At 63.7% G+C, this 57,671-nt stretch carries 47 protein-coding genes and 2 pseudogenes (2 of these 49 cut by a window edge); 12 read left to right on the top strand and 37 right to left on the bottom strand.

The features are described from left to right. From ccrA to NS1_RS41365, 15 genes are all read right to left on the bottom strand, one after another. Positions 1-537, bottom strand: partial view of a crotonyl-CoA carboxylase/reductase gene (gene ccrA / locus NS1_RS27665; protein WP_062989122.1) — the beginning only. 786 nt of this gene lie to the left of the window's left edge; only the first 537 of its 1,323 coding nucleotides appear in the window; it begins with the start codon at positions 535-537; the stop codon falls past the left edge of the window. 37 nt (positions 538-574) lie between these two features. Beyond that, a complete protein-coding gene (gene mce / locus NS1_RS27660) occupies positions 575-1,015 on the bottom strand; it encodes a methylmalonyl-CoA epimerase (protein ID WP_218019979.1) in 441 nt (146 codons plus the stop codon). After that, the gene (locus tag NS1_RS27655; protein ID WP_255284715.1) at positions 1,012-2,127 is read right to left on the bottom strand and encodes a zinc-binding dehydrogenase; all 1,116 of its coding nucleotides are present in this window, start codon (positions 2,125-2,127) and stop codon (positions 1,012-1,014) included. The genes mce and NS1_RS27655 overlap by 4 nt, the downstream gene beginning before the upstream one ends. Next, positions 2,124-2,906 carry a phytanoyl-CoA dioxygenase family protein gene (locus NS1_RS27650; RefSeq protein WP_062989120.1) on the bottom strand — a complete coding sequence of 261 codons (783 nt, stop codon included), beginning with the start codon at positions 2,904-2,906 and terminating at the stop codon, positions 2,124-2,126. Before NS1_RS27650 ends, NS1_RS27655 begins: the two co-directional genes overlap by 4 nt. 17 nt (positions 2,907-2,923) lie before the next feature. Continuing rightward, positions 2,924-4,129 (bottom strand): cytochrome P450 family protein, encoded by a 1,206-nt coding sequence (locus NS1_RS27645; protein ID WP_062989118.1) that lies wholly within the window; start codon positions 4,127-4,129, stop codon positions 2,924-2,926. After that, positions 4,126-5,559 (bottom strand): MFS transporter, encoded by a 1,434-nt coding sequence (locus NS1_RS27640; RefSeq protein ID WP_084504515.1) that lies wholly within the window; start codon positions 5,557-5,559, stop codon positions 4,126-4,128. The genes NS1_RS27645 and NS1_RS27640 overlap by 4 nt, the downstream gene beginning before the upstream one ends. Positions 5,560-5,578: 19 nt before the next feature. Continuing rightward, positions 5,579-6,346, bottom strand: coding sequence for a TauD/TfdA family dioxygenase (locus NS1_RS27635; protein WP_157125412.1), 768 nt, complete (start codon positions 6,344-6,346; stop codon positions 5,579-5,581). 31 nt (positions 6,347-6,377) lie between these two features. Next, a complete protein-coding gene (locus NS1_RS27630) occupies positions 6,378-7,499 on the bottom strand; it encodes an acyl-CoA dehydrogenase family protein (protein WP_062989114.1) in 1,122 nt (373 codons plus the stop codon). Further along, positions 7,496-7,750, bottom strand: coding sequence for an acyl carrier protein (locus NS1_RS27625; protein ID WP_062989112.1), 255 nt, complete (start codon positions 7,748-7,750; stop codon positions 7,496-7,498). Before NS1_RS27625 ends, NS1_RS27630 begins: the two co-directional genes overlap by 4 nt. After that, on the bottom strand, positions 7,743-11,474 hold the full coding sequence (locus tag NS1_RS27620) for a non-ribosomal peptide synthetase (protein WP_062989110.1): 3,732 nt from the start codon (positions 11,472-11,474) through the stop codon (positions 7,743-7,745). Before NS1_RS27620 ends, NS1_RS27625 begins: the two co-directional genes overlap by 8 nt. Continuing rightward, on the bottom strand, positions 11,467-15,885 hold the full coding sequence (locus NS1_RS27615) for an AMP-binding protein (RefSeq protein WP_062989108.1): 4,419 nt from the start codon (positions 15,883-15,885) through the stop codon (positions 11,467-11,469). The genes NS1_RS27620 and NS1_RS27615 overlap by 8 nt, the downstream gene beginning before the upstream one ends. Continuing rightward, positions 15,885-16,664, bottom strand: a complete 780-nt coding sequence (locus tag NS1_RS27610) for an enoyl-CoA hydratase/isomerase family protein (protein WP_062989106.1) — start codon at positions 16,662-16,664, stop codon at positions 15,885-15,887. The genes NS1_RS27615 and NS1_RS27610 overlap by 1 nt, the downstream gene beginning before the upstream one ends. Further along, the gene (locus tag NS1_RS27605) at positions 16,661-18,016 is read right to left on the bottom strand and encodes an asparagine synthase C-terminal domain-containing protein (protein ID WP_169812843.1); all 1,356 of its coding nucleotides are present in this window, start codon (positions 18,014-18,016) and stop codon (positions 16,661-16,663) included. Before NS1_RS27605 ends, NS1_RS27610 begins: the two co-directional genes overlap by 4 nt. Positions 18,017-18,030: 14 nt before the next feature. Continuing rightward, positions 18,031-18,789 (bottom strand): TauD/TfdA dioxygenase family protein, encoded by a 759-nt coding sequence (locus tag NS1_RS27600; protein ID WP_169812842.1) that lies wholly within the window; start codon positions 18,787-18,789, stop codon positions 18,031-18,033. Positions 18,790-19,046: 257 nt separating this feature from the next. Next, positions 19,047-19,775: a helix-turn-helix domain-containing protein gene (locus NS1_RS41365; RefSeq protein ID WP_218019978.1), complete on the bottom strand. Its 729-nt coding sequence runs from the start codon at positions 19,773-19,775 to the stop codon at positions 19,047-19,049. Positions 19,776-20,492: 717 nt separating this feature from the next. On the opposite strand from NS1_RS41365, the gene NS1_RS40990 reads away from it, so the two are divergent. Next, positions 20,493-20,690, top strand: a complete 198-nt coding sequence (locus NS1_RS40990; protein WP_169812841.1) for a transposase — start codon at positions 20,493-20,495, stop codon at positions 20,688-20,690. Positions 20,691-20,854: 164 nt separating this feature from the next. Here the strand turns inward: NS1_RS40990 and NS1_RS27585 are convergent. Beyond that, positions 20,855-22,077, bottom strand: a pseudogene (locus NS1_RS27585) (IS110 family RNA-guided transposase). 74 nt (positions 22,078-22,151) lie between these two features. Here NS1_RS27585 and NS1_RS39355 point away from each other — a divergent pair. Then, positions 22,152-22,787 (top strand): transposase, encoded by a 636-nt coding sequence (locus NS1_RS39355; protein ID WP_084504507.1) that lies wholly within the window; start codon positions 22,152-22,154, stop codon positions 22,785-22,787. Between the two features lie 5 nt (positions 22,788-22,792). Here the strand turns inward: NS1_RS39355 and NS1_RS27575 are convergent, their stop codons facing one another. The 4 genes from NS1_RS27575 to NS1_RS27560 form a co-directional block, all read right to left on the bottom strand. Next, a complete protein-coding gene (locus NS1_RS27575) occupies positions 22,793-23,164 on the bottom strand; it encodes a hypothetical protein (protein WP_062989098.1) in 372 nt (123 codons plus the stop codon). 82 nt (positions 23,165-23,246) lie between these two features. Next, the gene (locus NS1_RS27570; RefSeq protein ID WP_157125411.1) at positions 23,247-24,254 is read right to left on the bottom strand and encodes a tetratricopeptide repeat protein; all 1,008 of its coding nucleotides are present in this window, start codon (positions 24,252-24,254) and stop codon (positions 23,247-23,249) included. Positions 24,255-24,272: 18 nt separating this feature from the next. Continuing rightward, entirely contained in the window at positions 24,273-25,475 is a 1,203-nt protein-coding gene (locus NS1_RS27565; protein WP_062989094.1) for a tetratricopeptide repeat protein, read from the bottom strand. Next, the gene (locus tag NS1_RS27560) at positions 25,472-26,587 is read right to left on the bottom strand and encodes an NB-ARC domain-containing protein (protein ID WP_062989092.1); all 1,116 of its coding nucleotides are present in this window, start codon (positions 26,585-26,587) and stop codon (positions 25,472-25,474) included. Before NS1_RS27560 ends, NS1_RS27565 begins: the two co-directional genes overlap by 4 nt. A gap of 386 nt (positions 26,588-26,973) precedes the next feature. Between NS1_RS27560 and NS1_RS27555 the strand changes: the two are divergent. Beyond that, positions 26,974-27,708: pseudogene (locus NS1_RS27555) on the top strand (transposase). Positions 27,709-27,806: 98 nt separating this feature from the next. Here the strand turns inward: NS1_RS27555 and NS1_RS27550 are convergent. Next, complete coding sequence (locus NS1_RS27550; protein ID WP_062989090.1) at positions 27,807-28,757, bottom strand: hypothetical protein; 951 nt, start codon at positions 28,755-28,757, stop codon at positions 27,807-27,809. Between the two features lie 638 nt (positions 28,758-29,395). On the opposite strand from NS1_RS27550, the gene NS1_RS42660 reads away from it, so the two are divergent. After that, positions 29,396-29,932 (top strand): DUF7255 family protein, encoded by a 537-nt coding sequence (locus tag NS1_RS42660; RefSeq protein ID WP_444980740.1) that lies wholly within the window; start codon positions 29,396-29,398, stop codon positions 29,930-29,932. Here the strand turns inward: NS1_RS42660 and NS1_RS27540 are convergent. Continuing rightward, complete coding sequence (locus tag NS1_RS27540) at positions 29,899-30,582, bottom strand: restriction endonuclease (RefSeq protein ID WP_062989086.1); 684 nt, start codon at positions 30,580-30,582, stop codon at positions 29,899-29,901. The two genes, NS1_RS42660 and NS1_RS27540, sit on opposite strands and share 34 nt — an antisense overlap. Positions 30,583-30,919: 337 nt before the next feature. Here NS1_RS27540 and NS1_RS27535 point away from each other — a divergent pair, with 337 nt between their 5' ends. Genes NS1_RS27535 through NS1_RS27525 form a run of 3 tightly spaced genes read left to right on the top strand, consistent with a single transcriptional unit; the run spans position 30,920 to position 35,796 of the window. Continuing rightward, on the top strand, positions 30,920-31,645 hold the full coding sequence (locus tag NS1_RS27535; protein ID WP_062989084.1) for a hypothetical protein: 726 nt from the start codon (positions 30,920-30,922) through the stop codon (positions 31,643-31,645). Continuing rightward, positions 31,642-33,702 (top strand): hypothetical protein, encoded by a 2,061-nt coding sequence (locus NS1_RS27530; RefSeq protein WP_157125410.1) that lies wholly within the window; start codon positions 31,642-31,644, stop codon positions 33,700-33,702. The genes NS1_RS27535 and NS1_RS27530 overlap by 4 nt, the downstream gene beginning before the upstream one ends. Before the next feature lie 18 nt (positions 33,703-33,720). Further along, on the top strand, positions 33,721-35,796 hold the full coding sequence (locus tag NS1_RS27525) for a hypothetical protein (protein WP_062989080.1): 2,076 nt from the start codon (positions 33,721-33,723) through the stop codon (positions 35,794-35,796). Between the two features lie 168 nt (positions 35,797-35,964). Here NS1_RS27525 and NS1_RS40310 read toward each other — a convergent pair whose 3' ends face one another. The 4 genes from NS1_RS40310 to NS1_RS27510 form a co-directional block, all read right to left on the bottom strand. After that, a complete protein-coding gene (locus NS1_RS40310; RefSeq protein ID WP_157125409.1) occupies positions 35,965-36,525 on the bottom strand; it encodes a hypothetical protein in 561 nt (186 codons plus the stop codon). A gap of 140 nt (positions 36,526-36,665) precedes the next feature. Further along, positions 36,666-37,772, bottom strand: a complete 1,107-nt coding sequence (locus NS1_RS27520; protein ID WP_218019980.1) for an IS30 family transposase — start codon at positions 37,770-37,772, stop codon at positions 36,666-36,668. A gap of 1,076 nt (positions 37,773-38,848) precedes the next feature. Continuing rightward, on the bottom strand, positions 38,849-40,537 hold the full coding sequence (locus NS1_RS27515; protein WP_255284714.1) for a TerD family protein: 1,689 nt from the start codon (positions 40,535-40,537) through the stop codon (positions 38,849-38,851). 311 nt (positions 40,538-40,848) lie between these two features. Further along, the gene (locus tag NS1_RS27510; RefSeq protein WP_157125408.1) at positions 40,849-41,142 is read right to left on the bottom strand and encodes a hypothetical protein; all 294 of its coding nucleotides are present in this window, start codon (positions 41,140-41,142) and stop codon (positions 40,849-40,851) included. Between the two features lie 396 nt (positions 41,143-41,538). Between NS1_RS27510 and NS1_RS27505 the strand changes: the two genes are divergently transcribed. Both NS1_RS27505 and NS1_RS27500 read left to right on the top strand, forming a co-directional pair. Then, the gene (locus NS1_RS27505; protein ID WP_062989075.1) at positions 41,539-42,732 is read left to right on the top strand and encodes a coiled-coil domain-containing protein; all 1,194 of its coding nucleotides are present in this window, start codon (positions 41,539-41,541) and stop codon (positions 42,730-42,732) included. Further along, the gene (locus NS1_RS27500; RefSeq protein WP_062989073.1) at positions 42,729-44,021 is read left to right on the top strand and encodes a hypothetical protein; all 1,293 of its coding nucleotides are present in this window, start codon (positions 42,729-42,731) and stop codon (positions 44,019-44,021) included. Before NS1_RS27505 ends, NS1_RS27500 begins: the two co-directional genes overlap by 4 nt. A gap of 134 nt (positions 44,022-44,155) precedes the next feature. Here the strand turns inward: NS1_RS27500 and NS1_RS27495 are convergent, their stop codons facing one another. The 8 genes from NS1_RS27495 to NS1_RS38650 form a co-directional block, all read right to left on the bottom strand. Further along, entirely contained in the window at positions 44,156-44,377 is a 222-nt protein-coding gene (locus NS1_RS27495; RefSeq protein WP_062989071.1) for a hypothetical protein, read from the bottom strand. 498 nt (positions 44,378-44,875) lie between these two features. After that, positions 44,876-45,592: an MmyB family transcriptional regulator gene (locus NS1_RS27490; RefSeq protein WP_373864370.1), complete on the bottom strand. Its 717-nt coding sequence runs from the start codon at positions 45,590-45,592 to the stop codon at positions 44,876-44,878. After that, a complete protein-coding gene (locus NS1_RS41880; RefSeq protein WP_062989067.1) occupies positions 45,486-46,799 on the bottom strand; it encodes a hypothetical protein in 1,314 nt (437 codons plus the stop codon). The genes NS1_RS27490 and NS1_RS41880 overlap by 107 nt, the downstream gene beginning before the upstream one ends. 161 nt (positions 46,800-46,960) lie before the next feature. Continuing rightward, positions 46,961-47,224, bottom strand: coding sequence for a helix-turn-helix domain-containing protein (locus NS1_RS39345; RefSeq protein WP_245661757.1), 264 nt, complete (start codon positions 47,222-47,224; stop codon positions 46,961-46,963). 480 nt (positions 47,225-47,704) lie between these two features. Then, entirely contained in the window at positions 47,705-48,667 is a 963-nt protein-coding gene (locus NS1_RS40305) for a hypothetical protein (RefSeq protein WP_157125407.1), read from the bottom strand. 640 nt (positions 48,668-49,307) lie between these two features. Further along, positions 49,308-50,501 carry a hypothetical protein gene (locus NS1_RS27475; protein WP_157125406.1) on the bottom strand — a complete coding sequence of 398 codons (1,194 nt, stop codon included), beginning with the start codon at positions 50,499-50,501 and terminating at the stop codon, positions 49,308-49,310. Positions 50,502-50,692: 191 nt separating this feature from the next. Beyond that, on the bottom strand, positions 50,693-51,259 hold the full coding sequence (locus tag NS1_RS27470) for a hypothetical protein (RefSeq protein ID WP_062989061.1): 567 nt from the start codon (positions 51,257-51,259) through the stop codon (positions 50,693-50,695). Between the two features lie 12 nt (positions 51,260-51,271). Beyond that, complete coding sequence (locus NS1_RS38650) at positions 51,272-52,273, bottom strand: papain-like cysteine protease family protein (protein WP_157125405.1); 1,002 nt, start codon at positions 52,271-52,273, stop codon at positions 51,272-51,274. 644 nt (positions 52,274-52,917) lie between these two features. Here NS1_RS38650 and NS1_RS42515 point away from each other — a divergent pair. Beyond that, entirely contained in the window at positions 52,918-53,484 is a 567-nt protein-coding gene (locus tag NS1_RS42515; protein ID WP_373864369.1) for an ATP-binding protein, read from the top strand. A 48-nt stretch (positions 53,485-53,532) separates the two neighbouring features. Here NS1_RS42515 and NS1_RS27455 read toward each other — a convergent pair whose 3' ends face one another. Then, positions 53,533-54,162 (bottom strand): winged helix-turn-helix transcriptional regulator, encoded by a 630-nt coding sequence (locus NS1_RS27455; RefSeq protein ID WP_062989059.1) that lies wholly within the window; start codon positions 54,160-54,162, stop codon positions 53,533-53,535. A gap of 82 nt (positions 54,163-54,244) precedes the next feature. Here NS1_RS27455 and NS1_RS27450 point away from each other — a divergent pair, with 82 nt between their 5' ends. Further along, positions 54,245-55,165 carry an alpha/beta fold hydrolase gene (locus NS1_RS27450; protein WP_062989058.1) on the top strand — a complete coding sequence of 307 codons (921 nt, stop codon included), beginning with the start codon at positions 54,245-54,247 and terminating at the stop codon, positions 55,163-55,165. Between the two features lie 427 nt (positions 55,166-55,592). Further along, positions 55,593-56,558, top strand: coding sequence for an L-histidine N(alpha)-methyltransferase (locus tag NS1_RS27445; protein WP_062989056.1), 966 nt, complete (start codon positions 55,593-55,595; stop codon positions 56,556-56,558). A 22-nt stretch (positions 56,559-56,580) separates the two neighbouring features. Here the strand turns inward: NS1_RS27445 and NS1_RS27440 are convergent, their stop codons facing one another. Beyond that, complete coding sequence (locus NS1_RS27440) at positions 56,581-57,249, bottom strand: RNA polymerase sigma factor (protein ID WP_157125404.1); 669 nt, start codon at positions 57,247-57,249, stop codon at positions 56,581-56,583. A 94-nt stretch (positions 57,250-57,343) separates the two neighbouring features. Further along, positions 57,344-57,671, bottom strand: the 3' portion of a protein-coding gene (locus NS1_RS27435) for a hypothetical protein (protein WP_063816282.1). 86 nt of this gene lie beyond the right edge of the window; only the last 328 of its 414 coding nucleotides appear in the window; the start codon falls outside the window, past its right edge — the gene reads right to left on this strand; the stop codon is at positions 57,344-57,346.

Below are 57,671 nucleotides of genomic sequence, written 5' to 3'. Positions count from 1 at the left end.
GACGGCGTAGTGCGCCAAGCCTCCGAAGTTGGTTTCGAAGCCCCACGCCCGCTGCTCGGTTCCCATCATGCCGTCGTGGTGAGTCAGTGGCTCTTGGTCGTCGACGTGCGCGGTAGCGACCACCACATTGTCGCCCACCTTCCAGTTGCGGACACCAGAGCCGACGCGGACCACGACACCCGACGCATCCGAGCCAAGTACGTGGAACGGTCGATCGTGTCGTGAGGCCCATCCACCCTGCTTCCCGTAGTGCTGCAGAAAGTTGAACGTAGGAAGTGGTTCGAAGGTGGCCGACCAAACCGTGTTGTAGTTCATCGCCGCCGCCATGACGGCGATCAGGACCTCGTCTGGGGCTAGCTCCGGCATTTCCACCGGCCCTACATGAATGGATTTCCGCACGTCCTTATCAGTCATGCCGGAGAACATCTCAATGTCCTCGGCACGCACATGCGCGGCAGTGTATCGGGCGGGAACCGCAATACGCTCGAGCTCATCGGGAGATGCGCCCGACACGACAGCAGCAGACAAATCGTCCATTTTAGATCCTTACGTTGGCGGCGTCAGCCGGTGTCTATCAGTGCGATTCGCGGGCGGCGGCGGTGACTATTTCAACCAAAACCCCGCCGCAGTCGCGGGGATGGAGAAAGGTGGCACGCGATCCCATCGAGGCCGTCCGCGGCGGATCGAAGAGCACGGACATACCGCCGACAGTGAGCATCGCCGATGTCCGATCAACATCAGCGCAACCGAACGCGATGTGGTGCACACCTTCGCCGCGCACCTGCAGAAACTTTCCGACCGGTGAATCCGTCCGGGTCGGTGCGAGCAATTGGATGTAGGTTGCTCCACCATCGTCGGCGCCGTTCAGCCGGAGCATCGCCTCGACGACACCTTGGTCGTCGTTGCGCTCGCGGTGACACACCTCGAGATCGAAGGCATTGCGATAGAGGAGCACCGCCTGATCCAGGTCACGGCAGGCGATGCCGACATGGTCGAGTCGGGTGAACATGGTCATCGCGCCCTCAGTCCCGCGGACCAACCTGTGGTCAGCACTGCTTTGAGTACCCGTCCTTGTCCGACCGCTGTCATCGCGTCGGTGTACTCGTTGAGTGGGTAGGTAGTGACGAGCGCCGATAGATCGAAGCGGGACGCCAGCGCGGGCAGGATCCGGACATACTCGACCAGATGTGCTCCGGAGAAGGCCCACGAACCCATGACATCGAGCTGCTGGCGCACGATATGATGCGGGTTGATGGTGGTGGGTCCGGCATCGGTGTACTGACCGACGATCAGATACGCGCCCCCACGGCGGGCGAACCCGATGCCCTGCGCGATCGCTTCGGGCACTCCCGTGCACTCGATGACGAGATCCGCTCCCTCGGGCGCCAGTTCACCCACCTGCCGAGCAGTTGCCTCGGGACCTTGGTCGATGATGTCGATGTGATGGTCACCGATACCGCACTGTTTCGCCTTTTCGAGCCGCCCGGCCGGCCCACCGACGACGATCACCTGTCGAGCACCGGCGAGTTGGGCGAAGGCTGCGGCGGCAAGGCCGACGGGCCCACTGCCCTGCACGACCACGGTCTCGCCCAAACGGACAGGTCGTCGTTCGAATAGGGCGTGGACCATGGTTGGTCCTGCGCAGGCGAACGACATGGCGGTGAGGTCGTCGATCGTATCCGGCACCTTGACCACGACGGCCCCGGAATGTAGCCGAATGTACTCGGCCCAGGCACCGACAAGGGAGTCCTCCTCTAGCGCAGCACGATTGACGCCGTATGTGCGACGAATCTCGCATAGCGTGGGTTCCCGGTACTGTCGGCACGGTACGCAGGTGCCACAAGCGATCGATGAGGCCCACATGACTCGGTCACCTGCAGAGAGCGGTTCGCCCAGCGCGTCTTTCACGCTGCCGCCGACTTTGTTGACGATTCCCAGCCCCTCGTGCCCGAGGATCATCGGCAGCGGAATCGGTAGATGCCCTTGCTGCAGATGTAGATCCGTGCCGCACACTCCACCGTAGGTGCAGGCGATCAGCAGTTCGCCGGCGTCGGGTTCAGGGACGGTAAACTCCCGCAGCGATGGCTCGACACCGAAGGTCTCGAGAACGACGGCCCGCGCCCTCACTTCTCGCTCCCCACAGGCGATTCCAGCGGGCGCACATCGTCGCCGACCAGATAGCTGGCGCGCGGCTGTGGGGTCCGAGGAAGATTGGAACACTCGTTGTAGGTTGCGATGAGCAGGCGTCGCGGTAGCGGCGACATGTTGGGCGCCGAGCCGTGGACAACCTCCGGGGAGAACAGGATCAGCGAACCGGCCGGAGCCTGCACGCTTCGCATGCCGAATTTATCCACCGAATTGGCAATGTGCTGTGGCCGGAGGGCGATATTCTCCGGGTCGAGGTGCAGCTCGTCGGCCGACGAATCGTCACGGTTGTCACGGAGAATGCCAGCCCGGTGCGAGCCGGGTATGAAGGTCAACGGGCCGTTGAACTCGGTGGCCTCGTCCAGGAGGAGCGCAGCGTTGACGAGTCGGGGGGCAGGCAGTCGGTCGGCAATCTTCCACGCGGTGTAGTCCTGATGCCACGACACGCGGTCCCTGCCGAAGGCGGGCTTTACATTGATCTTGAACTGGTAGATGTAGACCTGCCCTCCCACGAGCGTACGTGCCGGGTGCAGCATCCGTGGTGAACGAATGAGTTCGGCGAATTCGTCGACGCGCTGGTTCGAGGCGTACAGAGCCGCCAGTGCGTTGGACTCCTCGTCGAGGATTCTATGCGGGCCGTCGGTGTCGTCGGAGTCCATGGCATCGAGAAGGAGAGCGACTTCATACTCGCTGAACACGGACTCCAGCACGAGAAATCCATCGGTTTTATAACTGTGGACATGTTGATCGGTCAGCTGCATTTCCAACAACCTTTGTTTCAGTTCTTTACACGTACGGGAAGGGATATCAATCCGTGGGTAATCGAGCTGGACTGCCACTGGAGCGTGTCGAGATCCGCAGCGGCGGAAATATCGGAGTAGTGGGCGAGCAGACTGGACACTGCAACCTGGGCCTCGCGGCGTGCAAGTGCCGCACCTGCGCAGCGGTGAATTCCGTACCCGAATGCGAGATGCCGATTGTCGGGCCGGTTCGGGTCCAGCTCGTCCGGTCGCTCGAATTTGCTTGGGTCACGGTTGGCGCTGGACAGGGACACCACGATCACCTGCCCTGCCTCGATCCTCTGCCCGCCGATCTGGATCGGCGCAGTCGTAAAGCGCGGTGGCGAGACATTTCCGGAGCTCTCGTGGCGCAGCATCTCTTCGATGAATGCTGGAACGAGGTCGGGGCTCGTACGTAGTTCTTTTATCAATAACGGCCGACGCAACAGCGTCAGTACGGAATTTCCGATGAGTGCTGCGGTCGTCTCCTGCCCACCGAGAAGCAGCGCGTTCACCATGGCGACCAGCTCCTGCCGGTCGAGACGCTCGCCGTCGTCGGACGGGCTCATCAGTTCGGAGAGGAAGTCGGTGGCGGGTCGTCCATCGCGAAGGTCCATCAGTCGGTAGACGTACGCCTCGAAACTGGCCGCGGCGGCGTACTTCTCGACAACGTCGGCGGCCGACAGCTGGGTCCGCAGCCAGCCCTGGAACTTCCCGCGGTCAGAGGGGTCGATGCCGATCAATTCGCACACGACGGTAACAGTGAAAGGATAGGCATAGTCTCGAAGAATGTCGAACTCGGTCGCCGCACCTATCGATTCGATAATGGATCCCGCGATAGCAGGGATCCTCGAATCGAACTCGCGGATCGCGCGTCCAGCGAGCGCCTTCATTGCTATTTTGCGCAGGCGCGTATGACGAGGTGGGTCGGAATACACGAGGTTGTTGTTCACTGGTGGGTCCAGTCGAAGAGGGATATTCGCGGCTTCCTGGGCCAACTCGCCGGCAGGTCCGTACAGATCCTTGCTAATGGTCGGGTCGCTGAGAACTTGCTTGGCTTGGTCATATCCGGTTACCATCCACGCCCGCAGCCCATTGGGCAGCTGGACGTTGTGTACTCGGCCGCGTTCGTTCAGAACGCGGTAGGTGGCCTGCGGGTCTTGGTAGAAATCAGCGGTCAGCTGATGAATCGAATCGGTGGTCATCGTTCGTCCTTGCGTAAATTGTCCGTTCGGGACCGCCGAAACATCAGCGTCCCCAGGAAGGTCAGAACTCCCATGACAGCGGCCACCTCGAAGGCCGATGTCACGCCGTCGACGAGAACCTGCTCAGGAGACGCAGCCACGTGTCTGGTCGAGCCTCCGAATACAGTGATCAGAACGGCCAATCCGACTGACGCGCCGGTTTGCTGAACCGTTTGCAGCGCCCCGCCCGCCACTCCGGCCAGATCCGACGGGATATCGGTCATGACGATGATGCTGAGCGGCATAAGGGTGAGCCCGGTGCCGCATCCCATCAACGTCACCGTCAGGAGCACCAGCGGGAAATACGAGGTTTCGGTCGACAATTGGGTCGGAAGTATCAGCCCGGCGATCAGTAGGAGCGCACCGACCATAGTGACTCGTCGGGGTCCGAAACGCTCCAGCACGTACGGGTTGATTCGCATGATCGCTAACATCAGCAAGGCCGTGGGAAGAAATGCGATTCCCGTGGCGAGGGGGCCCATGTCGAGGGCTTCCTGCAGATACAGGGTCATGAAGAAGAACATCGACATGCTGCCCATATAGCCGACGAATGCCGTGCTGTATGCGGCCGCGCGGTTGCGATCGGCGAACAGTCGCAGCGGCAACATTGGCTGTGCCGAATTGTGTTCTATGACAAGGAATATCACGGCCAGAATCGCGCCGAGTGACAATGCGCCACCGGCCGCGGGATCGTTCCAGCCGTGCGAGCCGGCACGGATGAATCCGTACACCAGCATGGCGACCCCGGCCGTAGCGGTCATCGCCCCGGGAAGATCCAACCGCCCTGGGTTCCTTGGTACGAACGGCAATCGTCGTAGCGTTGCGACGAGCGCGAACCCACCGAGCGGGCCGTTGATGAAGAGCACCGACCGCCAGGTCAGCCATTCGGTGAGCAGGCCACCGACGACCAACCCGAGTGTGAACCCTGCACCCGCCATTCCCGAATACAGAGCCAATGCCTTCATTCGGGCCTTGCGCTCGGTGAAGAGAGTCGCCAGCAGGGCAAGTGCGTTCGGCCCTGCGAGTGCCGCGCCGACGCCCTGTGTTACCCGGGCAACGATCAGGCAGACGGGTTCCTGCGCCAGTCCGCCGACCAGCGAAGCTATTGTGAACAGCGAGACGCCGACGATGAATACCCGATGTCGCCCAAGCAGGTCGCCGGCCCGTCCACCTAGCAGGAGCAGCCCGCCGAATACCAGCGTGTATGCATCAATCACCCACGACAGTCCGGTCGGGCTGAAATTCAGATCGGATTTGATCTGCGGGAGTGCGACGTTCATAACGGTCACATCGACGATGATCATCAACTGGCACACGAGCAGGCCCGCCAGGGTCAGAAATTCTCGGCGATTTGCAGATGAATTAGCCTGGAGTGCAATGGAATTAGACAAGACAACTCCGAACGTTCGCTCAGGAGACGGAAATGCGTAGCATTTTCCTAGGCGCCTCGGGGGAGTAGGCGGCCCTACCGTGAACTACGCGCAGATTGTCCATGATCAAGATCTGGCCAACCTTCCATCGGTGAAGGTAGGTGACTTCCGGTCGGCGGAACACAGCATCGAGTCGTTCGAACAAGGCGAGGCTCTGTTCTCTGGAGCAGCCGATCACCGCTGCGTGGAAATTTCGTGTCGGGTCTTCCGGATAGTCCACGCCCACGCAGAGCGAATCACCGCCTGTAACCGGGTCCACTTGAACTGGAGCGACGACCACAGGATTGCCTTCCGGCCGTTCTACATAGAACCCGGAGACATTCGACTGGTACTCGATCTCGATATCGCGCAACGTGGCGATGAGGTCGCTCGGGGCCGCGGCGAAGAAGGCGCAGCTGCTGGCGATCAGTGTCTCGCCTCCAGTCGGCGGAGCTTCCAAGCATTCCAGCCCGACGTAACGGACACTATTGGCATTGAGGAAACCGTCAACATGCATCGGGATCGCTCCGGTCCGAAACTGTGAATTGTTGGTCTCCGGTCGCTGCTCCTGGATCAACTTGTTGCCGTAGCGATACTCAACCGGCTTACCGAGCGGAGCCATAACGTCCTCCAGGGACAGGCGCACCTCGCCGTCAGGTTCGAGCACTACGAATCCGTACTTTTCCAGCTTGTCACGGTATGGGGATTGTGGCCGACGGTCGCAGCGTGCGCGATCGGCCAGGGTTCTCATGTCGGTAGTCGGCTCCACAGCAATGTCCTTTGTCGAATGGAGAAACGTGTCACTCGGCCCGGTGAGCGATACCTACGGTGTATTCGGCGTAAGCCGTTGCAACGGGCCCAAATTGGAGCGCTGCATGCGACCCCGCAGTGTGGACATCGCGCCACAAACGCTGTAACGGGGCACTCGCACTGTGCCCGTCCGAGCCCGATGCGCGGAAGAGCCGATCGACGGCATCGACTAAAAGCTCTGCGGCGTAGGCACAGTCGCGTCGGTTACGCGCAACCTCCGCCCAGCCGACGGTCGGCGCTGAGTCGGCCACGCACGCGACTCGACCGAGAATCAGAGCCGCCGCGTCGATCTCACTCGCCGCGCGGGTGAACAACGGCGCGGCGTAGGTGAGATCCCGCGCCGCGGGCAGTTGTCGCCAGAGCTGTAGGGCGCCGCGGGCCGCACCCAGTATCGGCACACAGAACGCCAAGGAGTTGACGGCCAGTATGGGGACCGCCCGCCCATCTGGACCCATTGGTGGAGAGAGGATCTCGGTAAGCGCGCTCGAGGAGAAGGTCAGCGCCGTCGGAACGAACAGTCGCTCGGCGACTACGGTATGGCTGCCCGTCGCCCGCATGCCGGCGTTGTGCCATGTTCGTTCGACATGGATATCCGACTGGGGCACCAGGAATATCCGTCCGGGACGCTCGGCGTTGGTATCGGCGATAGCGGCCAGAAGTACCCAGTCCGCGCATTCGGAGGCCGACACGGTCGGCCACACTCCCGACAGCAGCCAGCCGTCGTCGACAGGGGTTGCGATACCCTTGGGAAGTACGCCACCGGCTATGAGCACATCGGGTCCGTCGCCCCACAGGCGTCGTTGTCCTTCGACCGGTAGCGAACAGGCCGCCCGTGCCATGAGTGCGGCCAGGGCAGCACACCACGCTGTGGCCGGGCACTGGGTGCCGATGGCGGCGGCTGCTCTGGCCAGTGCGGTGAACGATCCGCCGGCGCCCCCGAATTCGGGCGGCGCGAAATGGCGTGCGAAGCCCGCGTCGACCACAGCGCTGATCACGGCAGGGTCCAGGGTCCGTGCCGCCTCGGCCAGTTCGGCCTTGTCGGCGGCCAGTTCTGCGACGTCAGTGGCGCGCGCGGTCAGTCTCGCGTCGTGGTCTTCTTCGAGTGTCGTCATATGCCCACCCTCCGCGTCACGCATCCGACGATTTCCTCAGTGAGACGAACGACGGTCACCGGTTCCCGAAAGAATCCGGCGGCATCGAATTCGATGTCGTATCGCTCCTCGAGTGCGCTCAGTACCCGAACCAGATTCACCGAGTTGACCCCGGCGGTGATCAGATCTGCGGCGAATTCTTCGGGAGAGATCCGGTAGCCGCTCGCGCTGAGCTCGTCGGCGATCACCTGTTTGATATCAGCTTCATTCATCGAAAAGTACCTCGATCTCATTCCGGATGCGCTGGGCATTTCCCTCGCCGAACACGTCGAAATGCCCGCCACTCAGCACAATGCTTCGTCGCAGGTCCGCGGCCCGACTCCACGCCTGTGGGTCCAGCTCTGCTGGATGCTCCGCGGCTCGCAGTTCGACCACCGGGGGCATGATCGCGTGGGGCTGCCAATCGCGCAGTGACAACATGTTTTGTTGATAGACCTCGAACCTGCTTCGCAGGCCAGGGTCGGTGGCCACATCCGCCTCGTGGGCGGCCACACCGCCCGCCTGGCGCACATCATCCACAAATCCCGCCAGCAAGGCCGACTCGCGAATGTCGCACCCTCGCGCGGCCATCGACACGGGGGTGTCGATCACCACGATTCCTCGCACCGGGTGCGGAGCTGCACACGCGGTCTCGACGGCGAGCGCTCCGCCGAACGACCACCCTGCAAAAACGGTGGGAACTTTCGAGCCGGCGTCATCCGATTCGAGTTCGCGCAGGCAGGCGGCGGCAAGATCGACCATCGAAGGGTGATCGTCGAGGGGATGATCGAACCCGACCACGCGCACATCCAGATCGCTTGCCAAAGTGCGGATTAGCTGGGAATAGCACGAGACGCCGCCACCGACGGGTGGAAAGAAGATCACCCGCCCACGTGGACGCGTCACCTTCCGGGGCGCGAAACTCCACACCGCCGATTCACCCGGAGGGCGGGTATCCGCACACAGCGCGGCCAATCCTGGCAGCGTGGGATCGCTAATAAACCGCCCGAAGGGAATGTCGTGACCCAGTTTCGTCCGCAGCAACGACAGCAGCCGAATGGCATCCAGCGAGCCGCCGCCGGATTCGAAGAAGCCGCTCCGCCCTGGCGCATGGCCCAGAACCTCGGTCCAGCACGCAGCCACCTCCTGCGCGTGCAGGCTGGTGTCGGTCGGTTCGCCTATACCGGTGGTCGGGGGTGCGGCGTCACGCAGCCGCCGGTGATCAACTTTTCCATTATCTGTTAGCGGTAGTTCATCTACTGAGACGAGAGCATAGGGAACCATATAGCTGGGTAATTCGTCCCGCAGGAGGGCCATGGCCTGCGTCATCCAGGTAGGCGGAGCGTGCTCAGACACGACGACATATGCGGCGACACCGCCACCGTCGTCGCTGACGCAGACCGCGCTGCGCCGGATGTACTCAATGGCGTTGAGTGCGAATTCGATCTCGCCCAGCTCGATGCGGTGCCCGTTGACCTTCACCTGACTGTCCACGCGGCCCAGGAATTCGATAACGCCGTTGCGGTCGCGCCGACCGCGGTCACCGGTCCGGTAGATCCACCCGTACTCGGGATCGTCGCTGAACGCATCTGCGGTCCGCTCGGGATCGTCGAAGTAGCCGTCGGCTACACCGCGGCCTGCGATATAGATGTCGCCCACCTGCCAGTTTGCGCACACTCGACGCTGGTCGTCCAACACCAGAATGTCCTGCCCGGGCAGCGACGTTCCGTACGGAATCGAGCGGCCGAGGCAGTCGCCCGGGGCGATGCGGTGGTAGATCGACCAGATCGAACCCTCCGTCGCACCGCCGAGACTGATCACATCAGAGTTGGGTGAGATCCGCTTCAGGTCGCCGGGCAACTGCAGGGGAATCCAATCCCCGCTGAGCATGTAGAGGCGCACTGATGGGAGCGCCACGCCTTCCTCTGAGAGCAGCGCGGCCAGCGCGGGGGCCGAATTCCACACCGTTACATCGTGTTCAGTCAGAATTCGGGTCCATGACGCGGGAGCTCGGGCGGTGTCTTCCGACAGTGTCACGACGGTCGCGCCGACTAGTAGAGGGCCGAAAATGTCGTAGATCGACAGGTCGAATCCAATGGACGACACCGCAACAACAGAATCCGAACGTTTCAACCCGACCAGATCGTTGACCGCCTCGATCGTGTTCAGCACTGCCGCGTGCCGGATCACGACACCCTTCGGCTCGCCGGTTGAACCGGAGGTGAAGATCACGTATGCCACTTCTGTCGAGCCACGCTGCCGCACAGGATGGTTCGACTGCGGAGGCATCCCGCCATGCACGGTCATCGTTTTGACACCGCGCCGCCGCCACTCGTCGACCGCGCCGTCGTCGCCGTCGGTCACGACGAAGCGCAGACCCAGCTGGCGGGTTATGCGGTCGAGTCGACCCCCGGGTAGCGCGGCGTCGAGTGGCACAAACACGCAACCCGCCAGTAGTGCTCCGAGTACCGCCACCACCTGGCCGCGCCCGCGCGTCAGGTGGATTCCGACATGGTCGCCGATAGCGGCCCCTGCGGTTACGAGCCGGTTCGCGACGTCCGCAGCGGCTTGGGTCAGTTCGGCGTAGCTGAGAACACCGTCGGCGTCGCGCACCGCAGACACGTTGGGCATGCGCTCGGCGATGGATAGCACCCGGCGACTCAGTGTGTCGTGTGCCCCGGACACTGTCCGTCGCGCCGGACGAACCCAGAAATGGTCATCGGTCGCCAGTCGCCGCGTAACCCGAATGTACTGCTCGATGACGTCGTCGACGAATTCGGAATCGAATGCTTCTGTGCGCCAGTCGAAACCAAGAAGTATCGAGCTGTCGGAGTCAACACCGACTTGATGGTCGAGCAGTACCTGCGGCACACGCATCTGGATGCTGTCCCAGTCCCGCCGCAACCCCAGCGCCCGTTCCCGCTCGCTGTCGAGTTCTACTGCGGTGAATGCGAAAGGGTGGGCTAGGCGCCGCTGATCGGCGGAGGGGTCTGTAAGCCGCGCGATGTCGATCCCGCTGAGCGACGAGTGTAGTGAATGCTCCAGATAGCAGGACTGCACGTCGCGGGCGACGGTTACGAAATCACGGCCATCGATCGCCGGAATCAGCAGTGGCACAGTACTTCCGAAGTTCCCGATCGCCGAGCCGCCGTTTTGAGGCTGGCGTTGGGGCTGGACCAGTGTGATGGTGTGGGCCCGGCCCCCACTCATCGAACCGAGCAGCATCCCGTACACGGCGAGGAACATCATCGGCAGGGTGAGCCCGTGGCCACGTGCCTTTGTGGCCAACGCCTTTCCTGTATGGGAGTCGATCCGCACGATACGGTGCATCACGGTGTAGCCGGCGTGCCGCCACCCCGGCCGCAATGGCAACTCGGCTGCCTCTGGAAGAGTCGGTGCGACTGCGCGCCAATATTTTTCGTCGCGTGCGCGTGGGACATCGGTTGGTGCAGGGGCGATGGTCTCGGATTCGTCGCACAGGTCGTCTGATACCAGGTTGGCCAGAAAGCGTGCCAGCCCAACCCCATCCATCAACCACATGGCATAGACGATGTGCAGCCTGGCCCGGTCGGTGGCGCGGACCACGGTGATCCGCATCTGCGGCCAGTCCTCAAACTCCAGACTGTGGTCGCGGAATTCGGCGGCAACCGTGGCGTCGACGGTGTCGAAGGTGTCCGCGGTGGTGTCGAGGACCGAGACAGTGAGCGTGGCATTCTCGGCCACCGGGCTCGGGGTCAGGTCATCGCCGATACGGGTGCGCAAGATCGGATGGGCGCCGATCAGACGATCGGCACGCTGCTGCAGACTCTCAACGAGGCCGACGTCCAAATCGCAGGCCAGGTAGTACCGGGCTGGACTGCGTAGTTCGAGTCCATCCTGGTCGCCGACCAGGTACGCGCGCTGAATCGGACCGAGAACGATATCGGAGGGCGAAGTGACCCCTGCGAATTCAGACATGGATAGTCTCCTGTCCCGCATCGATCACTCGCAGAAGGATGCGGTGCACGTTGTGGATGATCTCGGCCCCGCCGATCCCCCGGCGGTAGTAGTACGTCATAACCATGTCCGGGCCGGACATCTGGAGTTCTCCCTGGAGCTGGTAGCGCAGCGACCGTCCCAACGACCGCGGCCGCCAGGATCCGAGGTCGCGAATCCGCCCACCACGCGGCACGGGGCGCTGATTGAACAGGACAGTAGACAGCGGGAAGTCGTCCGTGGCGGGCAGATCGAGGTCGGCAATGCGCTGGTCGAACTCCCAGTCCCCGTGGTCGGTCCCAGCAGCCAGCTGGTCGGCCAAAGCAGTGACCGCCTCAGGAAATGCCGCTGAACCGGTTCCCCGCACGACGAGGGTGCCGGTGAACATGCCAACCACAGACGAATCCAAGCCGGCCCGATGCTGACTGGCGACGATGATCGGTACCTGCTCGATGCCGAAGGCGGTGCCGACAGCGGCCTCGAAGGCGGCGAGTACCACTGTGAATGCGGACACACCCAGTGCTTTCGCGACTCGGTGGATTCCGCGGGTGTGGAGCACCCCAAACGGCAAGGACAGCAATTCACCGGATGCTCCGTCCCTGTCCTCCGACTCGGGCAGGTGTATCTGGTCGACACCGGCAAGGAGGTGCTGCCAATAGGCTGCGGCCGCACCGCGGCGGTCCGATCGCGCAGTCGCCAAGCAGTACGCGCGGTAAGAGCCCGAACCGGTGACCGTATTGCGCGGCCCTCCGGAGACGGCCGCGTGCAGATCGGCCGCCAGTACATCCATCCCCGGGCCGTCCACGAACAGGTGGTGCGCAGCAACGATCGCCGAGCATCCATCAGTCCCTCGCACCAGGACAACCCGTAGTGGTGGGGGCGAGGTGGGATCGATCAGCTCGGCCACCAGCGTGGCACGGGCGGACTCGACACCATCGTGAAACTCCGATGTGGACGTCTTTGCCGCCAGATCAATCACGCCGACTGAGGCCATCAAATTCGCTGCTGGAGTGTAGGTTTGGCGCTGCCAGTTGTCGTCGAGTGCAAGTCCGAGGACGTCGTGCCGCTCGAAGAGCATGCGCAGCGCGCCTTCGATCGACTCGCCGGTCAACGGTTGACTGAACCGTATCTCCCGAGATAGGTTGCACCAGTTTGCATTACCGCGCGCCATGCAGATCCGCATATACGCGACCTGGCGGGTCGCCAGCGGGTAGTCATTGGTGGGTTCGGCCTCAACTTCGACGGTCCGTTCTACTGGAGTCGTCGCGCAGTCGCTTCGCCGCAGATAGATTTCGTCGGCCAGTCCACGAGTGTTGCGCAGGCCAAATCCTACGTGTGCCGTGAGCCGGATCCCGTATGCGCGGTTGATCCTCGCGACGATATCGAGCATGTCGAGGGAGGTCACTCCGGCCTCGACGAAGCTGGTGTCGACGTCATCCAGCCGCAGCATGGCGCACAGCTGCTGCTCGATCTCGGGTCGGCTGTGCGTAGTCGTTGTCGTTTCGGTCAGCGGGGTCTGAGTGACATTGTGGCGCAGAGAGGCCAGCAAGGCGCGGCGGTCGACCTTGCCATTGCGTAGCACGGGAAGAGCCGACAGGAGGTGAAGGGCGAATCGCGGCAGGCCGAAACGCCTGCCGAGCGCATGGATGGTGTCATGGAGGTCGTTGTCATCGTCGGCGCGGTCTATGGCAACGAAGACTTGCGGGCCATCCTGGTCGTCCACCACGCACTGCAGGGCGTCCTGCAGATCCTCGACGGCATCAACAAACTGGTGGAATGATATTCGCCGGCCACCGTACTTGATGTCGTTGCCCACACGGCCCACAACGACCAGCTCGCCGTCATCGGTGAGGTATCCGAGGTCGCCGGTCGGCAGCGGATTCGGAATCGACACGATCCTGTGAGGTCCACTAGATTCGGCGCCCAGCAAGCCGAGCGCGGGCGACTCAACAGTCAGAAACACCTCACCGACCCCGGAGCCGTCGTCGGCCACCGCCACCTCGATCCCCGGCCGTGGAACACCCACCGGTACGGGTTGGTGTTGAGAGTCTTGTGCGTTTCTGCGGTACAGCTGGGCGAGTGTGGCTTCGGTCTGTCCGTACAGGTTCACGATTTCGGCGTTCGGTGCCAGCGTCGACAATTGCTGCACGACCCGTCTGCTCAACACCTCGCCTGCACAGAAAATCAGGCGGAGGCCGGTGAGTACGGTTCTCGCCAACCTCGGTTCGGCGGCCAGCCTTGTTGCTACGGACGGCACCAGAAACACTACCGTCGGCCTTGTGTCGATCAGGTGGTCAGCGAGGCTCGACAGATCTGACTGTGCGTCTACGGGGGGTAGCGCCAGCGTGCCGCCGACGCCGAGTACGCCGAGCAGCTCACGCAATGAGGGATCGAAGTTTACTCTGGTCAAGGCTGCGCAACGGTCGGTGTGGGTGAGGCCGAACTCCTTACCGAACCACATGAGGAAGTCGCGCAGTCCGCGCTGGCTGCCGACAATGGCCTTGGGTTCGCCGGTAGACCCCGAGGTCGGGATCACATAGCTCGCATCGGGATCAGTGAAAGTGCGTGCGGCCTTCGCGGGTTCGAGTGCGGAGTCGACCACGATCGCGCCGGTGCCCGATTCGATGACGATCTCGACTGCACCCGGTGCCGCTCCAATGTATTGGTCGACTGTGGTCACGTCGGTGCTGATTACCACCGCCGGGGCCATTCGCTGCTCCAGCCAGGAGTACCGATCGGCGGTCGATCCGGCGTCGACCGGCACTGGCACGGCTCCTACTCGCCATGCCGCCAGCAACCCTACGAGGTAGGCCGGACACAGGGGTCCCATGACGAGAACGCCTGCGCGCGGAGGCACGAGTGCGGTGAGTCGATGGGCCAGGGCTGCGACGGTGTTTTCGAGATCGGCATAGGTCAGGCGGTGATCACCCCATTCGACGGCGATATCGGCGGGAGATCCGCTGATGAAGTCCCGGTCCGCCCTGGATCCTCCGACAACTCGTCGGACCGTTTTGTAGTCGGTTTTGCCGACCGCGGTCCGAGGCACAGCGTCGGCAAACAGATATAGCTGCGGCAGTTGATACGGGCGCAGTTGTCGTGCGACCCGTCGGCGAATCGCCTCGGCTTCTCGGGGGCCGTCCGCGACGATCAATGCTGCGACCTGCTCACCGCCGGTGCCGTCGTCTACCCCGACCACCGCGCAGTCAGCGACTCCCTCGCAAGCACGCAGTGCGTTCTCGACCTCGATTGGCGCGACCTTGTTTCCGGTCACATTGATGAAGGTGGATTTTCGGCCTCGCACCGACCAACCGCGCGGCTCCACCCCGACCAAGTCATGAGTACGCAGCCAACCGTCGGCAAATGTTGCCTGCTCAGCGTCAGGATCGCGGTAGTACCCGCGGGCGAGTGACGGGCCACGCACGAGGAGTTCGAACGCTGGCGTGCTGTCACATTCGTCTGGCTCCAGCCGAATCTCGATGTCCGGCAACGGAAGTCCGATCATGCCGGGTCCAGCGTAGTCGGCGTCCCAGGCGATGATGCCGATCTCGCCGAGACCGTACCCCTGCCGCAGTGGCAGGTCGAATCGCTCGATGAACCGCGCCTGCGTATCGGCGGAAATGGGCGCGCTGCCTGTCAGGGCCAGGCGCAGCGACGACAGCATCGAAGCACCCACACCTTGCGCCCCGACGAGCATCTGATACATCACAGGCAGCCCGCTGACGATCGTCACCGCATGGTCGTGGATCGCCCGCGCCAATCCGCGGGCCGTCAAGTGCGACCCACGGGTGAACACGACCGTCGCACCGGATAGAAGGGTGGGCAGGGTCAGGACGTCGATCCCGTGCCCGTGCCACAGGGGGAGGGCGCACAGCACGACGTCCGTCGGCCGCAACGCGCTCTCATGGCGCCAGGACTGCACGCGGGCGGCGACCGCCGCCTGGGTCATCACGATGCCTTTAGGCTCACCGGTCGATCCCGAAGTGCAGTGCACGACGAAGTCGCTCGAATGGTAGGCGTGTGCTCTGCGCCCCTCGGCGCCAACCTCCTCGACCCGAATTGACCCGGATCCGGTGTCACCGTCGCGGAGGAGGAAATCCACATCGAATTTTGCGGTCGAGCGCTCCAGATCGGTCGGGATCGACCGGCCGTCGAGCAGCACGATCACCAGATCGCGATCGGCCGCCGCGAAATATGTGGCGACGAATCCGAGTGGATCGTCTACTGCCAGCCCAAATACCCGACCGGAGTACGCGGCCATATCGAGGGATTCGGCAATAGTGTCCACCGTCTCGAGTAGTCGACTGTAGGAGGTGACGGCACCGTCGAAACCGACGAGCGCCGGCGCGTCGGGCTGCTGCACGGCGATATGACGTAGGTTGGAATACAACGACATCAATTCGCGCCGACCGCTTTCTCGTCGGAAGCACCGAGAATGCGGCTGAAATGCTTGTGCATGGCTTTCTCCCGAAACGCCTCGCGATGGACTGCCTGCGAGCGCGGAAGGGTGCGCTGCAAGGCGGTCCGCATGGGCTCGGTGAGAACTCTCTTAGTTCCGGAGAACGCAACGCGCGGATACCTGCCGAGCCGCTGGGCTCGGGCCACGGCCCGGGCGCTCAGGAACTCCGGCTCGCATACCTCGTCGACCATTGCATACCGTAGCGCGGCCTCGGGACCGATGGGCTGACACGACATGATCACATGGCGCGATACGTCGTAGCCGCAGGCAGTCGCCAGAACGGTCCCGCCGACTGAGGCACCGATTCCGTGCTCCAGTTCAGGCATGATGAAGTCGGCACGGGAGGACATGATCTTCCAGTCGAACATCATCGCCAGCTGGAATCCGAGGCCGATGGCGTGGTGGTCCACTGCAGCGACTGCCGGTTTTCCGCAGTTCAGCACCGCCAGATAGAGGTCGGTGCACCAGCCGATGGTTTCATTGACAACGTCGTCGTTCAACAGCATTTGAGCTTCGTTGAAGTCGCCCCCGGCGCTGAAGCAGCGATCGCGCCCACCGGTGACGACGACCGCGGTAACCTCGTCGTCACGATCGGCGTCGGCGAGGGCACTCATCAAGTCCGCAGCGGTCTGTTTACCGATCGGATTTGTATATTTCTCGTGCGCCAACGTCAGTACGCGCACGCCCGCTACATCAGCGATCTCGATTCGCTTCACAACGAAACCCCTAAAGTGTCAATTGCTTCGGCTCGGTAGGCGGCGATCGCTGCCTCGAGACAGTCGTCAGAGTGAATCGGCCCGGTCGGGGATTCGAGGAGCGCTTCCACCAGTCGGGACTCGATCAGCCCGTAGAACCGTTCGGTGTCGACCTGCTCGGCACCAATCAGGCGTGCTACGGCCCCATCGAGGTTCCGTTCGACACCGCTGCCGTGATGCAGTGCCTGCTTGGGGCGCCATGCGACGCTGTCGGGGAGTAGCTGCTCGGCTGCCAGGCGCATGTGTCCTTTCTCCCTGTCCCGATACCGCATGACCTCGGGCGCGGTATCCAGGGCGGCCTGAATGACCGAGGCGTTCCAGTACATGTGCCGCAGCGAATATCCGTGGGCAGCAGCCCCGACGCCGGTGAGTTCAGAACTCGATGCCGCTTCCGATAGCCTTTCGGCGACCGCCTTTTGCATATCTGCCACCGGGCCCGATCCGACGCGGTGGCCCGAATTGATGAGGTCCGCGCCCACGCCGGTCAGGATGGTGCCGGCGGGGATCGTGCCCTGCCGATAGACCGCCACGAGATTTACACCCGCCGCAATGGCCTCGCGGTCAGTCGTCCCGAGCATCCGAATCGTTTCAGGCAGGGCACGCAGAATGTCGTCCTCGGACAACGCGATCCTCTGCACTGGAATATCCAGATGCGCGCCTAGTTCGTCCGCCCCCGCGTACTCGTCTCCCCATGGTGTGCCGAGACTAGCCATGTGGTCGACCATTCCCGCCTCCTGTGCCAGGACGGCGACCAGACCGGAATCCACCCCTCCGGAAACCACGACTGTGGTCGGACGCGGTCGACCGACTGCCGTGATCTCGCGGCGCAAAGCGGCGATCTGTCGGGCTCCGGCCTCGTGTGCGGTCTCGCCGACGATCAGTGAGGGCGTCCAGCGCTCTGTCACCGTGTCGTCGACGATGAGGTGGTCGTGGGTCGCGGCCGGGGAGAACGTCAAAGTCCTCCCCGCACCAATGGGGTGGAGGGTGTGATCGGCGCGCGAACGGGTTGACTTAGCGATGCGCGCGAGCAGACCTACCCGATCGGTTCCGACGAGAAAGCGGTCAGAACCGGGACTTCCCCAGTAGTAGAGCGTCGTAGGATTCAGCCGACTCGTGCGGACTACGACCGCGTGGTTGTCCCACTCGATCGTGCTGCAGCTATCGATACCGCCTGCGGGCAACGGCCAATTTCGGCCGAACTTCTCGACCGTTAGAATCCCAGTCTCCGCAGCCGCAGAGCCTTTGTCATCGGTGATCTCGAGTCCGAACTGGGTGCTCCTGACTTCCAGGGCCACCGAGGGGTAGTTTGTCATTTCAACCTCCGACATCAGGCAACCGACAGTCGAATCAGTTTTCGGGGTTGATTCGGAAATGCCGCGCGACCGTGCAGAACTCGCCGATTGTCAAGCACCACAATCTCGCCGACCCGCCACCTGTGCGTATAGAGAACGCTCGGAAGATGCAGTGTCTCTTCGATTCTGCACAGTAGCGCGGCGCTTTCGTCGGTGTTGTAGCCGACGACGGCAGCGTCGTGAGTGCGCATTGGATCGCTTGGATCAGTGAATCCGACGACGACCTTCTGTTCGCCCGTATCGGGGTCGACTTGAATCGGCGCCAGGCGCGGATGGTCGCCCTCGGCGCGGTCTTTGTAATAGCCTCCGATTCGATTTCGGTATTCGATGACGATGTTTCGCATCGTGTCGAGCAGGTCCCTCGGAGCATTGTCGAAGAAGGCGGCCGATCGCGCGACCAGCGTTTCCCCGCCGACCTCGGGTGCCTTCTCGCACTGCATGCCGATGTACTTCACCGACGGGCCCGAGTTAAATGTGGAATCCGCGTGCAGCCGCATGCCCTTGGTGGTGAATTGCAAGTTATCCGAACCCTCTTGCGGTTCGAGCGCTAACGTAGTGCCGAACCCGTACTCGACTGGAGAACCCAGCGGTAACATGACGTCCTCCAGCTGGATGCTGTGCTCGCTGGTATCGATCGGCTCGATAATTGCAATGCCGAATCTTTTGAGCCTATCCTGGATTTCCCCACGCCAATTCGACGCCGAGACAGTCACCTGTTCAGCTATTTCTTGCACGTCAAACATTCTTGTCCCCGTTACTCCGAGCAGAATTGAGCCACATCTCGGCCTAGCTGGTATTCGAACCCCACATGCCGACTGGCCGATACCGGCACAGCGATCGAAGGGCCTGTCGTCCGAATATTGATTCGGATCTGTGCAACATCTTCGGTCTGTCATCCACCGTAGGTCAGCTCGTACGGTGCGCGCTAGAGCGTTACGTGGCCACAAATTGCCAATTTTCGATGGCGGCCGTGCGCCGTCTCAGCCGAGCCTCAGCGCAGCAGGCCCAGTTCGGCTGCCCGGGCGCCGAGTTGGAATCGCGTAGCAGTGTCGAGCCGAGTCATGATGTCAGCGACGTGCCGGCGGTAGGTACGCGGCGATATCGAAAGCTCCCGTGCCGCAACCTCATCCGTCACCCCGGCGTTAAGATGGCGCATCACCGCGATCGCGGTGGAGTCGAAGTCCTTGCGCCGCATGTCCGCATGGTTGCGCAGGGGAAGGCCCGCCGACCACGACCGGCTGACGACCTGCTCGATCGAACTCGACAGCGTGCTGCCGGTGAAAAGATACGCCCGCGGGACCCCGTCCACGCATGTCCACACGATCGCCTCGTGGCGATCGACAATCATCGTATTATAGAAGTCGGTGTATGTGACACGGATGTGATCGTTCAGCGAGCGCGCGGCGTGCAGTTTCTCTGGGTCTCGACTGTCGGCGTATTTCGATGACATCAATATCCGTACCCGCTTACCCGCGGTCAGCATATCCCGCACCAGCCGCTCTCCTGCCGGATATCGAGGCGCTGTCCGGATCGGATCTGAGACCGCGAGAACGACCTCCCGGCGGACGGATTTCAACCTTCGCTGCAGCTCGATATCCCAGTCGTTCCAGGGGTCAACTTGCACGGATCCTTCAATATTATTAGGAGGATTACTCGATTCCAAAATGGCAGGAAACACCAATTTAGGTCTAACTTCTTGGTCTGCGATCTCCGTGTCCACGGCGGCCCCCGCCTTCCTTCGGCATCGTCGTTGCCGACTCCGATCTTGAACGTACACAGAGCATCTCGCCTAGGCAAGAACACGTTCTAGTTCTCGCGTTCGCCTAGTGGATGCGATCTACGCTGGCGAGGTAGGGTGGCATGGCCGACGAACGGGCCTGAGTGTGACGAATGCCATAGTGGCACAGGCTAATCTGGCGCGAGAGGCCAGCTCGTCGATTTCTCGATGGTATTCTCCGCTCATGGCGCTCCCCGTGAGGGTGGACATGAGCTCGTGGGAATTGCCGCGCGGTGGAACGAGCTGAAAGCATCCTGGGCGATACCTACGTTTTAGAGTCATGATGAATCCGTGGAAATCGGCGCTTCTCAATATTGCCGGTACGGATTTTCGAGTGTTGTTCTGCGCGGCAAACAAGGGAGTAGCCGCGTTGGGGAACCTCGCAAACAGGTGAACCGTCACGGGTTGAAGACCGGCTTCAGGAGTTGACCAGCGCCGGTCGGCGTGGCGGGTTTTGACGCAGCAGTCGCGGCATGGCCGGAATCGGCTGTCGTGCATGATGTTCGGTCGTGACCGACAAAATGTCGTTACGTTTGGTGCCCGATGAGCTCTGGGAGCTGGTCGAGCCGTTGCTGCCGGTGTTCACCCCACGTCGCTAAGAGCTCCTAACAGGATCTGACGGGTAGCGACGAGTCCTGTTGTAGTGCAGGATGTTTCGTCGTGGCAGCGCCGTGGGTCGTGGACGACCAGCTGTGGGCAGTGATCGAACCGCTACTGCCGGTCAAGGTGGCAGGAACGCCGGGACCAGCGCGGATGAGCGATCGGTTTGTCCTGCAAGGGATCCTGTTCGTACTGATCACCGGTATCGGGTGGGAAGACCTGCCCTGCCCCAGGAACTGGGATTCGGGTCCGGCATGACCTGCTGGCGGCGGCTACGAGACTGGCAGACCGCCGGAGTATTCGAGGCCATACACACCACGATGCTCGCGCACTGCCACCGCGCGGGATTGATCGATTTCGATCGCGTCATACCCGACGGCTCGCACGTGCGAGCGAAAAAAGACATCCCAGGGCTTAGATTGTCAAGCAGTAGTGGCTTGGTCGGCGACGCCGGGGGTCCAGGCGGTGGCCTCGTTGTAGGGTGTGCGGGTCTTGAGGCAGCCGTGGAGGATGCCGACGAGCCGGTTGGCGAGTTGGCGTAGCGCGGCGCGGTGTTCCATGCCGCGGGCGCGATGCCGGTCGTAGTAGGCGCGGGCACCGGGTGAGGCGGTCAGGGCGCAGAACGCTTGCTGGGCCAGTGAATCGATGAGCCGGTCGTTGTGGACGAACCGGGCGGCGACGATCTTCTTCTTGCCGGAGGCGCGGGTGATCGGGCTGGTGCCCGCATAGTTTTTGCGGGCTTTGGCCGAGGCGTAGCGGCCGCGGGCATCTCCGAATTCGGCGAGCACCCGGGCACCGAGGATGACGCCTATCCCAGGTTGAGACAGGACGATCTCAGCATCCGGGTGCCGACCAAAATAGGCTTCCACCTGCGCGGCCAGTTCGGCGATCTGTTCTTGGAGCGTAATCAGGATTTGGATCGAGGCGCGTGTGGTGGCCGCATAGGCGGCATCGATCACCTGGTCACGACGTAGATGGTCGGCTCGCAGTGCCGCTTGGACGCGAGTGACTTTGGTGTCGATATCGCGGCGGCGGGCCCGGGTGAGTGCGGCACGGATCTGGTTGCGCGATAGCCGCGCTGCCGCAACAGGTTCGGGCGCTTTGGCCAGCAGTTCCAGGGCGTCGGATGCGGTGAGGTCATCGAATGCCTCGAGCGCGGCGGGGAAGTATTCGCGCAATGAGTGCCGAAGCCGCTGCGTGGTTCGAGTACGTTCCCAGATCAGCGTCTTGTGCGCTCGGGCAACTACTTTCACCGCCTCGGCTTGCGGGCTGTCCGCGGCGACGAGCCGTAGCTGGTGGGAGTCGGTGCGCACCATATCGGCCAGCACGTGAGCATCGGCGGGATCGCTCTTGGCGCCGGAGACCGTGTGCCTGTCTCGGTACCGTGCAGCTTGCAAGGGGTTGACTGCATACACCGAGTAGCCGGCGGCGACCAGGGCCGCGACCCATGGGCCGCGGTCGGTCTCGATGCCGATGACTACGGCATCTTCTGCGGCGCCGACATCGAGGTGTTCGCCGATCAGTGCGTGCAATCGCGTGATTCGACGCCTTCGGATAGCCGGGCTCGGGCCAGTCTCTTGCCTGCCTGGTTCATCAATTCCACGTCGTGATGGTCTTGGGCCCAGTCGTCTCCGACGAATAGCACCAGCAGTCCTCCTGTCTATCAACAGCTTTCGATATCGGTAGCGTTCAGGAGAACACCCGGCGACCTAATGAAAAGTGCTCACGCCTTGGGCGGGCACGACATCCCAGCAGCGATCCGTTCTCCTGGTCGACCGGCGGGGGCACGATCTTTTTTCAGGACTCGATGTCCCGGGGGCGCAGAGTGCTCACCCGCCAGCCGCTACCAGCAGCGAGTCTGCCGTATCGGCAGGCCCGCTACATCTCATTAGGGGCTCCGATACCGGTCCCAGTCCGGCCGACCGCCGCAAGACCGGAGCCAAGCACCACATCCTGACCTGTGGCAACGGCCTCCCACTCGCAATCGTGCAATCAGCGGCCAACGTCAACGACCATCTCGTGCTGCCCGAGCTACTCGACCGAGTACGACCTTTGCGAGGACGCCCCGGCCGACCACGCGAGAAGATCACGACCCTGATCGCGGACAAAGGCTACGACTACCCCCGCGTCTACGACGAACTCGAACAACGACGGATCACCGGCTACATTCCACGCCGAGGAACTCGCGACAAGGTGACCGCTGGCCGCTGGATCGTCGAGCAAACACTGGCCTTGCTGCATCAATTCCGGCGTTTGGCCGTCCGTCGGGAACGCCGCACCGACATCCATCAGGGATTTCTCGATCTCGCCGCTGCGCTCATCTGCTGGCGACGACTCAGCAATCGAACCTGTTAGGAGCTCTAAGTACGCTTCTGGTCGAAGTCACCTTTTACGTCGTTCCGCGACGCCGACATGCGGCCGGCGCCTTTCTGCTGCTGCCGGAAGTCGTTGTCCACCGTGTTGTCGTCCGCCGTCTGCTCCGCCTCGCGGTTCGACTCCTGGCGTAGCGATCCGCCCACGATGTTGTTCGAGGCGTCCATTCGCGGAGTGCCTGTCCCAGGCGGAGTGCCGGGGGAAACAGGCAACCACCACTGGACAACCGCACCGAGGAGCAGCACCACGATCCCCGTCACCAACCAAGCCGCTTCCCGGTGGTCGGTGAGCAGGCTTGTGCCGATGTTGACAGCGGCGCCGACGGCGATCGTTCCCGCCGCGCCGAGTGCTCTCTGCATAGTTGGATTCACTGAACTACCGCAGTGCCTTTCGCTAGTGGAGATGATCTTCGACAGCCGGTTGCCGAACTCGCTGCTCAGCTTATCCAGAGCTCTGTGTCGGCCGCTCCGTATCTTCGCCTCCTCGAGTGGCAGCCGCCAGTGCCGCCGCAGCCGCTAGGCTCTCGCGGACGTCGGCGGTGTCCGGGTGGTGGGTGCCGAGGACGCGAACGCAGTCGGCGAGAAGGGCCGTGAGCAGCTCGATGGCCTTGTCGACCCCATCCGCGGAGCAGATCGCCTCGGCAAGGTTCAGCCGGGTGGCCAGGGTGTCCGGGTGGTCGGCGCCGAGCACACGAGTGCGGTCTGCCAGAACCGATTCGAAACACGGTACGGCGGCGGCGTCTCGGCCCGCCGCGCGATGCACGGCCGCTAGATTGCTGCGGGCGGTGAAGACGTCGGGATGATCGGCACCCTGCTGTCGCTCGGTATCGTCAACGACGGAGGTGATCAGCTCCAGCGCGTCGTCGAATCGTCCGAGCTCGCGCAGGGCCCCGGCGAGATTGTTGCGACTGCGCAGGGTGGACTGGTGCGTGGCGCCGAGCACGCGGGTCCGATCGGCGACGACTTCAGCGAGCAGCGCAGCCGCCTCCGCGGTTCGACCGGCCTTCAAGTAGGCGCCAGCGAGATTGTTGCGACTGCGCAGCGTCGATGGATGATCGGCGCCGAGGGTCCGCGTGCGGTCAGCGATCACGGACTCGAACAGGTCGATGGCAGCATCGAATCGACCGGCTGATTGATAGGTGTAGGCCAGATTGCTGCGGACCGTGAAGGTCCGGGGATGATCCCGGCCAAGGGTGTTCGAATGGTCGGCGACATTCGCTTCGAACAGCGTTATCGCCTCGTCGATGCGTCCCGCCGATTCGTAGGCGTAGGCGAGACTGTTGCGGGAGGTGAGAGTGTCCGGATGGGCGGGACCCAGTATTCGCTCGGCGTCGATGACGATCCGTTCGCCGAGCTCGACGGCGCGGCTCCAGTCCTCGATCTCGAGCGCGTGCCGCATCGCCCACCGCCGCAGCGCGAGTGCCCGCTCAACAATAGCGCGGACTGCCACGCGCACCTCCGTGGATCGTCAGGCGTTTCGCTCGGCTGCGGCGAGGTTCTCGCGGATTTCGACGGCCAGGGGGTGATTGGTGCCCAGTGCGTGTTCCGCGTCCGCTAGAACCGCCCGAAAGGACGCGACGGCCTCAGTGGTACGTCCCGCCGACCTGTAAGCGTTCGCGACATTGTTTCTGGTGCGCAGAGTATGTGGGTGATCCTCGCCGAGGACCTGAGCGCGTACTGGGACAAGGGCTTCCAGGATCGCGATCGCCTCATCGACTCGTCCCGCCGATTCGTAGGCGATGGCAACATTGTTGCGTGAGGTCAGGGTGTCGGGATGCAGCGGCCCGAGAATGCGGAGGCGGTCCTCCAGCAGGGCGTCGTGCGCGGCGATCGCCTCGGGTAGCCGCCCGACCGACCGGTAGGCGAAGGCCAGATTGTTTCGAGTGATCAACGTGTCGGGATGGTCTGCACCGAGTACGCGGACACGGTCGGCGAGAACGTCCTCGTATAGCGCGACAGCTTCGTCGAAGCGCTCGGCCGATTCGTAGACGTAGGCGACATTGTTGCGGGTGGCGAGGGTGTCGGGGTGGTCGCTTCCCAGAACTCGCTGCTGGTCGCCGAGGACCGCCTCGAATTGAGTGATCGCCTCGCCGAGGTGCCCTGCCGTGTCGTGCGCGCTGGCGAGATTGTTCCGCGAGATCAGGGTATCGGGATGATCGGCACCCAGAATGCGAAGCCGCTGTGCCAAAACGACGCCGTAGCCTGCAATGGCCTCCTCGACCCGCCCTGCCGACTCCAGGGCATCGGCGAGATTGTTTCGCGAGTTCATGGTGTCGGCATGGTCGGCGCCGAGGATGTGGTGGCGTTCCGCGAGGACGGCTTCGTACGCCGCGATGGCCTCCTCGACCCGCCCTGCCGACTCCAGCGCGCCGGCGAGGTTATCCCGGGCAGCGAGTGTGTCCCCATGGTCTTCGCCCAGCGTCCGTTGATAGTCGGAGATGACCGCCTGGTACCCGGCGATCGCGGCATCGAGCTGTCCGGTGGCTTCGTAGGCGCGCGCGAGATCCATCCGGGTGGCGAGGGTATCCGGTTGTTCAGGTCCCAGGATGCGCGCGGCGTCGGCGACCAGCTTCTCGCCGAGTTCCGCCGCCCGGGCCAGATCCACGGATCCGATCAGCTGACGCAACGACCATTGCCGGACGGCGAGGACTCGCTCGACGATCGCGGTCACGTGAAGCCCTCTTCCGTCAGCGCCTCCCAGATCGCTTCGGCATGCGCGATCAACCCGGAGCCCTCCGCTCGCCGTTCCCATGCCTGTGCCGACTCGAACATGCGGGGTTCGATCAGGTCGAGCACTTCGGCAGCGATCGTCGCGAACTCACCAGTCACCCGGTAGCGCTCCCAGAGCACTCGGGCCATGAGCCGGTGCATGATCACCGCGTCGCCGCTGAACGACCACGACAGCACCGATCCATCGACGCATCGCTCCAGCGCGCGCTCGACGGTCTCAGTCGTGATATCCCGCGATTTCGTGACGGTATGCAGGAGTTCGCGAGACACGCCCTCGGGCGACAGCAGCGCGATGATGCCGATCAGCGACGCACAGAACCCGGTGGCGTCCCCCTCCGAAACCGTGTCCACATTCAGGAGGAGGGCCGCGGCCGTCGACCGGGGGTACATGTCCCCTTTGCGGCGCGGCATGACCTCCGTGACCTGCTGTTCGCGCAGCAGCGCGTGGTACGCCGTGTAGTCAAGGCCACGTGCTCTGATGGTCGCCGCGGCCGAGGCGAGTGCCAGTGGCAGGTCGCCGAGTTCGTCCGCGATGGTGCCGGCGTCCGTGTCCTTGTTACGTCCGGTGCGCTCGGTCAGATAGCCGACAGACTCCGGTCGGGTATAGGTGCTGACGTCGATCACCGCGCCGAGGTCGGTGAAGGACCGACTGGTGCTGGTGATGATCACCCGAGCGCCCGATGCCGGGACGAACCTGTGCACTTCGTCGGGATCGGTGGCGTTGTCGAGAACGAGCACGGCATCACCGCGCATTGTCGCCAGATGCTCGGTCAGCCGCCGCGCGGACTCGGCTGAATCGCCACTCGGATCGGCGATTTCCAATCGATCGGCGATGCGTGCCAGTCCGGCGATCAGATCGCCCGTGGTCTCGGCGTTGACCCAGCCGACGAGACGGCAGCCGTCGGCGATCTTCGATCGAGCGTAGGCAGCAGCGAGCTGGGTCTTACCTACGCCACGCATTCCGGTCAGCGCGCAGACCACCGCGACGATGTTCCGATCGAGCGCGCGCGTCAGACGTTCCAGGAGAGCCCGCTCCACGAAGGCTGCCGGCATCGCTGGGATTTCGCCTACGACGACCTGGTTCGGCGCCGACGTCGGGTGGATGTTGTACTGACGCTCGATGATCGTCTGACGGAGATCTCCGTGGATAGTCGAGTCCCTGACAGACTGCGCTTGGCGCGGGGAGCCGTCATTCGACCCCGCGTCCCCTCCGGCCGGTTTTCGCCTCATGAATCGGCGACCCGGCCACATGTCAGCACTCCGCGCGCGAACTCTTTCCGCATCGACACGAGAACATCATAGCTACCGTGTCCTTGCTGCCTCTCCTACAAGTGGGTCGGAGCCGCTCGATCAACAACTTCGCTAAAGGATGTCCCGTAAGCCGTTGAGCAGCAACAGGTATCGTCTCAACGGTGGTGATCTCGGCGGCTGACCCGGTGATGGTGGAGTTGTTCTCCGGGCTGCGGCCCCCATGTTTGCTCGCCTGATCACACAGTTACGGCGCGAGGGCGCTGACCGACCGCTACGGGGTCGACCGTGGGGCTTGTGCTTCGAAGACCGGGTGCTGCTGGTGGCCACCTACTGGCGAACCAACCTCACAATGCGGCAACTCGCGGCCGTGTTCGGCGTCTCGAAATCGGCCGCGGCGCAGGTGATCGAAGACCTCGGACCAGCGTTGGCGCTACGGCCCCGCACCCCGTTCCCACGTGGTGCCGCGCTGATCGTCGACGGGACCCTGGTCCCGACCCGAGATCACAAGGTCGCTGCCCAGAGCAAGAACTACCGGCACTCGACCAACCACCAGGTCGTCATCGACGCCGACACCGAACTGGTCGTCGCACTGGGAAAACAGTTACCGGGCAACCGCAACGACTGCCGAGCTTGGACCGAGTCCGGTGCCGCCCACGCCTGCCGCAACGCGGTAGTGATCGCTGACGGCGGCTACCAGCGCACCGGTCTGATTATCCCGCACCGCCGATCACCGGGGTGTCGAGCTGCCGGAATGGAAACAGGTCCACAACAAGTTACACCGCAAGGTCCGTGCCCGTATCGAGCATGCTTTCGCTCGGATGAAGACGCGGAAACTCCTGCGGGACTGCCGCTTACGTGGTCGCGGGGTGGGTGTCGCGATGGCTGGGGTAGCGAGGCTGGCCAACCTCGCCCACCCCTACTGATTCATGGCGGGTGGATCGCTCGCCGTCGCTAATTCAGACTTACGGGACATCCCTTAGGCCGCCAGCATGACCGCTGCTTCCTGCCCGGCTGCGACCGGTCAGAAGGGCGCTGCAGGCGCCATGTGCGTCAACCCGCTTTCGTCGAACTGCTTGAGCTGCAGCGCAACTTCCCAGTCATGAGGTGGGCAATGTTCGGCTTTAACCAGGTCCCAGTGGCGACTTACGGTGACTTCTTGGGGCGAGCCGTACACCTTGTCGACGGCGGAGAACACAACAGAAATGCGGTGTCGAGTCGAGCTCTCATCACGGCTGGTCAAGGCATCCGCCATGTAGTCGTGGAAGTTGGCCTCCAACTCGGGGCCGACCCACCTCGGCGGGATGCGCAGGAACAGAAACCCGATCTGCCCCTGCGGTATTTGCCCGGATGCATCCTTGATCGTCTTGGACAGGGTTTTCGCGCTGAAAACGGTGTCGTCGACCTTGGCCTTCACTTCCACGGGTTTCGGCGGGGCTGCGATCCAGAAGTTCAGATCGAAGTCGCGCCCTGATGCCTTCGACGCGTCACGGCGCTCGATGTTGATCGGAAAGTTCATCAGGTAAACCGCGACATCGAGTTCGAAAGCGATACCAGACAGGTCGCAAGTCTCGACGGCCGCGCGGACCAAACCGAACCAGTCCGCGAACTGGCATTGGTGAATCCGGCGGGCAAGCTCCAGTTTGCGATGGCGGGTGAGCGCGTCCAGGTGCTCGTTGTCGGCGTCCAAGTAGAAGAACCCGCGCGCCTGCCGAGGTGTCTTGACTGCGGCGTACATGCGGTCGAACCAGTCGTCGCCGAAGTGCGACCGGATGACGGCGTCAGAGGCAGCGGTTGCGGTTAGCTGCTGGATAGCCTCTTGCGGAAGGTCGGGAAGCATCTCCCGGAATTGGGCCTCGACTTCATGGACTTGGTACTCGACGAGCAGCTGGTAGTCGTGCCACAGCACCTCGCGGGGCAGATCGGCTGCATCACCGGACAGTCCACCCGTGAATGCTTCGAACGTCGGAATCATCGGGCGGTCAACCTCGCTTGTCGTGGCCTTTCAAGCGAGGCCAGGGTCGGTAGGAGTGGACGCGTCGTATCTGATCGAGGCGGACGCCAGGGGACGTGAGCTACCGAAGGCGCGGATCGGCTTGGCCATAATAGATCTCGCGTGAGCAATACGAAAACGCTCGACCTACACCAGGACCGGAGTGCGACTGTGCGATGGAGCCATCCTCTTATCAAGGCGTCGATTGAGGGTTGTTGAGACCGATCGGTGCGCGACCTCGCCAACCATTTCGAAGCGATCCGGTCGGCCCGCGTTGACTTGCCCCAGCAAAGTATTAGTCCGCCTCCCCGCGCCACGATGTCTTCGAGGCGGGCACTGCGGCCGAACGACTCCGTGACACGCCGCCGGTGGCGGGTAAGTGCCCTTTCAGGACCAGTACCCGCTGGAGGCCCGCGGCGGGTGGAGACTGGGCAGATGGTCCGCACAGGCAGACGCGCCGCGGCGCTGCAAGCGCTGCTGATACAGGCAGGGCTGCGTCCGGCCCCCGTGCCGTCGGTGCCGCGGCTCACGGATCTGCCAGCTGCCGTAATCGGTGACCTCGACACCGATTACACCGCGTTGGGCGGCAACCAGCCGATGCCACCGGTTCGTCCCGGCGCCTGGGACCTGGCCTACACAGGCGAGATGGTCGTCGAGCTCGACGAAGAACTGTACTTCAACGGTATCGAGCCAGACCCTGCACGCGAACTGGGCCGCGGCGCTGCCCTGGCAGCCGGGGCTACCTCGACCACTGTGTCCGGCATGAACAGCAATGCTTGGCCGCGGCCAGGTGGGGTAAACGGTGGACGACCCGGTCGTGCGAGAAGATGTTCGCCTCGGCGGGCCTGACGGTGTTCTCGACGGGCCCGGTGGGCCCCGGTGGAAACAGCGCGCCCCTCTACGACGCCGTCAAAGACCTCACCGCGACCCGTCACCGACGCTGCGGCTGGCCCGAGTGTCAGTGTGGGACACCGTCGACGGAACCTTCCTCGGTGACGCGCTCGACGGCAAAGTCGTCATGGACCCGAAGCTCTCGCTGCATTTCTCCTGCAGCGCACCAGCACCGGTATCTGACAGCCTGCACGGCGTGGTCATCGCTATCACGAACGGCTACTCGTTCGGGTCATTGTGTGCGGCGGTCGCGGTGGTTGCGGTAGAGATACCAGAACAGGATTGTCAGCGCGGCGCACAGCACGAAGGCTCCGAAGTTTCCGGCGTGGGTTTCACCGCGAGTCTCATCCGGATCGAAGGTGCCAATGAGGCCGCCCGTCGTGCCGAGAGCGAACACCACCAAACCGAGCAAGCGCCAGTGCCGACGGAAGAACCCCTGCGGGGCGGCGGGCCGCTGCTGCACCATCGCAGCACGGTGCTGGCTGAAATTCGAAGGATTCACCGGCGCGCCAAAGGTGCCTGCCCATCCGCCGCCCGAACCGAGCAGGCTGGCCGCGTAGAGGTTGCGGGGCTCGACCTGGCCGGTGGGGTGATAGACGAACAGGGCGATGCGGTGTTGGTCGGCGTACTCGACCGCGGGCTGGGAGTAGTCCGAGGCCGCGAAGAACAACAGGGCTTTGCCGAAGTCGCTCCCGCGGGCCCCGAAAAGCTGCTGCACGTCCGGGCGTGACACCGCACCACCCCGCCACTTCACCTGTGCCAGCGCGGTACCGGATCGAACGTCGATTCCGCCGTCGGCGCCGTTGGCCGTGACCGTCGCATCGCTGAATCCCATCGCCCGCATCTGCACCGCGGCGTTGTGCTCGGCCTGCTGCGGGCTGGTGATGTACGCACCGGCGAACTGCTCTCCGTACAACGAACGATCTCCCTCTTCAGCACCGGCAACTTACCGACGACACCATGATCAACCACCTGCCTTCGCCTGGCATCAGTGGTGTGCCTCCACTGGCCCCGGTTCGGCCCGCGATCATCTCCAGTCTGATCACGGATACTGGTCCGGCAGGCGCATCCGGCCGGCCGCGGAGATGGACACTCTGTCGCCACGACCCTGCGAGCGCGTCGGACCGAGGCTGGGCACTGAGTGTCGAAGCCAGCAGTGGGGCGTAGGCATGACCGTGCCATCGGTCTAGAGATTCGGCCCCATCGGTTCTAGATCGCGAAATCCAGTTCCATCTCGCTGATACGTTGAGTCCGTGGAGCATACGACCGATCCGCTGAGTTCAGAAGACCCGGTGACCAGTCGGGAGCAGGACGCCGTGCGGATTCTGATGCTGCTCGACAGCGCTGGCGAACAGGTGGACGACACCGAGCTGGCGCTTCCAGGCTTAGCTAGAGCGGTGGTGGTTGTCCGTACGACAGTGCGGTTGCAGAAGCTCGACTTCTGGCTACGCAACCCTGATTACCTTGCAGACGAGCTGCTCAACGACTACGAGACCAGCCGTGAGGAGCCGTTGCTCGCCATGGCCGCATCGATATTGGACTCCGAAGAACCCGAGGTGCGCCGATACCCCATGCTGCGCAACAGGTTCGGTGCCTGGGAGAACATCGACAACGCCATGGCGGTTCTACGCGGCGCGGGGCTTGCCGTCCGCAAGCGCCGCGGCACGATCGAGCGGGTCCGCCAGAGTGACTACTACCTCCTCGACGAGGGCAGGCGGGTCGCCCGCGACATCGTCGCCACCGACTCGGTCTTCCAGTACTACGTCGATCGGGTCGACTTGGTGGTGAGGCTGGCGGATGGTCTCGGCGGCACGCAATTGAAGAAGCGTCAGTACCTTCAGCGGGAGTATGCGGATACGCCGCTGCACGAGCATATTTCGACCGTGGCGCCGCGGGCACGTGCCCGCTTAGCGGCGCTGCAAGCCGAGCTGGTCGATTCGGCGAGAGCCATGGCCACACCGCAAGGGGAGCGACGATGAATGAGCCAGTGGCCGACGACCAGCACGCCCCTTCTGTCGATGCAGATGCCCCGGCAGAAGGGGCCGTGCAGAACGTGTCTGCGTCCGGTGAAGCCCTGCTGGACAAGCGAATCGCAGTCCGGGCGAAGGTCACTGCAGATCAGGTACGGGATGTGTTCGCTACCTACGGGTGGCCTGTGGTTTTCACCCCGGCCCGCCCGCGTCCACTGCGCCTGGTGCGCATGCGAATGGCTGGGGTCCGCGCGGGAAAGGTTGCACCCGGCACGTTCGACACGACATTGGATTTCACGACGGGCCTTACCGCCCTCGTCGCGTCCAACTTCCGGGGCAAGACCAGTGTGCTGGAGTTGGTTACATGGTGCCTGCGCGGAACACCACGAGAACTGCAGAGCGGCGTCCGGGGCTGGCTAAACCATCTCGACCTCGACGTCACTGTCGCCGGACAGCCGCTCGGCTTCCGTCTGGACATCATCGACGGCGCGATCTCGTTGGCGACCGTCCTTACCGCACCTGCCGCGTCCGACCTTGCCCACACCCGGGAACCTGATTCCACCCAAAAGGTGACCGTCCTGCTCCAGACCAGCGGCGAACAGAACTACGCAGAACAGGTTGCCAACCTGATGCTGGACCGGCTCGACCTGTCCCAGATGGTCAGCACTTTAAATGAGACCAGCACGCAGACCCACGGCTGGCCAGCCTACTTCGCAGCGCTGTACCTGGGCTCGGCCAGCACGAAGATTCTGATGGGCGACCAGGTGATGTCCGGTTTGCCGGGCAGGTTGCTACAGGTGTTCTTGGATCTCCCCGCAGCTGCAGCGCTCACCCGCGTCAAAACCGCCCGCGATGTCCGCCGCAACGAGGCCCGAGCCCGACAGACAGAGCGGGAACACGAAGCAGCCCAGCGCTCCGACGAGCGCGCGCGCGTCGAGGGTGAGCTGGCGACCGCACGCGCGCGCCTGGACGAACTCACCGCCGCAGCTGGGCATAGCGCTTCCCTTACTGACCTCGCTGGAGACGCCGCGCGTCTGGCCGGTGAGGTCGCTGACGCCCGAGTGGTCGACGACGATGCACAGCGCGCTGACAAGAACGCGAAGGCCGACCGCCAGCGGGCGGCCAAACGCTTGGCCGACGTCCGTGAGAGCAAGATCGCCAGGGCGCTCTTCCAAGGATTGGACCCTGACGCGTGCCCCCGGTGCGACCAGGCCATTACGACCGACCGTAAGCACAGGGAGCACGACTCCCATGCCTGCGCTGTGTGCGACCGCCCCGTCGCCACCGACGACGCTGAGTCTGCGGATGTCATTGAAGAGGCAAAGGAGCGGTGGACCGCGGCTGTGGAAGCTGCGGACCAGGTAGCGTCCCACGCCGATTCCGCACGCGATCGTCTCAACTCCCTCACCGGCGAGTTGATCGCTGCGGATGAAGTTCTCCGGGCTGCCCAGGCCGCCGTCACGCTGCCCAAAGTGGTGCAGGCCCAGCAGGCAGTCTGGCGGCTCGAAGGCGCTTTGGAAGTTCTGCCGACCCTTCCCCAACAGGAAGGGGACGACGCCGACAACGAGACGGTCACCCTGCGGGTGCTCGACGCGGCAGTGAAAGTCCTTGAAGACGACAACAAAAATGCCGCCGTCGCGCTGTTCGCTGACCTTGAGCAAGAGGTCGCCGACCTGTCCCGCCGGTTCGGCATGCTGTCGCTCGAGAACGTGCGAATCGACCGTTCTGCGCGGCTCCGGGTCACCCAGGATGGAGGCGGTCAGGACTGGTTCAGCGCATGCAATCCAGGAGCCCGCCTGCGACTGCGTATCGCGTTGGTTATCGCTCTGCTACGCGTCGGGGCTGCCCATGGCGTCTCGACCCACCCAGGACTGGTGATGATCGACAGTCCCAAGGCGGAGGAGGTTCAGGACCTCGACGCAACGGTCCTATTCCGCGAACTCGCGGCGGTCGCTGAGGAACAGGGCATCCAGGTCGTGATCACAACCCGCGACTACGAGCTTGTCCACGCCGTTCTCGACGCCAGGCACACCATCGAGGCCATCGAGAACGAGCCGCTGTGGTGAACAGGACAGGAGCGCATCATGGCTGAATTGGCCGACCGCTTGAGCGAGCTCGTCGAAGCCGGGCAGCCGGTGTCCTTCACAGCGATCGCCATGTCGGTCGCCGACGTCCTCGACGGAGCTCGCGAGCTTGCTGCGGGGCCGATGGCACCGTTGTTGGCCGAGGCCATCACCGCAGATGACGCCGACGGGCGGTGGACAGAAGTTACCCCACTATTCATCGGCGGTCTGGCGCAGCAGAGAAGCGTGCTGGCCTTGTCCAGCGCCCTGGAAGTTCTCCTAGGACGTCCGGCGGCGCTTGGTTCCCACGGCACAGCGCTGCTCGGCGCACTCCTCGACCAGCTTCCCCAGGCAGTGCATGAAGCCCCGATATTAGCCGGTACCCGACTTGACGCCGCTGTGCGTTTGGCCGTCGGCAAGGCGGTGAGTCCCTTTCGCGTGTGGGATTTCCTCGACCAGCTCTCCGTGCGGGATGCCCCGGAAGAGTTCATCGAGCTGCTGCCCCGCACGCTCGGCGCGGCGCTCGATAGCTGGGCGGACGAGGCGGCTGCAGCTACCATCCTGCGTCGCCTCCTCAGTGAGCTGGCACAACTGGACGCCTCCGACTCGGACGCGGTCTACGAGCTCGGGTGTGACCGGCTCCGTATCGCCCTGTCGAGCACCGACCTGACCCAGGTCACCCAGCACCTCATCGATGCCCGCCGGGAGCTCGCTGCCAGCACCGCCGATGAGGCACGGCGCGACGCCGACTGCCTTGTCGCAGCCTGCGACGCAGTGCTCGCCTTCAGCCGCCACGACACCGCCGCTGTCGCAGACGCCGCCACGCGGCTTACCCAGGCACTCGAGCAACTCACCGCGTGGCAGCTGCGAACCCACCAACCCGCCTGGACTCATCCCCGTCGCTCAGCGCTGCTCGGATGGCATCAGCTCCTGCTGCTACTCGACACAACTTCAGGCACTCTCGCCGATCCGGTCTGGATGGCCCCATGGAATGCACTCGACGCGGTCCTCTCCGCCTACAGCTTTATCCGTACCGTCCAACCACTGGGCTCGGACGCCAACACGGGCGTCGCCCTGCTCGTCAAGCCCGCGATCGAGGACGTCTTCTTGCGCGAGCAGAATTTCCTGCAAATCCTCGAACGCGCTGTAGCGCAGCCCGAACAGCACATCGGACACACCAAGTTCGACCACCCGTCAGGCGAGATCCTGCTGGCCAAGATCCGTTCCAGACAGGCCCGCACTCCGAGCGCCGCTGAATCCAACGCGATTACTGGCCCGGACAACACTGAAGACGAAGACCCTCGAGCCACACAACGGCTGTACCGAATGGCGCCCCTGCTGGTCCGCACCATGGGCGAGGAGGCGGCATTAGACCTCATCGCAGGACTGACCGACGACAAGGTTGCTTTCCTCGGTGGACTCGCCGAGCAGGCAGACCAGAGCCGCTTCGACGCCAACGACCCAGTGGTACTTCCGATCCTGAACAACATCCTCGGCCAGCTTGCCGGACACCCCTACTACACCGGGCGTGTACCGGTTACCTTCTCCGCGTTGGTGTACCAGACTGTCCTATTCCTCAAGTCGCGCTTGGACCTGAACAAGACCAGTCTCTTGGGAAAGAGACGCCGGAACGGCGAACCGGTCTACGACTACCGCCAACGCCCCGAAAAGGATCAGCCCCAGCCGCTCGAAGAGGACCTCCAGCTGGACTTCCGCGGATGGCTGGACTCAGGGCCACTCCATCATGCGGTGAGTGCCGAGCCAGTCGACCTGGCCATGGGACGCGGCGACATCATTGTGCGATTCGACGCGCTGCACTACCTAGCCGAGATCAAGAAGGACGACGTCGACAACAGTCGAAAGCATATCGAGGCCGCTTACCTGACCCAAACGGCGGAATACAGCAATACCAACGTCCCGTTCGGTCTGCTTCTTGTCCTCGACCTGACGCCGAAGACCTCCAGCGGCGGCACTCTCAGACTTGACGAACTCATCTGGGTCGCCAGCCACCGTCCAGCAGGAGCAACAGTCGACCGGAGGGTGGTCGTAGGTATTCTGCCCGGCAATCGGCTGGCCCCCTCGGACTACTCAAAATGAGAAGTTGGCCTTGTATGGTCGGCGCCGATGCGGAACAGGTTCAACTTGGACGGCGTGTTCCTTACGGTCTTCGGGTCGGTCGCGAGTTGGTGAAACGGCCGAACGCGTGGCTGATGCCTCAGTCGCTGAACGCCTTCGCGGCCGTGGAAAAGGCTGGGGTGCCGTTGATCAAGATGTAGAGGCAGGGGCAATGACCGTCGTGTACTTCTCTCGTATGCGTTGGTTGAGCGCAGCCGCCATCGGTGGTCGACGGTCGGCTCTGAGGCATTCACGCTCATCGATGGGCCGCTGGGGCGAGAGTGGCTGGCCGGCGTCGACCGTATCCGCGCCGGCTACCGGTTGCCGGTCGCCGTCTGAGCGATCGACAGAGCCGGAAACTACCGCGACCCGATAAGTTGGTGGAAGCTGATCCGCGGCGTCGGCGATGACGTCTGTCTGCTCGTTCGCCCGGACGGCCACTGTGACCAATTGGACGGGTACAGAGTTTGGCGTGCTGTCCGTGGTCTCAATGGTTTCGCCGAAGTCGCGGTCTGCGTGGCCACAGCCGTCGGAACTACAGAGCAGGTCTCTTCGGTCAGCAGCGTCTGGGGTGTTGCGTGCGGACATGCAGGAGAGCGGGCGGGCGCGGAAGGCGCCCCACAGAAACCCCACACTTTTGACCGGAATCAATGCGAAATGATGCGAAACGTTGAGAACAGTCGCTTCGCGAAAATGCTTGATGCTGAGCACTATTGGGTCTCGATGGGTAGGGTTCGGCCAACTGGAACGCGCGCCAAGTGGTCGCAGGTTCAAATCCTGTCAGCCCGACAGTGAAAACCCCCTCTGACCTGGGCGGATTCTAGGAGTCGTCGCAACACTCGTGGTGGTGGTTAGGCCGCGAGTAGCTTAGCTAAACGCTCGGCTGGGGTATCCCAGTCGAGCGTTTTGCGTGGGCGGCCGTTGAGCTCGGCGGCAACGGCGTCGAGATGCTCACGGGAGTGCAGCGACAAGTCGGTGCCCTTGGGGAAGTATTGCCGCAGCAGACCGTTCGTGTTCTCGTTCGAGCCGCGCTGCCAGGGACTGCCTGGATCGCAGAAGTAGACCGGAATGTCGGTAGCGACGGTGAACAAGTGGTGCTCACCCAACTCGCTGCCCTGGTCCCAGGTCAACGACCGCATCACATGTGCAGGAATTCGAGCGACAGTGCGTTGTAAGGCATCTCGTACCACCTCAGCGCTTCGGCCATGGGGTAGATGCATGAGCATCAGATAGCGGGTGGAGCGTTCGACAAGAGTGCCTATCGCCGAACCGTTGTCCTTGCCCACGATCAGATCACCCTCCCAATGCCCGGACACGGCTCGGTCTTCGACCTCGGCGGGCCGGTCGCTGATCATGACCATCGGATGGGTGAAACGAGTCCGTCGGCAGCCGGCCTGCCGATGCGGGACGCGCCGAGCGCGTCCGGTGCGCAGCGCTCGGGCCAGCTCACGGCGCAGCTCGCCGCGGCCCTGCAAATACAAGGCTTGATAGACAGTTTCGTGGACCACGTGCAGCTCCGGACGGTCGGGAAAGTGCGTGCGCACAGCCTGGCAGATCTGTTCGGGGCTCCATCGTTTGTCGAGGTGACGCTGGATGAATCGCCGTAGTTCGGGATACCGGCTGACCTTGCTCGGCTTGGGTCGGTGGCGTCGTGCGTCGGCGCGGGACTGGGCCGCGTGTGGGCGGTAGGTCGCCTGTCCGGACGGGCTCACCGTGGCGTTGCGCGCGATCTCACGGCTGATCGTGGAGGGACTGCGGCTCAGCTCGGTCGCGATCTGGCGGACACCTGCGTTCTCCCGCCGTCGGTCGGCGATGTGGATGCGTTCGTCCTCGGTCAGATACCGCGACTTCGACCCGGCGAGTGCTGCCCGCTCGTTTCGAGCGGGCAGCACTCGCCGTTTGGGATCGTCACGGCCGTTGAGCCACTCGCGCCCGGTGCGTTCGTGGACACCGACCATCCTTGATGCCGCTTTGTTTCCGTAGCCTTGTTCCACAAGACGGAGATACTCCGCCCGTTCGGCCCGCAACTTCTTACGGCCCTGAGGTTTCCGGTCCGCCCGGATCTGGAAGTCCATCGCAATATCCCCTGAACTGGGGTGTTGCGACGATCCCTAGAACCCAAGCTGGGTCGGAGGGGGTTTCGCATTTTCGGAGATTTGACGTTTTTCGGCCAATTCCCACAGAAACCCCACGTTTTTGAACTCCGAGGCTTGTCGAGAACCCGCGAGTAGCCTGTCTCGCGGCGCCTGTCGGCGAGTTCAGCGGATCACCTTTCCGCCCCTCACACCCAGGGCTTGTTGGTCTGGAACCGACGCTGCGTGCGCCCCGTCGGGGCGGGCGCAGCTCGCATGATCGAGCTGCTGACTCGACTAAGGTCGAGCGTGCCCCGCGATGTGGCGGCGGCGTGTGGGTGCACGGGGAAGGTTTCGCCTCGATCGGCTGGCCCGGCCGAGGCGAACCGCGCATTCTAGAACGCGCAGTCGGGTTCAGTAGATCCGGACCGGCCAGCATCTGAGTGCTGCCGAAAGTTTGCTCAGCCTGCTGCTCCGGTCCCACCGCACGCCGTAGGCGAGGAAACCGCGATACATGATCCGCAGCTCCTGAAGCGCTGCCCCCGCCTGTAGCGCTGACCGTCGGTCCGGCTCACTGCAGCGGGTCGGCGCGGGAACACCGGGATCTTCGGCTTGATCGACCTACTGCCCGTAACTCAGCTGCGGCCGTGCCACGTACGTCGCCGTCGAGATCAAGGCTACCGACTCGCCCTTGGGTACTTCTGACCAGTGGGGGATGACTCGACCTCGCCCGTGCGCCTGTACTTGCGCGTCGGACCATGCCCGCAGGTGCGGGGGCCGACTTCGGTGTGGACGAACCGTGCGGCGTATGCATCGGGCCATCCCCGAGGGTGCGGGGCCGACACCTATTCAGCTGCAGGTTCCGAGCAACCTACCCTGATTCGATTCACTTCGCTTCTAGCCACCGATTGGCGAAGGGATAGTGGAAGCTAGCCCTCCATGCCGACGAGAACCAGATCTGGTCAGATCCGTGCGCCCTTCTCGAGATTGCACCGACGGCACAGGATTTGGAGGTTTCCGACGCTCGTAGCGCCACCTCGACTCAGTGGGATGACGTGATCGAATTCGAGGTAGTGGGCATCGCCGCACTGGCAACACCGACCGCCATCTCGTTGCCACACCTCGGATTTCACGTCCGGCGGTATTGATCGGGTATCGCGTTGTCCAGGAGCGAGAACTAATCGCTTCGCGATCCGCAGCGCTCCCTCCAACACCGCTGCAACGTATTCGGGATCGGGGACCCCGTAGGTTCCACCACCTCGAGCGGTGGTCGCGGAGACGATGACGTTCCCGTACTCACTGGTGATCGAGACGATTTTCGACCACGGCAGCTCGGTACCAGCTCCGGCGCCGATGAAGCGGAGCTTCTTGCTGCTACCGATCAATCTGCCGCTGTTGTGGCGTGGTCCGCTGGCCAAGTACTTGATCTGTGACGCGTTGACATCGACGTACAGCGTCTCATCCGCTTCCAAGTGCAGGTTCGATCGCTGTATGCGAGGGAGCTCGCCGGTGCGGACCTGTGTCAGCGATCGGCCTCTGAGCATGCGCTGACGGAGCTCGTCGACCCGTCGTTGGGCGGCCCCCAAATCAACCGCCGCCTGAAGATCGACGACGGCACGCTCGAAGTCACCGAGCTCATTGGCTTCGATTTCGTCGTCGGCGAAGGCGAAAGCGACTACACGTTCCAAGTAGGCGATGGCGAGGGGGCGCAGAGCTTCTCGGCCGCTGGCTTCATGGATCCGTTCGAAACGCAGTGCGACCCACAGCTCTTCCCATCCGCTGCCGCGCGGTCCGGACTCTGTCAGCACCCGCCAAGCCTGGGATCGCCACGTTTCCATGAATCTGTTGACGTCGGACTCACACCACCGGCACGGTGGCGGGCTACCGAACCGCGGGATCCGCCGTTCTCTGCCGCAGCGCTCACACAACGCCGGATCCGATGGAATCAGTTGTCGGGTGTCGTCTGTCCAACCGGTGCCGTTCCACCAGCGCAGCTGACCTGAGCCCACAAGCTCCGGATACCAGCCCGGTTCCATCCGCGCCGGGGATGGCTGGGGTGCCGCGCCGTTAGGTGCGGGAACCGGCGATCCTGCTGGCGGCGGGTTCGCGGGCGGGTCGTCGACTTCCACACCGAATTCTTCGGCAAGCCCACGCAACCCGCTCGCCCAACCCTGGCCGACCGCCCGGAATTTCCACGTGCCGTTTCGTCGATAGAACTCGCCCAGCACGATCGCGGTGACAGCCTCGGGCTGGTCGACCTCGAACGAGATCAGTGCGTCGCTCCCGTCCTGGACCGTCAGTGTGAGGTCCCGGACGTCGCGGAACGATCCCTCGTCAACCGATGCCGAGACGACGATGCGGGAAACCGCTGTTTCAACACTGGCGAGCGAGACCGTGAGAACGGCACGGCCAGCGCCGGATTCGGTCAGCGAGACCGCCCCTGACGGGTGGTCGGCCGCGTTGTAGAACACGAAATCGTCGTTCGTCCGGATCTTTCCGTTCTCGGCCAGGAGAAGCGCTTGCGGATCGACATCGCACTGCGATCCCCACGTCAGGGTCACCGCCACCGTCGATGCGGTGACCGCAGCATTTTCACCTCTGGAGAGCTTCACGCCGTGCACACCGCTCTCGCAGCGAATTCCGTTACGCACAACGCCTTCCTGGGGCGGATGTGGCACAACTCGGTCAACGGGCCCGCCGCGCTAATTCAGCAGTCGAACTCAGGAACGCAGGGCCTCCTGAGCGATGGTTGATGATCCTGCCCGCCGACGAGGAACAGACGGCGATACGCGTGCTCTACCGTGGCGTGAAGGTGCGACCCGTTTCATGCGACAAGTACCCACGGACTGAGGATGCCGGACTGCTCGATCGGAGCAGGACATGCGCGAGACCACGCCGCACCGTGAGACCAACGGCAGCGAGTGGGGTTCTCATGGCTCTGGGCAGCAACGGGATGCGCAGACTACGGAAGAAGCCCGTCGAGCGCGGCTTGGTATTGCGGAATCAAGGTCTTGTCGATCGGGCTCGGCCCATCACGCTTGAAGCGCAGCACGATCGAGCCGTTCCTGTAAATCAGCGACGATTTCGACATGATGGTTGCGTACTTCTCCGCGGCCGCTTCGCCATCGAACTGGTACACCGATACCGGATCAATCGCGATCATCTGTGAACACCCCAGGTCAGCGCACCCGGCTACCTTGGTGCGGTCCGCGCGCCCCGTGGCGGGAAGGCCCGCAGCCTCCATCGCATCGACCACAGCAGCAGCGGTAGTGGCTGCGGGCGGGAGCGAGGATCTCACCACAGACGTCGCTGATGCCCCAGTGGATACCACCACCGAAGGAGTTACGAACACGCCGTCTTGACCGTCGCCACTGCATGCGCCCAACCCAGCGACCAATGCTGCGATGCATCCAGCAACAGCTACGCGCCTCACAACTGTTCTCCTAGCATGACCCGGTCTTCTGAACGGTGCCCTGGTCGACGAATAGTACCGTTCTGCAGAGTATTCCGACCTTGTCGAACTCCTTGTGGAGTGATGCGTGAGGTAGGCACCGTTCGTTCCGTGGCCCCGCGAGCACCGTCGCCCGTGTCTCGTCCTGCGTTCGTTCGGATCCGCCAGCACTTGTCGGGCTGTCTCGCTAATGTCACGCGCATGGACGCGGTGCAGGTACAGAAGAAGCTCGAGCTCTCTCCCGATGAGGACTTCATCCTCACCGCGTGGCAGTACCAGATGATGCAGCGCGACATCGCCGCGTCGAAGGGCAAGCACCTTCCGTCCAAACGCGAAATCCGTAACTCCTTCCGCGACAACGCCGTTGCGGCCATCGTGGCGCGCGACCAGGACGACTGGTCGCCCGCTGTCGCCGAAGTCGTTCACCAGATCGCCGCGGATGGTGAGTCTCCGAATCTCGAGGCGCTCGAGTCCGCTGGGCCACAGATCTCCTCGGTCGTGGCGAGACGGTCACGGGCCTTGCTTCTGCTGATCGACCTGTACGGGTTCGAGCCGTGGGTAGAAGGCAAGTGGGACAAGGCCGTCCGCGCCGAAGCTCTCGCCGCCGCCCATCGGTCGATGGATCAACTCCATCCCGAAGACCTCCCGGCTGTGGAAAACGCATACAAGGACGCGATCAAAAAGCTGTCCAAGGCGAGCAACTGGACCAAATACGCGCTCCTGGCGGGTGCCGGCCTCGGACTCGGTGTCCTGACCGGCGGCCTCGCCGCACCAGCAATCGCCGGCGCCTACGGAGCGCTTGTTCTTGGCTATTCGGGCGCGGTGGCTACATCGGCGGGCCTGGCGGCGATCGGGGGTGGTTCCATCGCGGCCGGTGGTCTCGGCATGGCCGGTGGTGCCGCGCTGATTACCGGCTTCAGCGGCGCAGCAGGAGTCGGGGCAGTCACGCTCGCGGGTAAGGCTGCCGGGTTCACGGCCGCTCGTATCGCCGCCGACGCCATCCGACTCCACGTCGTGACCCAGCTCGTGCTGCGCGATGTCGACGGCAACGAAGAGGCAGCCAAGGCTGTCATCGTCAGTCTCCGCGAGCGCGTGACAAGCCTGGGCAAGACCGTCGTGACTCTCGCCGAGCGAATCGAAATCCTTCGTGCGCAACTCGAGACCAAGCAAGCAGAGCTGAACGCTGAGCGCGATCAACGCCAGGCGGCCGAAGATCGCGTCGCTCGCTTCCGGATCGTCGCCGACCGGCTCAAGGAGCGTGTCACCGGACCAGAGAATGATGAACTTCAGGCCTTGCTCGCCGAACTCGAGGATCTGGAGGGTGAGAAGAAGACCGTGGAGACCCTTGCCGAGGGGGTATCTGTCCTCGCTGACGACCTCGAGGAAGCAGCGTGAGCGCCGCTGACAGCAACTCCAACGAGCGGATCTCGCCGATCGATGACGACTACATCGCCAACTTGGATGCACTCACGCGCGACCTCGACGACATCGAATCGATTGCCGCATCAGCGCTTTCGGACAAGCCGATCGAACACGCGGCCGCAGAGCGCATCGTGGGCGCCTCGACTGGCCTCACCTATGCCGAACTCACGGACCATCATCGGCAGCGTCGCGAAGTCGAGGGGTGGGGCGAGGCCGACATTGCCGACATCCTCGACCCGATCGCGCTGCGGCAACTCGATGGGTGGCGGGCGGCCCAACGGGTTCCGTGGGAACGTGGCGACTTGGTCGTCGTGGGTGTCTCCGGGCTCATCGGCGCACTCGGAAACCTCTACGACAACCAGGTAGACGCTGCAGTGCTCAGTGGTCTGTCCTTGTTGAAGAAGACCGACCTGCTGCGCCGGTGGGAGCGAGAGACCGCCCGACTGCCCATCGATTACACCGGCCCGAAATTCGGCGGTCCGGCACATCGCGTTCGGTCGGCCGGCCACGACATCGGCCGGTTCTTCGCCGCCCTCCATCAGATCCGCACGGGAACCTTCGAAGGCACGTGGTGGGAAGACGGACAGCGGATGGTCGAAAAGGTTGCGACAACTCGCTCCGGTCTGCCGTTCGCGCAAGCGCCTGAGCGGCATCTCGCAGTCGCGCTTCTGTTGAAACACTGGGCCGCCGACTTTGTCACCCCGATGAACCTTCCGCTGCCGGGCTGGACATTTCTCGCCGAGATGCCGAACCCCGACTTGCGGAAGTTCGCCAATGACGCTTACGCCGGAACGAACTCCGGCGACGGGTTGAACCTTCGCTCCGGAATGTTGACCCCGGGTCTAGGGATGCTCGCGACCGAGGTCGTCATCCGAACCCACACCCACCTCGGGGCCTACCGTTGCACGGGCACGCCACGGCTGGCGACTTCTGCAGCGGCCAAACACACAGAGATGCTGCTCGCCGCGCACGCCGCAGCCGGAGCGATCAGCGTGTCGAAGACCACCGCAGCCGCGATTGCTGGTGAAACCGCCGTCGCCGCTCGACATCTCAACATTCCGGTACTCATGCGGATCGGGATGCTCGCTTTGAAGGTCCGCTCCGACGCCGCGGCCCGTGCAGAAACCGGAGCACCGTCGTGGGGAGAGCTGCTCGCCGATGAAGCGGCGACTTGGAGCCTGCCCGAGGCGCTCACCATCGCGGAACTACTGACGAACTCCGTCGGCCCATCGCCCGCCGACGAAGCGGTAGGTGGACGGTGACGCGGACTGGGAACGCCCGGCGCCTCCACAGCGTGCAGCTGATACAACTGAAACCCCGCACCGAGAAGGTCAGGGGTTTGCCGGGGACGCCGAGGGGCCGTGGCGGTCTACCGCGCCTCATCGTCGTCCTCCTGTCATCGGTCGTCCAGGTCCGCCAAGGCGGTTTCGAGTGCGTCGATGTCCCAACGGAATTCCTTTCCGACTCGGATGGGTTTGGGTAGCCAGGTGTGCTTGCCTGGTTGGCGGGCCCAGCGGCGCAGCACTTCTGGATGGATGCCGATGTGGGCGGCCGCGGATCGGGTGTTGACCCATCGGCGAAGCGGCGGTGGAGGCGGGGTCGAGACTTCATCGTTCACCGACGTGCCTCCGGTCGTGGTCGACGTGGAGCACGGATGCGCAGTGGTGTACGCGCCGCGTCTGAGGAGGGCGGCAATCGCCCAGAGAATTACGGCTATTCGTGCGGTGTCGGCGGAGGCCACAGCGCACGAATTGTGATCACGTGGCGGGGCAGCGCTCAAGACACGGCAACTGTTCGAGCCGGTGCGGCACCGGAAATGCCACAGCAGATAAGCGAAGACAGCTCGCGGCGGCAGCGCTGAAGAATCCTCGCGCCCCGGGAGCGGGATAGCAGTCGTATGAAATTGCATCGGGCACCTTTCGGCCCGATCAGTGGCTCTTCCCGTATACAGGAAAACACAAATTCGGCGATGTTCGCCACCAGTTTTCTGCTGGCACCGAGAAATTGGTGGCGATTCAGGCACAGTACGACAAGCCCTCGCCCTGTGAGTGGTCACAAACCTCCGACCGGCGCAAGCAGATCTGTCGTCACTGCACCGGCCGGATGTCCTTGGTCGCTAGTCGATTTCAGGACCGGAGTACGCCTCTGGTGTCGCCGTGATGAGCTGGATGTGGTGAGCGAGTATGCCGTCGGCCAGCGCCAGCTGGTAGGAGACCGGGCTGTGGTTGGTGTCGTAGGCGTGCAACAGGCACCGCGAGTCGCGCCCACGGGCGACGTTCACGCTGGCTGCCCACAGTCGCCGAGCATCGCTGATCGGCGCCAAGGCGGAAACGAGCTCTTTTGCCTGCGCTGAACTCCGGTGCCTTCCCAGGGCTGATTTCAGCATCGCGACTGTCCAGGAACCTTCGCTTTCGGGGTCGACGACCACGGTCTTGCTGTGATCGCTCAACATCCATACCGATATCGAACGGCTGTCTTCGATGGCAGGAAGGGCGGTAGCGAACAAGTCGTTGTGCGCCAGCACGTTCCAGAATGGATCGATGAAGGCGGCGGGGATGGCGCGGGCTTGGAACCGCTCGAGGTTGATCCTCAGGGATTTCTCTGCTTGGACGTAGGAGCGCAAGGCATCGGGTGGTGCCAGCATGATCGCGGGCCCTGCGAGCTCACGCAGGTGGGAGGCCATCGCCTTGTCGAGGCGGTATCCGCTGATGATTTTCTCGAGAGTGTCAGGGGGCGGCTTGGACTCGCCGCGTTCGAAACGTCCCAGATGGACGGCGCTGAAGTTGACCGCTGTGGCGGCTTGGTTCTGGGTGAGTCCGAGATCGTCTCGAATCCACGCGATGGTGGTGCCGAGGTCTGGGATCGAGACCTGTGGTCGTTTGGGGGCACGTCGGCGTTGGCGTCCCTTGTGGGGCCGTGCAATTCGTTCGTTCAATTGTCTCCCCCCCCGGGAGTTTGTGGTGGACGTCACAGATTGCGTGGTTTGAACGCAATATTGCGATTTCGTGACGAGATCCGTTGGGGTTTCGGACTGATCCGTTGCGTGCGGGAAACAGCATGCCGAGCGGGTTGGGGCGGTCGCTGACCTTCAGGTCCAGGATCGCTTCTTCGATTGCTTCGACGGTGTGCGCGGGCAGAAGTATCCTGCGCCAGCCGTTTTCGGATTTCGGCACGGGCTTACGGACCCAGCCGCCGGTGCCTTCTCCTTTGACTTCGATGAGCGTCCCGGTGATATCGAGATAGGGTTCGTCTGCCTCGAGGTCGATGTCCTCGAGGAGGAGGGCGAAGACTTCGTGGGGGCGGATCCCGGTGCCGGTGATGACGTCGACGACCCACACCATGGTCCAGTCGCGGGGTGGTCCGCTGACATAGGCAGGGGTGCCGGGGATCTCCTCGCCGCGTGCCCATGCGCGCACTTGGGCGCGAAAGGCAGGCAGCGCTGCCATGTCTGCGACTTTTCCGCGTGCGGCCCGTTTGGCTTTGCGAAACGAGGAGACGCCGGCGACGGGATTGGTCGTCGCGGCACCATGGCGGACGGCGATCTGCATCATTGCCCGCAGGATGATCTTGTGCTGTTTGGCCTTACGGCGAAACCCCTGGGCCAGTAGCCGTTTGAGGTGTCGATCGAGCTCGCCGGCGGTCGCTTGCCAGATCTGTAGACGGCCCAGGGTGTTCTCGATCTTGATGGTTTTCGGGTTCGCTCGTTTGTCTCGGGAAACGAGGATCTCGCGGCGGTAGTCCTCGACCAGGCCGGGACTGCAGGCTTCGTCGGCCTCCATCTCGGCGAGTAGTTCCTCGGCCAGAGTGAGCAGGGTGGTAGTGCGTGTGATGCGCTGTTCACCGGTGTCCTCGCGGAAGTCGCGTATCGCTTCAGCGAGGCGGTTGCGTGCTTCACCTGCTGTGGGGCCGGTGCGTTCGATGTACTGGATACCCCAGGCGCCGTAGTAGCGGGCGGTGGTGCGCCAGGTGCCGTTCCGTTGTTTTCGTGGCGGCGTGGGTCGGCCGAAGGTGCCGACCGGATGGGGGACTCGCCCGGCCATGATTACCTTCCTTGAACTCGGACGCAGTGATTCGGGGCAGCGCGAACCGCACGCGAAGCGGCGGCTGGATGCAGGCATATGCGCGTGACAGGTCCGCCGAAGCGGTGAGGAGGCGGATACGTATTCGAGGGATGCACGGAAGTCGGCGCGACTGACCGGGGCTACTGACTGCCGCCGCCGTCGGCGAACCGTTGGTCTTCCCAGGCGCGGACGTCACCGAGTCGGTAGCGCCGGTAGCGCCCCATCCGGGCATAACGAGGCCCGCGACCGGAGCCGGCCCATGCCGCGAGGGTCTTGACGGGAATTTTCAGGCGGGCGGCGAGTTCAGCAGTGCTGAGCCATGTTTCGTCGCCAGGAGCCAGGTGAGGACGAGAGCTGCTCGAACCGTCGCGTCGAGCCGACGGTGAGGAATCGGAAGAAGACATGACACACCAATTTTTCGTCGGTGATCAATGGCTCTTCCGACCTCAGTATAGACGGGGAAGAGAACGACGAGAACGACGTATGTCGGGTTGGTGTGGAACTGGGCGACACGACATGCCAGTCGGTCGGTGACGCGCATCGTCGTCGGGAACTGACCCGTGACTGTCCGATACCCGCCCGCCACGTCTACACTGTGAAACGCCAACCATTAGCTTGCATCAAGCCTGTGTGCGGCCGATTACCCAATCACGAAGGCCCCGAGCTCATTACTTGCGAGCTCGGGGCCTTCGGCGTTACGCGGGTGGGAGGGGCCGACCAGAGAGATCGGCAAATCGATCCATACGCGGGGGTCGACGGCGGCCTGACCGCTGATAATGGGGGTCTTACCGGTGGTGTGCCTTCCTGTACCTCCCGATTCAGGTCGCTGCGCTGGTGGGACCGGGGCTTCAGCTGGCATCTGTGGGGATGTCACGCGACCCCGCTCAGTTCGGTCGGCCTCGCCGTACTCCTGGCGGAGGCTCACGGTCATAGCCGTGCAAGAAACCGCCTCCGACGGTGGAAGCGGGACCATAAAATTTGAGCGCCAACCCGTCTACTCGGCACACTCCAGCGCTTGCGATTGATGGACAGTGCACTGCAGACGGCAGGAGCACAAAAGGCGTGTAGACCGCGGGCGGCGGCAAGATTCGATCAGGATCGGTGCTCGGCGACTCGATCGTCGGCCCAGCATCCGATAGGTCAAGGTAAACTCCGATCTCTGACTGCTCAGGTGCGAGAATCACTGAAATCACGTTTTCACCTACTAGTTTCGATGCTGCGCCCGTTTCCCGCACCGCGTCGACCATGATCGACCGTATCCGTTCTGGCGACTCAGATCCTTCTGCCTTGACCCGCTCGCGAGCCCGTTTGATGATGGGCTCGCGGACGTCCCCGGCAGCGTTCAGCGCGAACGAATTCCACGATGGCCACCGACCAGAATCGCCTACGCTATCCCACTTTTTCTCGTCGAACTCAACCTTGAAGATAATGTGCCGCCACGCTGGTTTGGTGAACTGCAGCCCGGAGCCGATCAGGATCAGTTTATGCTTCTGGGCAGCCGACGGGAGCCGTCGGAATGCAGCGTCTACGCTCTCTACGATCCGTCGGCCGATCTTTTCGAAGTGGATCCGAAGCGGCTGGCCGTGCCCTCGCATGAGAATCCCGCCCTTTGAAAGGTCGGCCACACCGGATACAGCCTCGGCGATAAACTGATCAGTCGGGCGAGCATCGATATATGCCACTCCCGTGTACCCCAGGACGAGCCAACAATCTGACCCAACGATGACGATCGTCTTGTTCGCCCTCCTGTCGTGCTCGACGATCAGGCCAGCATGTCCATAGGTCACGAGTTGATCGCTCGCGTGAAACGCATGATTCCGAGTCACGGCGGTTACCAGAAGGGTCACTGAGGGAGGATACAAGGCTGAACGGTTACTTCCGACCTGGTCGCAAACCTTGCACGGCCCAAGAACTTTCGCGGTCGGCTGACGGCGCTCGTACGTTCTCCGAAGCAGTCATATCGACGTCGGGCGGCGGCGTCCTCTCATGTCGCTCGTCCTCGGTTCGAAAGCGGCCACCCGTCACGCCTGAAGATCAACGGGCCGAGGTCATCTCAGTCTCGGCAACGCACCATCATGCCGATGGGCATGCACCTTGAACTGGCGTTATATCGGCTTGTGTCTAAACTGAGGGGCGAAGTCACCTGGGGCACTTGCGACCTTCGAGCTTGCTCGAACGGCGCAGCTCAGCGCGACTGAGTGACGAAATGTGTTGTGTCCCAACATACTCTGTCGGATCTGCCAGATCGCTGCGTTGATGTCTTCGATTGCTATGCGGATCTGTTCTCGGAATCCTGCGTCAGGCGTCGGCGAGCCGCCTCAACGTGCTGGCCGCAAGCCGTCGTGGGGTCTGCTGGCTTGAAACCAGCTGGGACCGCACGTAGTGGCTGTTCAGGCATTGGTTTCGTGTCGGCCAGCCTTTTTGTGCAATATACGTGCAGAAACGGTGCTGACGAACCTGCGGATTCCGGGGGTTGTGGAACGCGGATCAGCAGTGTTCGTATTGACGTCGATAGGGCTGCGACTCCGGTAGGACGGTGTATCCGGGTGTCTGGCAGCCGCCGACCACGACCTCGAAAAAGGGGCCCATGGAGTAGGCGGGGCCGTTGGGTGTGTGGATCGTGTAGGCGACCGCCGCGCCGGAGCCTGCCAGGTAGGGAAGATGCAGATCGGCGAGTTGTGTGGTCTGCGCTGCGCTGAATTCCGTCCCTACGGGAGGGAATACGGTGACGCCCAGTGTGCGGCCTTCAAGAGGCGGGTCGTAGACCGACACCTGAGCGAAGAACGGGATGGGTTGATCGGTCAGGAACCACTGCCACAGGTCGAGTTCGTCATTGGACGGGAAGCGAGGGGTGGGCTCTTGGTGGGGGGTGACGCGATCGTGGGGCCATGGATACGATCCGGGGCTCCGTTCCGAATGATTGGTGAACCCGCGCTCCCGCTCATGAACGGTGGATACGGTCCACTGGTTGGACGCCAGTTCGGGGAAGTCCTGGATGATTCGGCGCATCGCCGCGATGGCGCGGTGGGGTTCGGTCTCGGAGCCCGCCCGGATGTCGATGGCGTTGGTGATGCGGTCCGCGAAGCCGCCGCTCGAGTCCCAGTGCACTTCGGTGCCCGCAGCCCATAGTCGCGCCCAGTTGTTTGCGGCGTTCGCTTCCGTGCTCACGTCACGGCCGAACATCCAGTACGCGGAATAGGAGTCCGCCATCCGGTCGATGGTGACCGTTATCGGGTCGCCTTTGAAACGGCGCGGAAGCGGTTGAGCGCCCATGGCACTGACCACAGACGCGGCCTCGGCCGGTGTGGCGTCGTCGCGGAGCTGCACGTCGAGTTCGGCGGTGAAATGCCTGCCCTTGTAGTGCTCGAAGCGGTGTGATGCGTCGGTCACCCCCGGGAGGGCCTGGATGGCCGTCTCGATCTTGCGTGACCAGCTGTCATGTTCGGCCTGGTCGCGTCCTCGATCGAAGTAGCCGCATCCGGTCAGCAGGACGGCCGTCATCAGCAACCCGAGGGTGGGCACGGTAGAGCGCATAGCGTTGATCTTTCCAGCAATCGGCGTCACAGCGCTGCCGCCGACGTGCCCCCAGTTCTGTGGCCGGATTGCGAGATTTTCGACGCAGCTAAGGAACTGCGGTGGCGTGAGCGACGGAATGGGACGGCCCGACCCGACGATCGCCACGCCTCGCCCGCCCTCCACCTCAGCTATCTGCAGACTGCCATCGCTCGGTGTCAGGGCTGGTCATCGCAAGTATTGCGATGACCATCCCCTTTCGTGCAACGCGCCGTATGTCGCTGACATCAGCGCCGTATTCGGGGCTCCGAGGCGGAAATGGTCGGCCGCCGAGACGAACCGGGTTCCCGACCGGGTCCTTACGCGGGTGGGCTCATCGTGCGGGCGAGTTCGGAAAGCTCGGCGAGGAACTGGCCCGCGGGGACGGGCTTGCCTTCCTTGCCGATCGGTGAGGGGTCCAGCGGAACGAGAAGCTCGACAAACGGAGAGTGCAACCACAGTGCCATCACATACAGGGCGGGGATGCGCAGCAGCCGAAGCTCGAACCCGGCAGCCGCGAGTTGGGGCAGTTTTCGAACAATCTTCAGGGCTTTGTCGGTGGCCAGGACGAACGGTCCTTCGGTGAACTGCGCCATCTCTTGGGTGCCGTCGGGAGCCAGCGTGGTTTCGGCGCTGGCGATGATCTGGGCGCCGTCTACGACGAGGTAGCGCCAGCCCACCGGACGGGCCGCGTCCAGACCCGCGCCGGCGGTGATGTCATCGAGACCGAGGGTGAAGATCTGGTGGGGTGTGGACAGGTCGAGTTGGTCCTTGCGGGCCCCGCGCAGCGCCTTGGTCGAGAATTTCGCGCCGTCGGCGAACGCGCGAAGTTTCCCTTTGACCTTGTCGGGGACTTCGGAGGGCGGGTCGGGCAGATGGAGCGGCATGAGCGGTTCTCCTCAGGGCTGGGTCTTGTAGCTGACGGTCCAGGTTCCGCTGCCCTGGTACCTGTTGCGGAAGACGTCGTAGGTGACATCGGAGTCGCCCTCCCACGGATCGGCGACGCTGACGTAGTCGACACCGTTGATCACCGAACGCCCTCGCACAGCGACGATGTGGCCGCCTCCGCCCTGCCAGGAGATGTTCACGACGACCGGTGCGGATTTGGTCATCTCGGCGCCGAGTTGGACGTTGGTCAAGGCGTTGTTCGAGCGCGCGTTGAGCCGCCCGATCCGGGTGAGCGCGGTATCGGGCCACCGGCCCTGGTTACACGGCGATACCGCGCCCGCCCCGACGGCGCAGTCGTTGCGGCCCAACTCCGCGTTGGCCAGTTTGCCCTGGGTCCAGGTCGATGCCGGGTCGTAGTACGCCGCGGTGCTGACTGTGGCCGCGTTCCAGCACCACATGGTTTGCTCTTGGTGCTGCATCCGGAAGTCCAGACGCTGGTCGTCCATGGCGAGAAAGAACTTCTCGTGGATGCCGCCCTCGGCACCGAACTGGGCGTTGACCGTGCCGCCGGCGCCGCTGGTGGTGGTCACTCCGCTACCGTTCAAGCGCAGGTAGACCTTCGGGAAGGCGGCGGACTCGAAGGAGACTGATCCGTCCGTCTGTGGCCTGGTGTTGTACTTCTCCCAGGGGCCGGGGCCGGTGGCGCTGTACTGGGCGTTGACCGTGCCGCCGCCGGATTCGGTCTGGGTGCTCACCGCCCTGCCGTCCATGCGCAGGTAGACCTTCGGAAAAGCCACCGACTCGAAGGCAAAAGAGCCATCGGCTTGGGGTCGGACCCGGAACCGCTCGTAGAGGGCCGCCCCGTATTGGCAGTTGACCGTACCGCCGCCGTAGTCGGCCGGGGCGGTCACCCCGTTGGCGTCCATTCGTAGGTACACATTCGAAAACGCCGTCGACCGGATGGTGACCGGTGTGTCCCCCAGGACTGCGAGGTCGGCTACTGACAATGCCATGATGGGCCCTCTTCCATGCAGGTGCATCCCTGGTCATGAGCGAAACCTGCTCTGCTGCAAGATATTTCGGTCGATGCCTGTGGGATGGACCCAGTTCAGCACAGACGGCCTGGGCGCACACGGTCTTTGGCCTCGGGGCGGGTTTTCGTTCGGCAAGTGCCCTGAACGCGAAAATCACTGCAGCGCAGAACAATTCGAGATCTCAGAGTATCCTGGCTACGGGCACTGCCGCCTCGATATCCGCGGGGTCGGTCAATGGGAGATACCACCGTGGTACACCTGCCTCAGTCCGTCGGTGGTGTCGCACGGTAGGCCGCATCGTGGGTCTGCTGGCGGGCATCCACGGCACCGGCCTGGTCGACGACGCGACCGGACATCTCCGGGCTCGGACCTACCGCTGCTCGGAGCGGCCCTGATGCTCGGCGCCAGTATCGCCGCCGCCTGGATCGCCAGTCGCGAGATCGCTTCCCGCAGCCCGATCGCAGACGCGAGTCCGACACGGGCGCGGGGTCGCACGAATCGCACCCGCCGGATCGCGGCGAACGCTGCGCTCGTCACCGGACTCACGTCGTCGTTCACCTCGCTCGCCATCGATCCGGCCGATATCTTGATGGACCGCGATCACCGGCCCCGGACGTGGACTCGTGGCAGTGGGTCTGAGCCTGCTCGCGCCGGAGATGCTCACCTTGACGGAGTTCGCCATCAGAAAGATCCTGCCCTGCGCGCGGGCGCGGCCGGGCATCTCGCGGCGCGAAGTACGGGTCCGACTTCGTCTCAAAATCGTGGATCTGTCGGCCCGGTGTTCTCTGCATCGGCCAGATCAACTGGACGCCAGGGATGATGCTGCGTTGCACCGCGTTGAAGCGATCGGGGAACTGCTGCTGATGAGAGCCGCCGACGACAAACAACTCATGAAGACGATCGCCCGCTGCGGTCGTGTCGACCTGCTCTGCGTCGACGAGCTCGGCTACACAACTCGACCGCCGCGGCGCGGAACTGCTGTTCAAGTCCTGACCGAACGCGAAGAGAAGAACTCCGTCGCGATCGCGTCGAACGAGTTGTTCTCCGGCTGGACCAAAACCTTCACCGACCCAAGGCTTTGCGCCGCGATCGTAGACCGACTCACCTTCGGCGGGCACATCATCGAAACCGGCACCGACTCCTACCGGCTTGCCCGCACCGCCCAAGCCAGAGCGACTGCCCCCGGGTGACGTCGAGATTGACCGATAGTTCCCAGGTCAAATGGCGGACCGGCGCAGTCAGGCGGCGAAGACGGTGCGGACGACAGACTCGTCACCGTCGATCTCGACCAGACCGAAGGCGCGGGCATCGCTGAGAGTGAAGGCGCCGGCGGCGAGGCCGAGGATGTAAGCGGGGTCCGCGCGGACGGTGGCGTCAAGCTCGCGGCCGTCGTGCGGGCCGACCTCGAAACCCGAACTCGTCGTGCGGAGCTGTAGAGGTGAGTCCCCGATCTCGAGGCCGACCGTTGCCGAGAGGCGAACCTCGACACGGGTGTCGAGTAAGGCGGGAAGTGCGAGGGCGAGCCACCCGGGGCGGAAGGAATCATCGTCGGCGGGGCCGCGGACCATCAACGGGGTGGACCAGCGAATCAGGCTCTCGACGGGCTGGCGTAGTTCGGCACCCCACGGCGTCAGGGCGTATTCGACCACGCTGCCCACGCCCGTGAGTCGCCGCTCGACAACACCCGCGGCCTCGAGGTCGCGAAGCCGGTCGGCGAGCAGGTTGGTGGCAATGCCGGGGAGTCCCTCGATCAGGTCCCGGTAGCGAGCGGGGGCGATGAGTAGCTCCCGGACGATGAGCAGGTTCCACCGGTCACCGACAACTTCGAGGGAACGGGCAAGCCCGCAGTACTGGCCGTAGCTACGCATCAATTCCTACAATCGCTTGAACTTATCAAGTGCGCGTGACATCCTCAATCATACCCTGATGCCTAGCCCAGAGGGGGCCACCATGGCCGATACCACCCACAGCGTGCGGCCCGGTTGGGTCGACGACGAACTGTTCCCATTCGAGAGCCGATTCGTCGACATCGACGGCCACACAGTGCATTACGTCGACGAGGGTTCGGGTCCCACACTGCTACTCCTGCACGGCAACCCGACCTGGTCGTTCCTCTGGCGCGACGTGATCGCCGCACTGCGCGATGACTTCCGGTGCATCGCCCTCGACTACCCAGGCTTCGGGCTGTCGACAGCCAAGCCCGACTACCGCTACCTGCCCGAGGAACACGCCGACGTGGTCACCGGGTTCGTCGACGCGCTCGGCCTCGAGGGGGTCACTCTGGTCGGGCAGGACTGGGGCGGCATGATCGGCCTGGCGGTCGTGCAACGACGGCCCGAAGTCTTCGATCGGCTGGCACTCGCCAACACCTGGGCCTGGCCCGTCAACGGGACATTCCACTTCGAGTGGTTCGGTCGCGTCATCGGCGGACTCCCGTTCCGCTTTCTGGTCCGGCAGTTCAACCTCCTGGTCAAGGCGTTCATCCCCACCGGCCACCGACGGCGGAAGCCGACCGCGGCCGAAATGGCCCACTACAGCCAGGCGCTGAACACCCCCGAACGGCGCCAGGCTTGCGCCGTGCTTCCCGGCCGGGTCCTCGCCAGCCGAGACTTCTTCGCCGAGGTCGAGGCTGGTCTTGGCGACATCGCGCACCTGCCGACACTGATCGTGTGGGGTGACGCCGACATCGCCTTCCGTCCCCAAGAGCGCCAGCGTCTGGAAGCGACGTTCACCGACCACACGACCGTGATCGTCGAGGGCGCAGGCACCTACGTGGAGTCTGACGCGCCTGAGGAGTTCGTCGCCGCGATCCGCGACTGGGCCGCGACCCAGCGCGAAGACGCGAGTCGTGCCAGCGAGACAGGCCTATAGACCGCCCTCGCTTGCGTCGGGTCGTCGCGGCGCCGCACCGACAGCGGAACGGCTGCGCTGCATTCGTCGACGAGGTCGGCCTGGCTCGACCACATTCCGCTGGCGGGGACCGACCACCAGCAAGTTTCCTCCGTGTCGGCGTCACCAACGTCTCATACACCTAGCCCTGCAGCAGCCCCCCTTTGTCGTAGGGCTCGCTGCCTATTCTGGCCGCTCGACCCACCAGTCGGCAGTGCGGCGGCCGTCGTGCGAAGTGCCGAGCGTGATGTATTCCAATAATGCCGGGTAGGGCGACTGGGACATCGGGTGCTCGCGATGACCGCGTGGATTTCCCGTGACCTGGCAGATGTAACGGATTGGCGTCCCAGGGAACCGAGATCAGGGCGGCGAATAATCGGCGCGGCCACGACGAACTCAGGGAGCCGACATGTTGTCGATAGATCGACTTCAGCCTACCGGGGAACACGACCTGATCGGGAGTGAGATTGCCGCCGGGCTCTCCGCGCAGTCCAAATGGCTGCCATCGCGGCTGCTGTTCGATGAGCGCGGAATTCGGTTGCGTGACGATATCGTTCGGCTTCCGCAGTTCCACGCCGTGCGTAGTGAACTCGCCATCCTGGCCGCCAACGCGGGAACGATCGCCGGCGCGACCGGAGCGTGCACGCTGCTCGAGTTGGGCGCCCGCAGACCGAATGCGACGCGACTGCTCATCAACGGACTCGCGGCGACAATGCAGACCTATATCCCGGTCGACTTTCGCGATGACGCGCTCGCCGAGACCGCGACCGTGATCGCGCGCGCGTATCCCCGGCTTTCAGTCCGTGCGATAGTGGCTGACTTCGTGCGCGAACCGCATCGGTTGCCGGCCCGCGGCGGCAGGCTGATCACGTTGTTGGGAGGGGTTTTCGGCGGCTGTCTGCCGGGCGAACGCGCCAAGATGCTGCGCCGGATTCGGACCACCATGGAGTGGGACGACACCGTGCTGATCGGCGTCGACGTGACCTCCACACCGCAACGGCTGATCGCGGCGCGCACCGACCGGTTCGGCGTGAACGCGACGTTCAACAGGAACATCCTGTGTGTGCTCAATCGTGAACTGGGCGCACAGTTTCCGCAGGACCAGTTCGAGCACCACGCTGTCTGGGACGAGGCTGCGTCGCGGGTGGAGCTGCGGTTGCGCGCGCGGTGCGACCAACACGTGCCGATCCCGGGGTTGGGGCTGGAGCTCGAGGTCGAGCGGGGCAGCCAGATCCGCACCGAGACCGTCGCGACATTTCGGCGTGAGCAGCTCGAATCCGAGCTGTCGGCAGTTGATCTCGCGATTGATCGATGGTGGACCGCTCCGCGGGGCGACTACGCGTTGGTGCTGGCCAAGTCGTCGATCGGTCAGTAGTGATGCGTCGAGGACAAGTCAGTCAATTGCCCGAGCGCGAACCGCTCTCGTCGGTCGTCCGGAAATACACCTCGAGCCGGGCACGGACCGCAGCACGGGCGCGATGCAGAATCACCCGCTGATTGCCTGCGGTGATACCGAGCATCGCGCAGATCTCCTGCGAGGAATAGCCTTCCGCGTCGCGCAGGGTCAATACGATCCGGCTACGGTCCGACAGCTCCGCGATCGCCGCGGCGAGGACCGCACCCATCTCGACGCGCTCGGCGGCGTCCTCGGGTTCGGACCACCGCTGCGGTGTCTGCGCGGGGCGCCAATGCCCGGGATATGGGTCTGCTGCCGGGCGAAACCGGTCGGGATCGACGGTCGGTTCGGTGTCTTCGGGCAACAAGCTCCCGAAGGGCACGGTCCTGTGCTCTTTGATGCCGCGCTTTTTCGCGGTGTTGACGAGGATGCGGAACACCCAGGTTTTCAGTGCGGATCGACCCTCGAATCCGTCGATGCCACGGATCACCGCGATCCAGGTTTCTTGGACGACTTCTTCGGCGGACGCGAGAGTCGAGACGAACGACATGGCCAGGCGCAGCATGGATCCCGACCAGGCGGCGAGAATCACGGTGAAGGTCGTTTCGTCGCCCGCGCGCAGCCGCTGGACCAGCAGATCGTCGGCTGGCAGTGAGGTCTCGCCGCCCACGGATTCACCTCGCTTTCGACGCTGGTCACGGCTGGTGGCCAACTCTAGCGTCAGCGAGGCGGGCGGGCTCGGGTCGGCACAACCACAATCAGTGTCAGCCGGAACGTCGGCGCGTCATTGCCCGTATCAGGGCCGCGGCGAGGACCAGCGACCAGACCACCGCGACCGCGACGACGAAGCCGACATGGTAATCACGGTCGAGGACGGTGGGATTGCCCGCGACGGCGAACTCGCGCCCGAAGACCGGAACGGCGATCAGCGCGAGCGTCACCGTGCACACCGCACCGATCGTCACCGGCCCCCACCACGACGGCGGCAGGATCCGCTTGCCCGCGAAACCCGCTGCGGCACACAGTGGTGCGAACACGCCGTCGTGGAGCACGATCGCGCCGGCGAACCAGAGGGCGATCGATGTCAGATCG

It is taken from the genome of Nocardia salmonicida NBRC 13393 (genome assembly GCF_001613085.1).
GTDB lineage: Bacteria > Actinomycetota > Actinomycetes > Mycobacteriales > Mycobacteriaceae > Nocardia > Nocardia salmonicida.
Note: the sequence above shows the minus strand (reverse complement) of the source record. Positions and strands in the feature narration are given on the sequence as shown.

Coding starts and splice junctions, on each gene's coding strand:
- mce (WP_218019979.1), bottom strand. CDS start 1,015: ATGACCATGTTCACCCGACTCGACCATGTCGGCATCGCCTGCCGTGAC.
- NS1_RS27650 (WP_062989120.1), bottom strand. CDS start 2,906: ATGCAGCTGACCGATCAACATGTCCACAGTTATAAAACCGATGGATTT.
- NS1_RS27645 (WP_062989118.1), bottom strand. CDS start 4,129: ATGACCACCGATTCGATTCATCAGCTGACCGCTGATTTCTACCAAGAC.
- NS1_RS27630 (WP_062989114.1), bottom strand. CDS start 7,499: ATGACGACACTCGAAGAAGACCACGACGCGAGACTGACCGCGCGCGCC.
- NS1_RS27625 (WP_062989112.1), bottom strand. CDS start 7,750: ATGAATGAAGCTGATATCAAACAGGTGATCGCCGACGAGCTCAGCGCG.
- NS1_RS27620 (WP_062989110.1), bottom strand. CDS start 11,474: ATGTCTGAATTCGCAGGGGTCACTTCGCCCTCCGATATCGTTCTCGGT.
- NS1_RS27615 (WP_062989108.1), bottom strand. CDS start 15,885: ATGTCGTTGTATTCCAACCTACGTCATATCGCCGTGCAGCAGCCCGAC.
- NS1_RS27605 (WP_169812843.1), bottom strand. CDS start 18,016: ATGACAAACTACCCCTCGGTGGCCCTGGAAGTCAGGAGCACCCAGTTC.
- NS1_RS27575 (WP_062989098.1), bottom strand. CDS start 23,164: ATGCAGAGAGCACTCGGCGCGGCGGGAACGATCGCCGTCGGCGCCGCT.
- NS1_RS27560 (WP_062989092.1), bottom strand. CDS start 26,587: ATGCCGGCAGCCTTCGTGGAGCGGGCTCTCCTGGAACGTCTGACGCGC.
- NS1_RS27550 (WP_062989090.1), bottom strand. CDS start 28,757: ATGATTCCGACGTTCGAAGCATTCACGGGTGGACTGTCCGGTGATGCA.
- NS1_RS27530 (WP_157125410.1), top strand. CDS start 31,642: ATGAATGAGCCAGTGGCCGACGACCAGCACGCCCCTTCTGTCGATGCA.
- NS1_RS27525 (WP_062989080.1), top strand. CDS start 33,721: ATGGCTGAATTGGCCGACCGCTTGAGCGAGCTCGTCGAAGCCGGGCAG.
- NS1_RS27520 (WP_218019980.1), bottom strand. CDS start 37,772: ATGGTCGGTGTCCACGAACGCACCGGGCGCGAGTGGCTCAACGGCCGT.
- NS1_RS27505 (WP_062989075.1), top strand. CDS start 41,539: ATGGACGCGGTGCAGGTACAGAAGAAGCTCGAGCTCTCTCCCGATGAG.
- NS1_RS41880 (WP_062989067.1), bottom strand. CDS start 46,799: ATGGCCGGGCGAGTCCCCCATCCGGTCGGCACCTTCGGCCGACCCACG.
- NS1_RS39345 (WP_245661757.1), bottom strand. CDS start 47,224: ATGTCTTCTTCCGATTCCTCACCGTCGGCTCGACGCGACGGTTCGAGC.
- NS1_RS27470 (WP_062989061.1), bottom strand. CDS start 51,259: ATGCCGCTCCATCTGCCCGACCCGCCCTCCGAAGTCCCCGACAAGGTC.
- NS1_RS38650 (WP_157125405.1), bottom strand. CDS start 52,273: ATGGCATTGTCAGTAGCCGACCTCGCAGTCCTGGGGGACACACCGGTC.
- NS1_RS27455 (WP_062989059.1), bottom strand. CDS start 54,162: ATGCGTAGCTACGGCCAGTACTGCGGGCTTGCCCGTTCCCTCGAAGTT.
- NS1_RS27450 (WP_062989058.1), top strand. CDS start 54,245: ATGGCCGATACCACCCACAGCGTGCGGCCCGGTTGGGTCGACGACGAA.
- NS1_RS27445 (WP_062989056.1), top strand. CDS start 55,593: ATGTTGTCGATAGATCGACTTCAGCCTACCGGGGAACACGACCTGATC.